Source organism: Chitinibacter bivalviorum (assembly GCF_013403565.1).
GTDB classification, from domain to species: domain Bacteria; phylum Pseudomonadota; class Gammaproteobacteria; order Burkholderiales; family Chitinibacteraceae; genus Chitinibacter; species Chitinibacter bivalviorum.
Window position 1 is genome coordinate 57,672 of record NZ_CP058627.1, and the last position, 57,671, is coordinate 115,342.

General features: G+C 51.5%; 44 protein-coding genes (2 of these 44 cut by a window edge). 29 read left to right on the forward strand and 15 right to left on the reverse strand.

The annotated features are described in order from the left end of the window. The 7 genes from lpdA to zwf form a co-directional block, all read right to left on the reverse strand. A protein-coding gene (gene lpdA, locus HQ393_RS00310) for a dihydrolipoyl dehydrogenase (protein WP_179356892.1) crosses the window boundary here: on the reverse strand, positions 1 to 1,108 show its 5' portion. Its footprint begins 689 nt before the window's first position; the window shows 1,108 of its 1,797 coding nt (coding positions 1-1,108); it begins with the start codon at positions 1,106 to 1,108; its stop codon lies beyond the left edge, outside the window. A 91-nt stretch (positions 1,109 to 1,199) separates the two neighbouring features. Beyond that, a complete protein-coding gene (aceF, locus tag HQ393_RS00315; protein WP_179356893.1) occupies positions 1,200 to 2,819 on the reverse strand; it encodes a dihydrolipoyllysine-residue acetyltransferase in 1,620 nt (539 codons plus the stop codon). Positions 2,820 to 2,914: 95 nt separating this feature from the next. Beyond that, positions 2,915 to 5,572, reverse strand: coding sequence for a pyruvate dehydrogenase (acetyl-transferring), homodimeric type (aceE, locus tag HQ393_RS00320; RefSeq protein ID WP_179356894.1), 2,658 nt, complete (start codon positions 5,570 to 5,572; stop codon positions 2,915 to 2,917). 114 nt (positions 5,573 to 5,686) lie between these two features. Then, positions 5,687 to 7,333: a glucose-6-phosphate isomerase gene (gene pgi, locus HQ393_RS00325; protein ID WP_179356895.1), complete on the reverse strand. Its 1,647-nt coding sequence runs from the start codon at positions 7,331 to 7,333 to the stop codon at positions 5,687 to 5,689. Between the two features lie 52 nt (positions 7,334 to 7,385). Next, a complete protein-coding gene (gene hexR, locus HQ393_RS00330; protein ID WP_179356896.1) occupies positions 7,386 to 8,228 on the reverse strand; it encodes a transcriptional regulator HexR in 843 nt (280 codons plus the stop codon). A 93-nt stretch (positions 8,229 to 8,321) separates the two neighbouring features. Next, positions 8,322 to 9,017 (reverse strand): 6-phosphogluconolactonase, encoded by a 696-nt coding sequence (gene pgl, locus HQ393_RS00335; RefSeq protein ID WP_179356897.1) that lies wholly within the window; start codon positions 9,015 to 9,017, stop codon positions 8,322 to 8,324. A gap of 85 nt (positions 9,018 to 9,102) precedes the next feature. Next, positions 9,103 to 10,551, reverse strand: coding sequence for a glucose-6-phosphate dehydrogenase (gene zwf / locus HQ393_RS00340; RefSeq protein ID WP_179356898.1), 1,449 nt, complete (start codon positions 10,549 to 10,551; stop codon positions 9,103 to 9,105). A gap of 297 nt (positions 10,552 to 10,848) precedes the next feature. Between zwf and edd the strand changes: the two genes are divergently transcribed. The 10 genes from edd (at position 10,849) to HQ393_RS00390 (ending at position 22,795) form a co-directional block, all read left to right on the forward strand. Continuing rightward, positions 10,849 to 12,672, forward strand: coding sequence for a phosphogluconate dehydratase (gene edd, locus HQ393_RS00345; RefSeq protein WP_179356899.1), 1,824 nt, complete (start codon positions 10,849 to 10,851; stop codon positions 12,670 to 12,672). Between the two features lie 119 nt (positions 12,673 to 12,791). Then, positions 12,792 to 13,415, forward strand: a complete 624-nt coding sequence (gene eda / locus HQ393_RS00350; protein WP_179356900.1) for a bifunctional 4-hydroxy-2-oxoglutarate aldolase/2-dehydro-3-deoxy-phosphogluconate aldolase — start codon at positions 12,792 to 12,794, stop codon at positions 13,413 to 13,415. Positions 13,416 to 13,642: 227 nt separating this feature from the next. Continuing rightward, complete coding sequence (gene gap / locus HQ393_RS00355; protein ID WP_179356901.1) at positions 13,643 to 14,647, forward strand: type I glyceraldehyde-3-phosphate dehydrogenase; 1,005 nt, start codon at positions 13,643 to 13,645, stop codon at positions 14,645 to 14,647. Between the two features lie 442 nt (positions 14,648 to 15,089). Beyond that, positions 15,090 to 16,100: a porin gene (locus tag HQ393_RS00360; protein WP_179356902.1), complete on the forward strand. Its 1,011-nt coding sequence runs from the start codon at positions 15,090 to 15,092 to the stop codon at positions 16,098 to 16,100. A 411-nt stretch (positions 16,101 to 16,511) separates the two neighbouring features. After that, entirely contained in the window at positions 16,512 to 17,741 is a 1,230-nt protein-coding gene (locus tag HQ393_RS00365; protein WP_179356903.1) for a porin, read from the forward strand. A 166-nt stretch (positions 17,742 to 17,907) separates the two neighbouring features. Further along, positions 17,908 to 19,008 (forward strand): chorismate synthase, encoded by a 1,101-nt coding sequence (aroC, locus tag HQ393_RS00370; protein ID WP_179356904.1) that lies wholly within the window; start codon positions 17,908 to 17,910, stop codon positions 19,006 to 19,008. After that, complete coding sequence (locus HQ393_RS00375; protein WP_179356905.1) at positions 19,008 to 19,712, forward strand: DUF4136 domain-containing protein; 705 nt, start codon at positions 19,008 to 19,010, stop codon at positions 19,710 to 19,712. The genes aroC and HQ393_RS00375 overlap by 1 nt, the downstream gene beginning before the upstream one ends. A gap of 14 nt (positions 19,713 to 19,726) precedes the next feature. Beyond that, positions 19,727 to 20,563 carry a presqualene diphosphate synthase HpnD gene (gene hpnD / locus HQ393_RS00380; protein WP_179356906.1) on the forward strand — a complete coding sequence of 279 codons (837 nt, stop codon included), beginning with the start codon at positions 19,727 to 19,729 and terminating at the stop codon, positions 20,561 to 20,563. A 4-nt stretch (positions 20,564 to 20,567) separates the two neighbouring features. Beyond that, on the forward strand, positions 20,568 to 21,974 hold the full coding sequence (gene hpnE, locus HQ393_RS00385) for a hydroxysqualene dehydroxylase HpnE (RefSeq protein ID WP_179356907.1): 1,407 nt from the start codon (positions 20,568 to 20,570) through the stop codon (positions 21,972 to 21,974). A gap of 65 nt (positions 21,975 to 22,039) precedes the next feature. Continuing rightward, complete coding sequence (locus tag HQ393_RS00390; protein WP_179356908.1) at positions 22,040 to 22,795, forward strand: SDR family NAD(P)-dependent oxidoreductase; 756 nt, start codon at positions 22,040 to 22,042, stop codon at positions 22,793 to 22,795. A gap of 189 nt (positions 22,796 to 22,984) precedes the next feature. Here HQ393_RS00390 and HQ393_RS00395 read toward each other — a convergent pair whose 3' ends face one another. After that, positions 22,985 to 25,126, reverse strand: coding sequence for a putative bifunctional diguanylate cyclase/phosphodiesterase (locus HQ393_RS00395; RefSeq protein WP_179356909.1), 2,142 nt, complete (start codon positions 25,124 to 25,126; stop codon positions 22,985 to 22,987). Between the two features lie 247 nt (positions 25,127 to 25,373). Between HQ393_RS00395 and yoaA the strand changes: the two genes are divergently transcribed. The 5 genes from yoaA (at position 25,374) to HQ393_RS00420 (ending at position 32,518) form a co-directional block, all read left to right on the forward strand. Continuing rightward, on the forward strand, positions 25,374 to 27,362 hold the full coding sequence (gene yoaA / locus HQ393_RS00400) for a DNA repair helicase YoaA (protein WP_179356910.1): 1,989 nt from the start codon (positions 25,374 to 25,376) through the stop codon (positions 27,360 to 27,362). Between the two features lie 72 nt (positions 27,363 to 27,434). Continuing rightward, the gene (gene mltG, locus HQ393_RS00405) at positions 27,435 to 28,490 is read left to right on the forward strand and encodes an endolytic transglycosylase MltG (protein WP_246307917.1); all 1,056 of its coding nucleotides are present in this window, start codon (positions 27,435 to 27,437) and stop codon (positions 28,488 to 28,490) included. 199 nt (positions 28,491 to 28,689) lie between these two features. Beyond that, positions 28,690 to 30,156 carry an alkaline phosphatase gene (locus HQ393_RS00410; protein ID WP_179356911.1) on the forward strand — a complete coding sequence of 489 codons (1,467 nt, stop codon included), beginning with the start codon at positions 28,690 to 28,692 and terminating at the stop codon, positions 30,154 to 30,156. 137 nt (positions 30,157 to 30,293) lie between these two features. Further along, positions 30,294 to 31,709, forward strand: coding sequence for an alkaline phosphatase (locus HQ393_RS00415; RefSeq protein ID WP_179356912.1), 1,416 nt, complete (start codon positions 30,294 to 30,296; stop codon positions 31,707 to 31,709). Between the two features lie 134 nt (positions 31,710 to 31,843). Next, positions 31,844 to 32,518: a hypothetical protein gene (locus HQ393_RS00420; RefSeq protein WP_179356913.1), complete on the forward strand. Its 675-nt coding sequence runs from the start codon at positions 31,844 to 31,846 to the stop codon at positions 32,516 to 32,518. Positions 32,519 to 32,588: 70 nt separating this feature from the next. Here the strand turns inward: HQ393_RS00420 and HQ393_RS00425 are convergent, their stop codons facing one another. Together HQ393_RS00425 and HQ393_RS00430 are read right to left on the reverse strand one after the other, a co-directional pair. Then, the gene (locus HQ393_RS00425; protein WP_179356914.1) at positions 32,589 to 33,494 is read right to left on the reverse strand and encodes a PP2C family protein-serine/threonine phosphatase; all 906 of its coding nucleotides are present in this window, start codon (positions 33,492 to 33,494) and stop codon (positions 32,589 to 32,591) included. Next, complete coding sequence (locus tag HQ393_RS00430) at positions 33,491 to 34,459, reverse strand: serine/threonine protein kinase (protein WP_179356915.1); 969 nt, start codon at positions 34,457 to 34,459, stop codon at positions 33,491 to 33,493. The genes HQ393_RS00425 and HQ393_RS00430 overlap by 4 nt, the downstream gene beginning before the upstream one ends. An 85-nt stretch (positions 34,460 to 34,544) precedes the next feature. Here HQ393_RS00430 and HQ393_RS00435 point away from each other — a divergent pair, with 85 nt between their 5' ends. The 9 genes from HQ393_RS00435 (at position 34,545) to HQ393_RS00475 (ending at position 44,980) form a co-directional block, all read left to right on the forward strand. Further along, positions 34,545 to 35,411 (forward strand): YicC/YloC family endoribonuclease, encoded by an 867-nt coding sequence (locus tag HQ393_RS00435; RefSeq protein ID WP_179356916.1) that lies wholly within the window; start codon positions 34,545 to 34,547, stop codon positions 35,409 to 35,411. A 218-nt stretch (positions 35,412 to 35,629) separates the two neighbouring features. After that, positions 35,630 to 36,649: a putative 2-aminoethylphosphonate ABC transporter substrate-binding protein gene (locus HQ393_RS00440; RefSeq protein WP_179356917.1), complete on the forward strand. Its 1,020-nt coding sequence runs from the start codon at positions 35,630 to 35,632 to the stop codon at positions 36,647 to 36,649. A 61-nt stretch (positions 36,650 to 36,710) separates the two neighbouring features. Beyond that, positions 36,711 to 37,271 (forward strand): HD domain-containing protein, encoded by a 561-nt coding sequence (locus HQ393_RS00445; RefSeq protein WP_179356918.1) that lies wholly within the window; start codon positions 36,711 to 36,713, stop codon positions 37,269 to 37,271. After that, positions 37,268 to 38,404: a putative 2-aminoethylphosphonate ABC transporter ATP-binding protein gene (locus HQ393_RS00450; RefSeq protein WP_246307918.1), complete on the forward strand. Its 1,137-nt coding sequence runs from the start codon at positions 37,268 to 37,270 to the stop codon at positions 38,402 to 38,404. The genes HQ393_RS00445 and HQ393_RS00450 overlap by 4 nt, the downstream gene beginning before the upstream one ends. Beyond that, positions 38,401 to 40,131: a putative 2-aminoethylphosphonate ABC transporter permease subunit gene (locus tag HQ393_RS00455; RefSeq protein WP_179356919.1), complete on the forward strand. Its 1,731-nt coding sequence runs from the start codon at positions 38,401 to 38,403 to the stop codon at positions 40,129 to 40,131. Before HQ393_RS00450 ends, HQ393_RS00455 begins: the two co-directional genes overlap by 4 nt. A 115-nt stretch (positions 40,132 to 40,246) precedes the next feature. Continuing rightward, positions 40,247 to 41,347, forward strand: a complete 1,101-nt coding sequence (locus HQ393_RS00460) for a 2-aminoethylphosphonate--pyruvate transaminase (protein ID WP_179356920.1) — start codon at positions 40,247 to 40,249, stop codon at positions 41,345 to 41,347. Between the two features lie 21 nt (positions 41,348 to 41,368). After that, a complete protein-coding gene (gene phnX / locus HQ393_RS00465) occupies positions 41,369 to 42,214 on the forward strand; it encodes a phosphonoacetaldehyde hydrolase (protein WP_179356921.1) in 846 nt (281 codons plus the stop codon). After that, on the forward strand, positions 42,211 to 43,632 hold the full coding sequence (locus tag HQ393_RS00470; RefSeq protein ID WP_179356922.1) for an FAD-dependent oxidoreductase: 1,422 nt from the start codon (positions 42,211 to 42,213) through the stop codon (positions 43,630 to 43,632). Before phnX ends, HQ393_RS00470 begins: the two co-directional genes overlap by 4 nt. A gap of 133 nt (positions 43,633 to 43,765) precedes the next feature. Then, the gene (locus tag HQ393_RS00475) at positions 43,766 to 44,980 is read left to right on the forward strand and encodes a glycerophosphodiester phosphodiesterase (protein ID WP_179356923.1); all 1,215 of its coding nucleotides are present in this window, start codon (positions 43,766 to 43,768) and stop codon (positions 44,978 to 44,980) included. Positions 44,981 to 45,088: 108 nt separating this feature from the next. Here HQ393_RS00475 and HQ393_RS00480 read toward each other — a convergent pair whose 3' ends face one another. The 4 genes from HQ393_RS00480 to phnF all read right to left on the reverse strand — a co-directional run bounded on the left by HQ393_RS00480 (position 45,089) and on the right by phnF (position 49,008). Then, positions 45,089 to 45,412, reverse strand: a complete 324-nt coding sequence (locus tag HQ393_RS00480) for a hypothetical protein (protein ID WP_179356924.1) — start codon at positions 45,410 to 45,412, stop codon at positions 45,089 to 45,091. A gap of 3 nt (positions 45,413 to 45,415) precedes the next feature. Beyond that, positions 45,416 to 46,999: a GGDEF domain-containing protein gene (locus HQ393_RS00485; protein WP_179356925.1), complete on the reverse strand. Its 1,584-nt coding sequence runs from the start codon at positions 46,997 to 46,999 to the stop codon at positions 45,416 to 45,418. After that, positions 46,989 to 48,074 carry a hypothetical protein gene (locus HQ393_RS00490; RefSeq protein ID WP_179356926.1) on the reverse strand — a complete coding sequence of 362 codons (1,086 nt, stop codon included), beginning with the start codon at positions 48,072 to 48,074 and terminating at the stop codon, positions 46,989 to 46,991. Before HQ393_RS00490 ends, HQ393_RS00485 begins: the two co-directional genes overlap by 11 nt. Positions 48,075 to 48,294: 220 nt before the next feature. Further along, entirely contained in the window at positions 48,295 to 49,008 is a 714-nt protein-coding gene (gene phnF, locus HQ393_RS00495) for a phosphonate metabolism transcriptional regulator PhnF (protein WP_179356927.1), read from the reverse strand. Between the two features lie 208 nt (positions 49,009 to 49,216). Here phnF and HQ393_RS00500 point away from each other — a divergent pair, with 208 nt between their 5' ends. From HQ393_RS00500 to HQ393_RS00520, 5 genes are all read left to right on the forward strand, one after another. Beyond that, on the forward strand, positions 49,217 to 52,147 hold the full coding sequence (locus HQ393_RS00500; RefSeq protein ID WP_179356928.1) for a phosphocholine-specific phospholipase C: 2,931 nt from the start codon (positions 49,217 to 49,219) through the stop codon (positions 52,145 to 52,147). 182 nt (positions 52,148 to 52,329) lie between these two features. Further along, positions 52,330 to 53,472, forward strand: coding sequence for a PQQ-dependent sugar dehydrogenase (locus HQ393_RS00505; RefSeq protein WP_179356929.1), 1,143 nt, complete (start codon positions 52,330 to 52,332; stop codon positions 53,470 to 53,472). Positions 53,473 to 53,556: 84 nt separating this feature from the next. Further along, positions 53,557 to 54,171 (forward strand): guanylate kinase, encoded by a 615-nt coding sequence (gene gmk / locus HQ393_RS00510; RefSeq protein WP_179356930.1) that lies wholly within the window; start codon positions 53,557 to 53,559, stop codon positions 54,169 to 54,171. 262 nt (positions 54,172 to 54,433) lie between these two features. Beyond that, positions 54,434 to 54,643, forward strand: a complete 210-nt coding sequence (rpoZ, locus tag HQ393_RS00515; RefSeq protein WP_179356931.1) for a DNA-directed RNA polymerase subunit omega — start codon at positions 54,434 to 54,436, stop codon at positions 54,641 to 54,643. A gap of 2 nt (positions 54,644 to 54,645) precedes the next feature. Further along, complete coding sequence (locus HQ393_RS00520) at positions 54,646 to 56,835, forward strand: RelA/SpoT family protein (RefSeq protein WP_179356932.1); 2,190 nt, start codon at positions 54,646 to 54,648, stop codon at positions 56,833 to 56,835. A gap of 58 nt (positions 56,836 to 56,893) precedes the next feature. On the opposite strand, the gene HQ393_RS00525 is transcribed toward HQ393_RS00520, so the two are convergent. Then, positions 56,894 to 57,671: the final stretch of a mechanosensitive ion channel domain-containing protein gene (locus HQ393_RS00525; protein ID WP_179356933.1), read on the reverse strand. 1,550 nt of this gene lie beyond the right edge of the window; only the last 778 of its 2,328 coding nucleotides appear in the window; its start codon lies beyond the right edge, outside the window; it ends in the stop codon at positions 56,894 to 56,896.

Consider the following 57,671-nt stretch of genomic DNA (forward strand, 5'->3'; position numbering starts at 1 on the left):
TGGGCTCAATGCTGGTCGTTTTTGATTGCAACATGATGTTGTCAAAACGGTGTTTATTCCAGTCTTGCCACACTTTTACGAGGTCGCGGTCAGCACCTTGCATCAGGCCGTCAGACAACTCAACCACGTCCAGACGCGCGCCCAGTGTTGAGTACACGGTACCCATTTCCAGGCCGATAATGCCGCCGCCGATAATCAACATGCGTTTAGCTGTCGCTTTGAGCTCTAGCGCGCCAGTTGAATCAACAATGCGTGGGTCGTTTGGGATGAAAGGCAATTTCACAGCTTGTGAGCCCGCCGCGATAATCGCTTTGGCAAACTTGATGACTTTTTTCTCGCCAGTCAGATCTTTACCGCTGCCCGAAGTCAATTGCACTTCGATGTGGTGGGCATCGAGGAAAGTACCGATACCGCGCACATGCTCGACTTTACGCATCTTGGCCATGCCAGCCAAACCGCCAGTGAGCTTGTTGATGACTTTCTCTTTGTAGCCACGCAATGCGTCCACATCGACTTCAGGCGCGCCAAACTTGATACCGTTCGATGCCAAGTGAGCAACTTCATCGATCACCGCGGCATTGTGCAGCAAGGCTTTCGACGGAATACAACCCACATTCAAACACACGCCGCCCAGTGAGCCATAACGCTCAACGATCACGGTTTTCAGGCCTAAGTCGGCTGAACGGAACGCCGCAGAATAGCCGCCAGGGCCTGCACCCAAGACCATCATGTCCACTTCCATATCAACCGCGCCGGCGTATTGGCCAGCGACCGGTGCAACAGTTGGCGCTGCGGCTGGAGTTGCAACAGCTGCAGCAGGGGCGGCAGCCGGTGCTGCGGCGGTAGGCGCTGGCGCAGCTGCGCTGGCGGCCACTTCGAGTACTGCAATCACGCTGCCTTCAGAAACTTTGTCGCCCACGGCGATTTTGAGTTCTTTGATCACGCCAGCATGCGTCGATGGGACTTCCATCGTCGCTTTATCGGTTTCCAGCGTGATCAGGCTTTCTTCGACGGCCACGGTGTCGCCGACTTTGACAAACAATTCGATAATCGCCACGTCATTATGACCGCCGATATCGGGTACTTTCAATTCAATGGTATTACTCATGATTTATTCCTGTGAGGTCTTGGGTATGAGGTGGGGGGCTAGGTTTAGATTGATCTGTAGACCAATACCTAGCCCATCACGCCTCGCAGAATTAGAGAATCAAACGACGAACGTCGCTGAGCAATTTGCCCAGATGCACGGTGAAGCGACCCGCTTGCGCGCCGTCGATCACGCGGTGATCGAATGACAAGGACAATGGGCACATCAGGCGCGGCGCGAATTCTTTGCCGTTCCAAACTGGTTTGATTTGCGATTTGCAAACGCCCAAGATCGCTACTTCAGGTGCATTCACGATTGGCGTGAAGCCAGTGCCGCCGATGCCGCCCAAGCTAGAAATCGTGAAGGTTGCGCCTTGCATATCGGTTGGCTTGAGTTTGCCTTCGCGCGCAGCGAGTGACAAATCAGTCAATTCTTTGCAGATTTCCTTCAGGCCTTTTTTATCCGCATCTTTGATGACCGGAACAACCAAGCCGTTTGGCGTATCAGCCGCAAAACCGATGTGGTAGTACTGCTTGAGTACCAGATTGTCGCCATCCAGCGATGAATTCATTTCTGGGAAGGCTTTGAGCGCTTCAGCCGCAGCCTTGATGATGAAGGCCAATGGGCTAATCTTCAGACCTGATTTTTCCCACTCTTTGCCAACTACTTTGCGGAAGTCTTCCAGCTCAGTGATATCGCACTCGTCGTTAAACGTCACGTGAGGAATCACAACCCAGTTGCGATGCAGGTTCGCGCCAGAAATTTTCTTGATGCGAGAGAGTGGCTTGGTTTCGATCGGGCCGAATTTAGCAAAATCGACTTTTGGCCATGGCAACAAATCAATACCACCACCCAATGAAGCACCGCTGGCTGCTGGTGCGGCCAGTGAAGATGCCACAGCGCTGGTCATCACTGATTTGACGAATGACTGTACGTCTTCGTGCAAGATACGGCCTTTCGGGCCTTTACCGGCGATCTTGCTCAGATCAACGCCCAATTCGCGCGCGAATTTGCGTACTGATGGTGAAGCGTGGGCTTTATTGAAGTTGGCTTCGTCAAACTTAGCTGGCGCAGATGCGACTGCTGCTGGTGCGGCAACTGGTGCAGCTACGGCTGGAGCGGCAGCAACTGGCGCAGCCGCAGGTGCGGCAACTGGAGCCGCCGCTGGCGCAGCTGCTGCAGCGCTAGAACGTACGGTCAGAACCAAAGCGCCTTGCGCTACTTTGTCGCCGACTTTAACTGCGATGCTTTCCACGACGCCGGCCGCAGTCGATGGTACTTCCATGCTGGCTTTGTCAGATTCAAGCGTGATCAAGCCATCATCAATCGCGATGGTGTCGCCCACTTTAACGTTCACTTCAATCACTTCAACCGCGTCGAAGTTGCCGATGTCCGGCACGTGAACTTCAACAGATGTGGCAGCCGCTGCTGGTGCGGCAGCAGGGGCTGCGGCTGGCGCGGCTGCTGCTGGAGCGGGTGCTGCCGCTGCAGCGCCAACTTCCAACATCAACACGACATCGCCTTCAGATGCTTTGTCGCCGACTTTAATTTTCACTTCTTTCACGATGCCGCCTTCGGTGGCGGGTACTTCCATCGTCGCTTTATCGGTTTCGAGGGTGATCAGCGATTGTTCTTTCTCGATCACATCGCCCGCTTTTACAAATACTTCAATGACTTCTACCCCAGCGTGGCCGCCGATGTCGGGGATCTTCAATTCAATAATGTTGCTCATGGTCAAATCCTGTGAGGGTGGGGTATATCCCGCCGTTAATTGTTCAGATTGGCTTTGGGTGATATACCCAAGCCAATCTGTTTCTCACTTATTAGTTACACAGTCCAAGGCGCTGGGCGCTCAGTGCGGATGCCGTATTTCGCAATCGCTTCAGCCACTTTAGCCACTGGCAACAAGCCTTCGTCTGCCAAGGCTTTCAATGCGGCTACAGCTACGTGGTAACGATCTACCTCAAAGAAGCTGCGCAATTCTTCGCGGCTAGCCGAACGGCCAAAGCCATCGCAACCCAATACCACAAAGCGGCCAGGTACATATTCGCGAACTTGGTCAGCGTAAGTGCGTTTGTAGTCGGTTGCGCAAATGACTGGGCCTTGTGCGTCTTTCAGGCATTCCGTTACATAAGGAACGCGCTGCTCAGCCGTTGGGTTCAGGTAATTGAAACGTGTTGCGGCCATACCGTCGCGACGCAGTTCGTTAAAGCTAGGTGCTGACCAAATGTCGGCATCAACGCCAAAGTCGGCTTTCAGCAAATCAGCGGCAGCAATCACTTCGCGGAAGATCGTGCCTGAGCCCATCAATTGAACTTTGAGCTTACCGGCTTCGCCTTGTTTGAATTTGTACAGACCACGCAGAATGCCTGCTTCCACACCGGCTGGCATCGCTGGATGAGCGTAGTTCTCATTCATGACTGACAGGTAGTAGTAGATATTTTCTTGGTCTTGGTACATGCGGCGCATACCGTCTTGAACGATCACCGCCAATTCGTAGGCAAACGTCGGATCGTAAGATACGCAGTTCGGTACGAATTCAGCAAACAAGTGGCCGTGACCATCTTGGTGTTGCAAGCCTTCGCCGTTCAATGTCGTGCGACCCGCTGTACCGCCGATCAAGAAACCACGTGCGCGCAAGTCGCCCGCAGCCCACGCCAAGTCACCGATACGTTGGAAACCGAACATCGAGTAGTAGATGTAGAACGGAATCATCGTGTGGCCGTGATTGGCGTATGACGTTGCCGCCGCGATCCAATCAGACATCGCACCGGCTTCGTTAATCCCTTCTTGCAGGATCTGACCAGTTTGCGATTCTTTGTAGAACATCAGCTGATCAGCATCTTGTGGCTCGTACAACTGACCCACGTGAGACCAGATACCAAGCTGACGGAACATGCCTTCCATACCGAAAGTACGGCTTTCATCTGGCACGATAGGTACAACGCGTTTGCCGATTTGCTTGTCTTTAACCAGCGTGTTCAAGATACGAACAAAGGCCATGGTCGTTGACATTTCACGCTCGCCTGAGCTTTCGAGCAAGGCTTTGAATGCGTCGAGCGCTGGTACTTCCAGTGGTTCGTTCACTGGTTTACGCGATGGGATAAAGCCGCCCAATGCTGCGCGACGTTCCATCATGTATTTGTATTCAGGGCTGTCTGCGGGTGGACGATAGAAGGTGCATGCTTTGGCTTCTTCGTCAGACAATGGCACATGGAAACGATCACGCAGATGCAGCAAATCGTCGTCGCCCAATTTTTTGGTGTTGTGCGCGGTATTTTGTGATTCGCCTGCTGCGCCGACACCAAAACCTTTCACGGTTTTCACCAACAGCAATGTTGGTTGACCTTTGTGTTCAACGGCCGCTTTGTAGCCCGCGTACACTTTGAATAGATCATTACCACCGCGCGTCAGTTTCCAGATGTCGTCGTCGGACATCGCAGCAACCAAGTCGAGCAATTCTGGGTATTTGCCAAAGAAATGTTCGCGTACGTACGCGCCATTTTTTGATTTGTAGGTCTGGTATTCGCCGTCAACTACTTCCATCATGCGTTTTTGCAGCAAGCCTTTCTTGTCTTGTGCCAACAACGCATCCCAGCCTGTGCCCCAGATGACTTTAATCACGTTCCAGCCAGAGCCGCGGAAGTCGCCTTCGAGTTCTTGGATGATTTTGCCATTACCACGAACTGGGCCGTCCAGACGTTGCAAGTTGCAGTTGATCACGAAAATCAGGTTGTCGAGTTTTTCACGGCCAGCCAGTGAAATCGCACCCAGAGATTCAGGTTCGTCCATCTCACCGTCACCGCAGAAACACCAAACGTGACGATCGCCTTTTTGTTTAAAGCCACGATCATCGAGGTATTTCATAAAGCGAGCTTGGTAGATCGCCATCAATGGGCCAAGGCCCATTGATACGGTTGGGAATTGCCAGAAATCAGGCATCAACCATGGGTGTGGGTATGAAGACAGGCCATCACCATCGACTTCGCGGCGGAATTTGTTCAATTGGTCTTCAGAGATACGGCCTTCCAAGAAAGCGCGTGAGTACATGCCTGGTGCAGAGTGGCCTTGGAAGTAAACCAAGTCGCCGCCGTGGTTTTCATTCGCGGCGTGCCAGAAGTGATTCCAACCCACATCGTACAAAGTCGCTGCCGAAGCAAACGATGAAATATGACCGCCTGGCTCAGCGGCATCGCGATTGGCTTTGGCCACCATCGCGGCTGCATTCCAGCGGGTATACGACAAAATACGCTCTTCAAGGTGCGCATTGCCAGGGTGCTTGGCTTGCAAGTGCGCTGGTACCGTGTTGATGTACGCGGTGGTGGCGGTGTAGGGGATGTTTACACCATCTTGACGAGCTTGATCTACCAGTTTCTCCACCAAGAAGTGTGCACGTTCTGCACCAACTTGTTCAATCACGCCTTGTAGCGCATCTAACCATTCTTTGGTTTCTTGTGGATCATGGTCGTTGATCTGATCTGCCATCGTGTATCTACCTTGTGAGTGGGTTATTTTAAATTTTCACTATTATCTGGTTTATGTATCCAGACTTGAATGGCGCAGGGTTCGCCTGCACCATTCGGTTTTGTAAAGAAAGGCTTAGCGTGGTGTATTGCGTTTGAAATAGTTAATCAAGCCATTGGTTGACGCGTCATGGCTGGTGGTGAGGCCCGGCGTTGTTAAATCGGATTCGATTAGCTTAGCCAATTGTTTGCCTAATTCAACACCCCACTGATCGTAGGAGTTGATATTCCAGACCGTGCCTTGTACGAAAATTTTATGTTCGTACAAAGCAATCAAGGCACCCAAGCGACGTGGTGTCAGACGCTGCATGATGATGGTATTGGTTGGGCGATTGCCTTTGAAAATCTTGTGTGGAACAAGATCGTCTTGTGCCTGGCCGGTAATGCCTGATTTTTCTAGCTCGGCGCGCACTTCAGCTTCATTTTTGCCGCGCATAAAGGCTTCAGTTTGGGCAAAGAAGTTGGCCATCAGGATGGTGCTGTGTGGCTCAGGAATATCTGGGTGCTCGATCGTTGCGATAAAATCGATCGGTACGATTTGTGTGCCTTGGTGCAGCATCTGGTAGTAGGCATGCTGACCGTTAATCCCTGCATCACCCCATACGACTGGACCAGTGGCGTAATCGACGCGATTGCCATCGAGGTCTACGGTTTTACCGTTGGATTCCATGTCGAGTTGCTGCAAATAAGCAGGGAAACGCGACATACATTGATTGTACGGTGAGACCAGTTGCGTATTGGCTCCAAAGAAATTGCCATACCAAATGCCCAGCATCGCCATAATCACGGGGACGTTTTGTTCCAGTGGTTTGCCACGGAAGTGTTGATCCATGGTGTACGCACCATGCAACAAATCTTGGTAATTGTGTTTACCCAAATAAATCGCAATCGGCAGACCAATGGCCGACCACAATGAATAACGGCCGCCAACCCAATCCCAGAATTCGAACATGTTTTTGGTGTCGATACCAAATTCGGCCACGGCTTTGCTATTGGTCGAAACGGCCACAAAGTGTTTGGCGATGTGTTTTTCGTCGCCAGCCGCTTTAACAAACCAAGCGCGTGCAGTGCGTGCATTGGTAATTGTTTCTTGGGTGGTAAATGTTTTCGATGCGATGATAAATAGCGTGGTTTCTGGATTGAGTTTTTTTAACGTCGAAACGATTTGGTCGCCATCGACCGTCGAGACAAAATGCATCGACAGGCGCGCGTGGCCATATTCTTTGAGTGACTGACAGACCATCAATGGGCCCAAATCCGAGCCACCAATACCGATATTCACGATGTCTGTGATTGGTTTGCCTGTGTAGCCTTGCCATTCGCCTGAGCGAACTTTGTCAGAAAAGTCGCCGATTTGCTCTTTGACCGCATTGACTTTCGGCATCACATCTTCGCCATCCACTACGATGGGGTTGTGATCCAAGTTGCGCAGAGCGGTGTGCAGCACAGCGCGTTTCTCGGTGATATTGATTTTTTCGCCCGAGAACATTTTTTCGATGCGCTCTTTCACCCCAGATTGACGCGCCAACTCGAATAATAATTGCATCGTTTTTTCTGTGATGCGATTTTTCGAGTAATCGAAAAACAAGCCGCCGGTTTCCAGCGAGAATTTCTCAAAACGATGTGGATCGTTTTGGAATAAATCACGCATATGCAGCGGTTCGACTTCCTTGAAATGCTCTGTTAGCGCTTGCCAAGCTGGCGATGAAGTTAAATTAGACATCGACACTAATCCTCGTGTATCACTATTGGTGCTGTTATTAGTTTTGGTTCGCTTACTCATGGCCGCGAACTCGTTTTTCTTTCATATTGCGTTTCATTTTTTCGAGCTGATCAATCAACTCTGGGCCGCGTTTGAGTGCAACCCCAACGGCGAGTACGTCAATAATCACCAAATGCACGATGCGGGTAATCATCGGAGTGTACAAATCCGGGTCTTCCATCGTATCGGCGTAGAGGCAAATATTGCAGCGTTTAGCCAGTGGCGATTTGCTGTGCGTAATGCCAATCACGTCCGCACCGGCATCACGGGCAATTTCAACCGAGCGCAGCATATCGAGCGTGCGGCCCGAGTTGGAAACGGCAATCACCGCATCGCCGGGCTTGAGCATTGATGCGCTCATGCCATGCATGTGCGGGTCGGTGTAGGCAACGGTAGGAACGCCGAGGCGGAAAAACTTATTTTGCGCATCGATGGCCACTGCGCCAGATTGGCCTTGGCCCCAAACTTCGATTTTGTGCGTGTTTGATAAGACTTTAATCGCGCGTTCGAGTACTTCAGTGTCGAGCTCATTGCGACAACGCAGCAGGTGCGAAATATTATTGTCGAATAATTTGCGTGCCAGATCGTGCGCCGAGTCATCCGATGACACCATCGAGTGAACATAAGGCACACCCGAAACCAAGCTACGCGTCAGGCGCAATTTGAAATCTTGCAGGCCTGAGCAATTGAGCGAACGACAAAAGCGAATCACTGTCGGTTGAGATACATCGGCAAGATCGGCAATTTGGGCAATCGGCGCATTTGCAACCAGATTGGGCTGAGCGATCACCAGCTCAGCGACTTTACGCTCAGATTTTGATAGTGAATCAATTACTGTTTTGATGCGTTCGAGCATTTGCTTATTCCTCACCCAAACGTGCACGGTCACAGCCCAAATGGCGGGTGACGTAAAAATTGAAGTTTAATTTTAGCGTCATGACTTTGACACTCAGGCCGCCCAAAATACGTTGGCGAGCGGCACTTGATCAAGGACGCGACGAATCGGGTATTGCTCAGTGAGTGCGACATTTGCCGCCATCGCGTTGAGCAGGAGTTCTTTTTTGCTCTCGCCAGTGATATGCACCAATACTTTCGGGCTTTTCACGATGGTTGGGAGCGTTAAGGTAATGCGCTGATGCGGTGCAACGGGTGGCGTAACGGCGGCCAACAAAGCAGTTGACTCACATGCTGCTTCGAGTTCAGCAGCCGCTGGGAATAATGAGGCCGTATGACCGTCATCGCCCATGCCCAAAATCACGACGTCGATGGGGTTTGGCATCTTGGCCAAGCGCGCTTCGATTTCAGCGAGGGCTTCGTGGGGTGTTGCTTGAGTATTAACCAGAGATACGAAAGTGGCAGCAGCGGCGCCATCTTGCAATAAATTTTCGCGGGTTAAGCGCTCATTGCTATCGGCATGATCAGGCTGAACCCAGCGTTCATCGACCAAGGTAATTACAACGCGAGACCAATCGAGATCGCTATTGCGTAAAGCTTTGAACATGCCTGCAGGTGTGCGACCACCAGAAACCGCAAGGCCAGCAGTGCCGCGCGCGGCAATCGCTTTTTTAAGTTCGTCAGCAATGGTTGCTGCGAGTTGCTGATCCAGTGTTTCTTTGTTGCTAAACTCATGCCATTGCAAAGCCATTCAATTCTCCAAACTACAATCTAGACGGGTATTGCAATCAAGACCTTGTCTAGCAAGGTCTTGATGTATTTACTGCGGGTGGGTATTAAGCTTCTTCGTGCCAGCACAGACCGTCGCGAGACAGCAGGGCGGATGAAGCTGCCGGGCCCCAAGTACCCGCGGTATAGGTCTTCGGACCTTCGCTGCTGTTTTCCCACGATTCAATGATCGGCTCAACCCAACGCCAAGCTGCGCGCTGCTCGTCACGGCGTACGAACAATGAGAGGTCGCCTTTGATCACATCCATCAACAGGCGTTCATACGCTTCTGGGCTGCGAGTGCTAAACGCTTCTTTGAAGTCCAGATCCAAATACACTTCGCGCAGACGATCTTTGCCCGGCTCTTTGGCCATCATGTACAGGCGCACTGATTCGTCGGGTTGCAGCTCAATCACCAAGCGGTTTGGGCGCGTGTTTTTACCGAAGGTCGAGGTTGGCACTTCGCGGAAATTGATCACGATTTGTGCCAAGCGGTCGCCCAAGCGTTTACCGGTACGCAAGAAGAAAGGAACACCAGCCCAGCGCCAAGTTTCAATTTCAGCCTTGAGTGCGACAAATGTTTCAGCTTTCGAACCTGCGGGTACGCCTGGCTCATCTTGGTAACCAATAACAGGTTTGCCGCCAACCGCACCAGCACGGTACTGACCGCGTACGACTTTGGTTTTTACATCGTCTGTCGTCAGTGGCTTCAAAGCTCGCAATACTTTGAGTTTTTCGTCACGCACAGCGTCAGCATCAATCGATGCTGGTGGTTCCATTGCCACGATGGTCAGCAATTGCAACAAGTGGTTTTGCACCATATCGCGCAAAGCACCCGTTTTGTCGTAGAAGTCTGCGCGGGTTTCAACGCCAACTTGCTCAGTCACGGTAATTTGCACGTCGCGAATCCATTCACGGCGCCACAGCGGCTCAAGCAAAGTATTGGCAAAACGCAGTGCGATCAGATTTAGTACCGGCTCTTTACCGAGGTAATGGTCGATACGGTAGATTTGTTGCTCGTTGAAGTATTCACCCACTTCATCGTTAATCTTGTTCGATGAGTCCAAGTCGTGGCCGAGCGGCTTTTCTAGTACGACGCGTGAATGGCCTTCGTTCAGGCCTTGCGCGGCTAAGTTTTTAGCAATAGGCGCAAAGAAATCAGGAGCGGTAGAGAGATAAAACACGCGCTCGCGAGTTGGGAATTTGTTCAGAGTTTCAGCGAGGGCAACGAAGTCTTCTTCGGTGTTGGCATCAACTTTTAAGTATTCAATGCGCGCAGCGAATTTATTCCAGTCACTTTCGTTATAATGGCTGCCAAGGTATTCTTTCGCCTTGGTGTGAGCTTTTTCAACGTAGGCTGCGGTGTCCGACGGGCTGCGGCCCAGGCAGATGACGCGACCTTGGCTTGGCAAATTGCCGTCTTGGTCTTGGTGGTAAAGTGCAGGAAGTAACTTGCGTAAAGCGAGGTCACCTGTGCCGCCAAAAAAAACGATATCGAAAGCGTCGATCGCAGTCATGAGCCAAAAATCCTCGTCTGGAATTGGAGCTTGAAAAAGAGTCAAGCATAGTAAGCTTTGTAATCTTACTACAGGCTCAAACACCCTAGCAAACGAATTTATTACCTAGTGGTTTGCACCAATGCGGCGCAAAGTGATTTAACGGAAAACCTTTGTGGTGCAAGGCCTTGCTGCAGTGCAGCGAAGTCGCTATGTAAAGAGTTTTACTTGTCGAAACGCCTTGATTGTAGTAAAACTACGCTTAAATTCTAAGTCTATCTGCTCGATAGTTTAGTTCAGAAAATTCGGAGTTCTTTCATGTCACTGCATCCTGGTTTGGTCGAAGTAACCCAGCGCGTTATCGAACGCAGCAAAGAATCACGTTCACGCTATCTGGCGCGATTAGAACAGGCGGCCAGTAAAGAGCCCGTACGAAAAGGTTTGGCTTGTACCAACCAAGCGCATGCTTGGGCTGCAATGCCTGAGACCGACAAAATCATGATGCGTGAAATGCGTCAGCCTAATTTGGCGATTGTGTCTGCCTATAACGAAATGCTCTCGGCACATCAGCCGTTTGAAACTTTCCCTGCGATTATCAAAAAAGCTGCCAATCAAGCTGGTGCAACGGCGCAGTTTGCCGGTGGCGTGCCTGCAATGTGTGATGGCGTGACCCAAGGTCAGCCAGGTATGGAGTTGTCGCTGTTTAGTCGCGATGTGATCGCGATGTCTACGGCTGTGGCGCTCTCGCACAATATGTTTGATGCAACTTTGTGTCTGGGTGTGTGTGACAAGATTGTTCCAGGCTTATTGATTGGCGCGCTGCAGTTTGGTCACTTGCCAACCATTTTTGTGCCTGCAGGCCCAATGACGACGGGTATTGCCAATAAAGAAAAAAATATCACTCGCCAATTATTTGCTGAAGGCAAAGTAGGTCGTGATGCTCTGTTGGCCTCTGAAGAAGGCTCGTATCACGGCCCGGGTACCTGTACTTTCTTTGGTACCGCCAACTCGAATCAAATGCTGATGGAAATTATGGGTTTGCATATGCCGGGCGCGGCATTTACCAATCCAGGTACGCCACTGCGTGATGCGTTGACCGTCGCAGCTACTAAACGTGCAGCGCAAATTACCGCACTGGGTAATGAATTTATCCCGGTCGGTAAAGTGATCGATGAGAAGGCGATTATTAATGGCATTATTGGTTTGCTGGCAACCGGTGGCTCAACGAATCATACGATTCACTTGATCGCGATCGCACGCGCTGCGGGTGTGATTATTAACTGGTCTGACTTTAACGATTTGTCGGCCATTATTCCGCTGTTGGCGAAGGTTTATCCAAACGGTGCTGCTGATGTGAATCATTTCCATGCGGCAGGTGGTATGGGTTATCTGATCCGCGAATTGCTTGATGCTGGATTGTTGCATGACGACGTTTGGACTGCAGCGGGCTATGGTTTGCGCCATTATGCGCAAGAACCATTCCTAGAAAATGGCGTCGCTGTTTGGCGTCCTGCTCCTGTACAAAGTGGCGATGATTCCGTTCTTAGAACTGCGGCTAATCCATTCCAGGCCGATGGTGGTACCAAATTACTGCAAGGTAATTTAGGGCGTGCTGTGATTAAAACCTCTGCAGTGGCAGTGGAGCACCGCATTGTAAATGCGCCTGCTATCGTCTTTGATGATCAAGAAGATGTCATCGCCGCATTTAAACGTGGCGAGTTGGAGCGTGACTTTATTGCGGTTGTTCGTTTCCAAGGTCCGCGCGCCAATGGTATGCCAGAGTTGCACAAGCTCACTCCGCCATTGGGTGTGTTGCAAGATCGTGGCTTTAAGGTGGCTTTGGTTACTGATGGCCGTATGTCAGGCGCATCGGGCAAAGTGCCTGCCGCGATTCATATTACGCCTGAGGTGGTTTCAGGTGGCGCACTGGGTAAAGTTCGTACCGGCGATATGATTTTGTTGAATGCTGAAACGGGTGAGCTTGTGGCTCAAGTGGATGCGGCAGAGTGGGATGCGCGCGAAGTTGCGACGGCTGATTTGTCGGCAAATGGACATGGCATGGGGCGTGAGTTGTTTGCTTCATTCCGTGCTGCGGCAACTGGTGCCGAAGACGGCGCGATTAGTATGGGTTTGGCGCACTAATATATAAAAGAAGTTTGTTGTGAGCGGCTGGTGTGTGAGGAGATGCGCCGGCCGGTTTGAAACCTTTGCTGACCTTCGATAATAAAAAGGCTGCAATTTAGATAAGACGGAAAATTCTCATGCAGATTCGTGACATCATGCGCTCTTGCACTGTAATGCCGGTGCTGGTAATTGAAAATGTAGAGCACGCAGTGCCTTTGGCTCAAGCGCTGGTTGACGGCGGTATTCGTGTTTTGGAAGTGACGTTGCGTACTGATGCTGCGCTTGCTGCGGTAAAAGCGATTGCTGATAACGTGCCTGGCGCGATTGTGGGTGTGGGTACGGTAGTTCGTCCTGAGCAGTTTGCTCAAGCGAAGGCTGCTGGTGCAGTATTTGCCGTGACACCTGGTTTGACGCCAAAACTGGCCGCTGCCGCTCGTGAGTGCGGGATCGAGTTGTTGCCAGGTGTAATGACGCCATCTGAAGCGATTGCAGCTTTGGAAGAAGGTTTTGATGCGATGAAATTGTTCCCTGCTGAGCAAGCGGGCAGCTTGGCAATGTTGAAAGCATTGGGTGGCCCGTTGCCACAAATCTTGTTCTGCCCAACGGGTGGTGTGAGCGTAGAATCTGCCCCTAAATTGTTGGCATTGCCGAATGTGGGCTGTGTAGGTGGCTCTTGGTTGGCTCCTAAAGATATGGTTGCAAAAGGTGATTGGGCGGGGATTACTGCGCTCGCACGTGAAGCGGCTGCATTGCGTCCTTGATTGGTCTAGGCTGATCGCACTGCGCTAGTGTTTGGTGCGGTGTGGTCGGCTTTTTGTTTTTTGCTGTCTGGGTAAGTGTTCTATTTACCCGCCGCTTTAGTAACTTATTTGGTTTTAATGTAGTTTTTGCAAAGTGTTTGTCATGGCGCAAAGGCAATATTGCTCTAAATGGTGCATGCTTGAGCGTCCCGATTTATTCGATCCCCTATTGTTTCTGGAGATGATTCATGGCTATCAAAGTTGGTATTAATGGTTTTGGTCGTATCGGCCGCATGGTATTCCGCGCTGCTGTTTATAATTTTGCCGATGATATCGAAATCGTTGGTATTAATGACTTGCTCGAGCCTGATTACCTTGCCTATATGCTCAAACACGATTCAGTGCACGGCAAATTCAAAGGCGAAGTGGCGATTGTTGATGGCAATCTCGTGGTAAATGGTAAAACCATTCGTTTGACTGCAGTTAAAGATCCTGCTGAATTGAAATGGGGTGAGATTGGTGCTGATGTTGTGGTTGAGTCTACAGGCCTGTTCCTGACTAAAGAGACTTGCGAAAAACACATGGCTGCTGGCGCTAAAAAAGTCATTATGTCTGCACCATCAAAAGACGATACCCCTATGTTCGTGTACGGTGTGAATGATGCCGCTTACGCAGGTCAGGCAATCATTTCTAATGCATCTTGTACCACTAACTGCTTGGCGCCGATCGCTAAAGTAATTAACGATAACTTCGGTATCAAACGTGGCTTGATGACGACTGTTCACGCAGCAACTGCAACGCAAAAAACAGTTGATGGCCCATCTAATAAAGATTGGCGTGGTGGCCGCGGTATTCTGGAAAACATCATTCCTTCTTCAACTGGCGCAGCTAAAGCCGTTGGTGTGGTGATTCCTGAGATCAAAGGTAAATTGACTGGTATGGCTTTCCGCGTACCTACTTCTGATGTTTCAGTAGTTGATTTGACTGTTGAATTGAATAAAGAAGCGTCGTACGAAGAAATTTGTGCTGCGATGAAAGCCGCTTCTGAAGGCACAATGAAAGGCGTCCTGGGTTATACCACTGAGAAAGTTGTATCTACTGATTTCCGTGGTGAAGCTTGCACATCAACTTTCGATGCAGATGCAGGTATTGCTTTGGATAAAACTTTCGTTAAATTGGTGGCTTGGTACGATAACGAATGGGGCTACTCTAGCAAAGTGTTGGAAATGGTTCGAGTTATGGCCGCAAAATAATCGTTTAAAAGCGAATCCTAAAAGCCAGTCAGTAAATCTGACTGGCTTTTTTATTGGCTAGCAGTTGTGCGGGAGTAACTTGTTAGCGCTAATTGTCGGTGCGGTTTAATGTTCTTGGTTTGGTAAAATTACCAATTGTTGTGAGGTAAATTGCTGCAATTGAGGGTAAGCAGGTAAGGTAATAGCTTAATAATTTCAGCTAAGTAATTATTATTAAAGATGAATGTCACGTGGGCTTGTTTGCGGCTTAAGCCCCGGGCGTTAACCGAAAAGTACTGTTGTACTCAGGCTACACCATTGGCCTAAATCGGAAATAGCTTTTGCGTTGGCCGGAGTTCTTCCGTAATCTTGAGTCTGTAAAGCAGTGGCCCAGCTAGATAAGAGGCCCGCTGTTACGGTGGTTAAATAAATCCAACTCTCTCTTTTCTTTGGAGAAATAAAAATGTTCAAGCGCGTTCTTATGGCTGCTGCTGTTGCAGCTGCTGTTTCAGCTCCAGCGTTCGCTGATGTGTCTATCACTGGTTCTATGGAAATGAACTTGATGTTCATTGACCAAGCTGGTAGCAGCAACGTTCAAACTCTGGACCGTGGTTTGCAAATCGACTTTAACGGCGCTGACAAACTCGACGGCGGCGGCAAACTGATCTGGAAACTGTCTCAGAAAGTTACCTCTGGTAATACAAATGCAAACAGCAAAAATGCATTGTCTCAACAAGCTTGGGGCGGTCGTGAAGGCTGGGTTGGTTTTACTGGTGATTGGGGTACTTTCAAAGCTGGTCGTCAATTCCTGAACAGCTACCTGACTCTGGACTGGCCATATGGTCAAGGCGGTAACTGGCAGTTGGCTGAAAACAACTGGTACGCTGGCGCTGCTGCAGGTAAATTGACTGCTAACTTCTTGACTGGTGCTTCTTTGAACTACCAATCTCCAAGCTTCAGCGGTTTCAGCTTCGGCGCTCAATACTCTTGGGACGTAGTGAATGCAGCTACTGGCTCACGCCAAGATGGTAACAAATTCAGCGAAAACTACATTGCTGATTTGTCTGCTAGCTACAATGCAGGTTCATTGGGCTTGAACGCTGGTTACTTGTTCGGTAAAGACGTTGCTGCAACTGGCGACGCTTCTCAGTACTACATCGGCGCAACTTACGGTTTCGATTTCGGTCTGAACCTGCGTGCCTTGTACACTGGCTACAGCCAAGACTACGCTACTGGTACACAAGACGGTTACGACTGGATCGTTGGTGGTACTTACGGCTTCGGCAAATCATTCATCAAAGCTTCATACAATGGCTCTGATGCTGATGGCTTCAGCGGTTCACGTGCAATCGCTTCTGCTGAATACGGTTACAGCTTGTCTAAAAACACTGTAGCTTACGCTCGTTACCAATGGCGTAACAAAGAAGCTGGCGACCTGCAATACGTAATGTTCGGTGCATGGACTGGCTTCTAATCTGACTCGCTCAGTTTAGTTGAAAAAAACAAAAAGCAGCTTCGGCTGCTTTTTGTTTTTTTTGTCTTCGTATTTGTTTGCGCTACTCTGTGTCCAAGCGTGGGTGGTTTTGCTGGGGCATACATTTTTTCCAAAATTTTCGTTTGTTTGCTGCCCAATGAAGGAGATCTTAAACCCTTGCCTAAATTAGCCGTATTGCTTGGTCTACTGTAAAATTTTGTGGTTTAACTGTACTAGCTACTAAAGCAAAAATAACTTAAGTCACTGTTTATTAAGTCATGTATTCAGAATTTGTGTATGTAACAAATCTGTCATTGTTATGACATTCAATATTAATAAAAGGTTTGTAGAATCGCGACGTTGTGAAAATTCACAGTTAAAGCACCTATAAAACCTCGGAGTTAATTTGAAATGAACAAGATTGTTGCTGCTGCAGTTGCTGCTGCTTTTATCGCCCCTTTGGCCATGGCAGATGTTGATTTGGGTCCTGTTAAGATTTACGGTAGCTTGCGCTCTGCAGTCGAGGTTATCAATGTGACTCCAGTTGCGGGCACAACTGTGCAAGATGGCCAAGATAGCCAGACTCGTTTGATGGACCAAACTTCTAAGTTCGGCGTTAAAGGCGACTGGAAAATCAACGACAATATCAAAGCGATTGGCCAGCTGGAAGCACGTATTTACTTAGGTAACAGCGGTGATCCATTGGATGGTAGCAAAATTGGTTTTGGTACTCGCAATACCTTCATCGGTTTGTCTGGTGAAAAATTTGGTACAGTGCGTTTAGGTCGTTACGACAACCAATACAAATTGATCAAGAAAAATGCTTTAGGCGCATTTGATGACATCATGAATGATGCATCTGATCCAACTAACGCATCAAACACTATCTTGGGTCGTATGGGCGGCCGTGAGGGCGATAGTGTTAGCTATGAGACTCCACGTTTGGCTGGTTTTGCAGGTGGTTTGTCTTATAACTTCGGTAAAGTGGACAGCACCAATGCAACTGCATCATACAAAACAACGTGTGTGACTGTTTCAAACTGCACAACAACTGCAGTTTCTTCTGGTGACAAAATCAATGCACCACAGTTCTCAGCCTTGCTGAACTACCAAAGCCAATATTTCGATGCTGGCGTTGCGTACACTAAATTGAGCGATGCCTACTATGATCTGACTGGTAGCAAGTTGTCTGCCAAGAAAGAATTGACTGGTAAAACTGGTGGTGAAAGTGCTGATGCCTTGTCTATTGGCGCTACAGGTAAATTTGCTGGTTTACATTTGAGCGCGGTTTGGGAGCGTACCAATTCGAACGCGAATGGTGTTGGCTTGGCTCTGGATCAAGAGCAAGACAGCTACGGTATCCAAGCTTTGTACAATTGGGGTGATTTTGACTTCCAAGCTGGTTTTGCTAAAGCTGGCGATGTTAAAAACAACCTGAAAGGTGTTGATGTGGCTAACACGGGCGCGAAACAGTACAACGCTGGTGTATCGTACAAAGTACACAAACAAGTGCGCGTTATCGCTACTTACACTAAGGTTGACAACGAATCAGCGGCAACCTTCGCATCTGCTTCGGGTTTCGCAACTGCTAAAGGTGCTGATGTAGGCACTTTCGCAATTGGCTTGCGTGGCGATTTCTAAGCCATAACCGCTTAGGTTAACGCTTAGGCGCTTGAACCCACCAATTTGAACCGCCAAACTCAATCGAGTTTGGCGGTTTTTTTGTTGCTGGCGTTTACCCGCGCTTTGGCGTGTGCCGTGGTAAAATTGCAGATATTCAGAGATAAATCAGACTTGTGGAGTGACCATGTCGGGCAATAGTTTGGGTTTGCTGTTTACAGTTACATCATTTGGCGAAAGCCATGGCGCGGGCATTGGTTGTATTGTCGACGGTTGCCCTCCAGGAATGGACATCTCGGTTGAGGATATTCAGCTCGAACTTGATCGCCGCAAGCCTGGTACTAGCCGCCATGTGACGCAGCGTAAAGAGCCCGATACGGTCGAGATTTTGTCTGGCATCTATGAAGGTAAAACCACCGGTACACCGATTGCTTTGCTGATTCGCAATCAGGATCAACGCAGCCAAGATTACGGCAAAATTGTCGAGACTTTCCGCCCGGGTCACGCCGATTACACCTACTGGCATAAATACGGCATTCGCGACCCACGCGGCGGCGGTCGCTCTTCGGCGCGTGAAACTGCCGTGCGGGTGGCGGCGGGCGCGATCGCCAAAAAATGGTTGAAAGAAAAATTCGGCATCGTCATTCGTGGCTACATGAGCAAGCTGGGTGAGATCGATATTCCATTCCAAAGCTGGGATCACGTCAGCGAAAATGCATTCTTTGCGCCAAACAATGACATCGTGCCACAGCTCGAAGACTATATGGATGCGATTCGCAAAGAGCGAGATTCGGTCGGCGCGCAGATTTCAGTTGTGGCTGAAAATGTGCCCGTGGGCTGGGGCGAGCCTGTTTACGATCGCCTTGATGCCGAGATTGCCTACGCGATGATGAACATCAACGCCGTCAAAGGCGTTGAGATCGGTGCGGGCTTTGACAGTATTGCCCAGCGTGGCTCTGTGCATTGCGATGAGCTTACGCCGAAAGGGTTTGCCACCAATCACGCAGGCGGTATCTTGGGGGGTATATCTACCGGGCAAGATATTACAGTGAATTTGGCGGTTAAACCCACCTCCAGTATTGCTCAGGAGCGCCAATCAATTGATAAAAATGGCAATCCAGTGATGATGGCAACGACAGGCCGCCATGATCCATGCGTTGGTATTCGCGCGACACCAATTGCCGAAGCAATGTTGGCCTTGGTGCTGATCGATCACGCTTTGCGTCACCGTGCGCAGTGCGGTGATGTGGTCGTTAATACGCCGCGCATTCCCGGGAAAATCGCCTAATGTCTGCGCGCTGGCTGTTAGCGGTCTTTGCTTTGGCCATCTTGGCCGGCTGTGCCAGCCCGACTTTTGTTTCCACCGTATCGGTTCGCCATCAATTGCCTGCGGGAGTGTTGAAAGCTTCAGCGCCCGCCGCATCGGGTGCTGCGGCTGTACAGGCTGCGATGGCGCGCGCCAAATCGTTTGCCATTGAGCGCACCGCTTCGCAAGCGCAAAGTTTGGCATATCAAGAGTTTGAAACTGAACTGGCGCAGCATTTAGTCGAACAAGGCTTGGTTTGGCAGCACGACCCAAAATTGGCGGACTGGCTGGTGCGTTTTGACTATCAGATCGACGATGGGAAAAACAAAAGCTATCAGCAGCCGATTTGGGGTACCGTAGGCTATTCAGTGAGCTATCAGCGCGTTATCAGAGGTGGTAGCGTCATTTTTATTCCGCGTTATTATCCGGAAACAGGCATTATTGGCACGCAAACGGTCAATGAAACCATTTTCACCCGCGAAGTGTTTGTCGATATTCTTGATCGAAAAACCTTAGATAAAGACCAATTTGCCAAGCTCTATGAAGGTCGTGCGCGAAATCGCAGCCATCATGATGAGCTTGAATCCGCCGTGCCGTGGTTGATTCGCAGTCTGTTTTTACCTTTTCCAGGCCCTTCGGGCGTGAGCCGAGAAGTGCGCATACCCTTGGCGACGCCTAAACCTTAAATTCGAGACGCCCTGTGACTCCTGATCAATATTGCGAAGATAAAGCAGCCAAAAGTGGCTCGAGTTTTTACTACAGCTTTCGCTTTTTAAGCCCCGAAAAACGCATCGCGATTACTGCGCTGTATGCGTTCTGCCGCGAAGTCGATGATGTCGTCGACGAGTGTACCGACGAAGGCGTTGCGCGCACCACGCTCAATTGGTGGCGCAATGAAGTCGACCAGATGTACGCGGGTAGCCCACAACATCCTGTGACGCAATCTTTATTGCCGGCAGTTAAAGCCTACGATCTGCCGCGCGAGCTGTTTTTGGAAATCATCGACGGTATGGAGATGGATCTGAATCAGGCGCGTTACAACACGTTCAAAGATTTGCATCTGTATTGCTACCGTGTCGCCAGCGTCGTCGGCCAATTGGCCGCAAGTATTTTTGGCTATACCGATCGCAAAACGTTGAAATACGCGCACGATCTGGGCATTGCTTTCCAGCTCACTAATATCATTCGTGATGTAGGTGAAGACGCACGCCGTGGCCGGATTTACCTGCCCGTCGATGAATTGCAGCGCTTTAATGTCCCTGCAGCGGATATCCTGAATTATCGTGAAACGGCCGAATTTAAAGCCCTGATGAATTTCCAGATTGACCGCGCTGAGCAATATTACGAGCAAGCGATGAAGCTCTTGCCCGAAGTCGATAAAAAAAATCAACGCACTGGCCTTGTGATGGCGGCGATTTATCGCGCCACGCTCGCTGAAGTTCGTCTCGAAGGTGCGCAGAAAGTACTCAACCAACGTACTTCGCTGACGCCAATCCGCAAGTTATGGCTGGCTTGGAAAACCTGGTGGTTTGCTTAATCGAATGAGCTCATTAAATCCGACGAGTAAACACGTCGCCATCATCGGTGGCGGTTACGCGGGCATGGCGGCCGCTGTTGAGCTGGCTGCTGCGGGCGTGCAAGTCACGGTATTTGAGGCAGGGAAAGTGCTCGGTGGCCGTGCGCGGCGTGTGGAGCGGGCCAGCTTGTCGTCGCATTCGGGCGAAAACCGGCCGCAGCCGCTCGATAATGGTCAGCATCTCGTGATTGGGGCGTATAGCGAATTATTGCGGCTAATGCGCGAGTGTGGTGTTGATTTGAATGCCGCTTTTTTACGTCAACCGATGCGCTTAGAAACTGTTTCTCACAATGGGGAACCTAACTTCCTATTGGCCTGCCCAAAGTTACCTGCACCCTTGCATTTGGCCGTGGCGCTGATTCGGGCGAAAGGCCTAACTTGGTCGGAACGCTGGGCCTTGATTCGTGCAATTCAAGTCGCGAAGTGGCGGGGCTGGCGGCTCAAACATGACACAACAGTCGCCGAATGGCTGCTTGAGCAACGCCAACCCGCAGGATTAATCAGTCGTTTTTGGACGCCGTTGACTTTGGCTGCACTCAATACCCCGCTGGAATTAGCGAGTGCGCAGGTGTTGCTGAACGTTTTGCGCGATAGCTTGGGTGGCTCGCGCGCTGCGTCGGATTTATTACTGCCGAAAGTGGATTTTAGCGCACTCTTTACCGAGCCTGCCGCGTCTTATGTGACTAAAAAAGGCGGGTATATCCAGCTAGGCATTAGAGCAAAAAAAGTTGGGCTGGATACTGCTGGATGGTATATCAATGGATTACCCGAGCGATTTGATGCTGTCGTGTGCGCTGTCGCGCCGCATCAAGCATCCAAACTATTAAGTGATTCAACAAGTATCGCCGCCGCGACCGAGATTTTGTCGCGCCAATTGGCTGCATGGCCGTATCAGCCTATCGTGACGGTGTATTTGCAGTACGAGGCCAATGTTTCATTGCCGCAGCCGATGCTGGGCTTGTCAGATGCGATCTCGCAATGGGTGTTTGATCGCGGCGTGACGCATACTTGCCCCGGCCTGATTGCTGTGGTGATCTCCGCGCAGGGCGTGCACAGTGGTTTGAGCCACGATGATTTGGCGCTGGCGGTGCAGGAAGAATTGCATCAGCGTTTGGGCTTGCCCGATTTGGTCTTGCAGCAGCAAGTCATCACCGAGAAGCGCGCGACATTTGCCTGTACGCCCAATCTAGTACGGCCTGCTAATCGCACGGCGAGCGCTGGGTTTTATCTGGCGGGTGATTACACGGCGGGCTTAGCGGCGATGAGCGGTAAAGATCGCGGTGAATATCCGGCTACGCTGGAAGGTGCGGTGCGTAGTGGCGTGAAAGCGGCCAATGCCGTATTACAAGATTTTAAGGGTATTTCGCTGTAGGTCAATTGCGAATTGGTCTTGGTGGCAATACCGTGCAATGTACATTATTGAAGCGGACACAAATCATGGAAAGCTGGAAAACATATCAGGCTGAAGCCAAATCAATGCAAGATCGTGTGATTTTGGTGACGGGCGCAGGGCAGGGCTTGGGTGCTACCGCCGCCGTTGAGCTGGCGAAACTTGGCGCCACGGTGATTTTGCTGGGTCGCAACGAGAAAAAACTCAGCCGCACTTATGATGCGATTGAATCGGTCGGCGGTCCACAACCGGCTGCGGTGCCGATGGATTTGGCTAAAGTGGGCGAAGCCGAAATCACCCAGTTGGGCGTGTTGATTCAGAAAGAGTTTGGCCGTCTCGATGGCATTTTGCATTGTGCCAATGGCTTTAATCATCTGTCGCCGCTGGCCAATCAAAAGCTCGACGAATGGGTGGATATGTTCCGGGTGAATGTGGCTGCGCCTTTTGCCCTCAATCGCACCTTGTTGCCTTTATTGCAAGCAGCGCCTGATGCGGCGGTTTTGGTGTTGGGTGAAACGCACGCGTTTGAACCCAATGCCTATTGGGGCGGCTTTAGCGTGACCAAGTCGGCGCAGAAAAACTGGATCGAAATTACGGCTTCCGAATGGGATAAGTTTGAACAGTTGCGGATTAATCTCTTGGTGCCCGGCCCGATTCAATCGCCTTTCCGTTTAGCCACTCACCCCGCCGAATCTAAAGATACACTGCCGGAAACGGGCGCAATTATGCCGGCGATTATGTATTGGTTGGGGCCTGCGAGCCGTGGTCAGACCGGACAAACGGTATTTTTTAACAAAAAGTGAGAAAAATTGAAATATTTAGCAATGGGGATGAACTTTCTGGAAAAACAGCACTCAGAGCAAGGGTAAGTTTGTGATTGATCTCCAAACTTAGTGCTAAGCCGCTAGGCTGTGGTGCAATGCAAGTGTGTAGTTTGTTTCATCTCTCCCTGTAGTCATTCAGCCCCGCCAATGTGCGGGGCTTTTTTTTGCTTATTTGCTGGCGTGCAATTCAGTGATGGGTGGGCGGGTATTGCTGCGCCACTGTTGATGAAAGGCGGCGGCGGGCAGCGGTTTGCCATAGTAAAAACCTTGAATCGTGCTGCAGCCTTCTTCTTGCAGGAAACGAATTTGCGTCGCTTCTTCAACGCCTTCGGCGACGGTACTGAGGCCCAAACTGCTGGCCAATGAAATAATGGTGCGGATTATGGCTTCATTGTCTTTGCCTGAGCCGATACCGAGGATAAACGCCCGATCAATTTTGAGCACTTGCACCGGCAGCTGTTTGAGGTAGGCCAGCGATGAATAACCTGTGCCAAAATCATCGATCGATAATTTCACCCCAAGCGCGCGAATGGCATCGAGCGTTTCGATCGCATCGTCGACCGCCATGATCACACTTTCGGTGATTTCTAATTCCAGCGCAGTGGCGGGCAATTGATACAGATGTAATAACTGAGCCAGATGCGCGGGGAAATCGGTGCGCTCGAGTTGTTTGACCGATAAATTGACCGATACGCAAGGGATATTAAAACCACTGCTGCGCCAATCTCTGAGTTGCTGACAGGTTTTTTCCAAGATCTGATCGCCCAAGGCCACAATCAAGCCAGTGTCTTCGGCGACTGGGATAAATCGCACCGGCGGTACATGGCCCAGCGCCTCGCTATGCCAGCGGGCGAGTGCTTCGGCGCCGACCAATTGGCCGCTGTTTGAATCTACTTTGGCTTGGAAATGCACTGTTAATTCATTGTGCTCAATGGCCTGACGTAAATAGCGTTCAATCCTGACTCGCTCTTCGGCAGCAACAGACATGGCACGGGTATAGCACTGAAAGCGATTGCGGCCGGCGGCTTTAGCCTGATACATCGCAATATCGGCATTGCGCACGAGGGTATTCACATCCATACCGTCTTCTGGCGCAAAGCTAATCCCGATGCTGGCGGAGAGGAAAATATCATTGTTATTGATGTGAAACGGCTGGCTAAATAGCGCTAATAATTGGCCCGCGATTTGGCTCGCAGTTTCTCTCCCAGCTTGGGTATTGAGAATACAGACAAATTCATCGCCGCCCAGCCGCGCCAAAGTGTCATCTGCGCGCACCTGTTTGATGAGCCGTGCGGTAACGGCAATCAGTAATTGATCGCCAATAAAATGCCCCAGCGTATCGTTCACATCTTTGAAGCGATCAAGGTCTATAAACAAGACCGCTAAATGGTGCGGATGATCGGGCGCCTGCAGCAGTCTTTGCTCGAGTTGCTCATTAAATAGCAGGCGATTGGGTAGGTTGGTGAGTGGGTCATGGTGCGCCAGTTGATCAAGCCGCTCTTCCGCATTGCGCCGCTCTATCACTTCGGCTTCGAGCTGCAAGTTAGCTTGCCCCAGCGCAAAAGTGCGCTCTTCAACGCGCCGATCGAGGTCACGATTGGCTTCTTCAAGCTCGGCCGCCTGTTTATTAATAATATTTCCCGCGCGCATCACCACCAGCATTTGCACCAGAAATAAAATCACCATCAGAAAACAAATCGCCACCGCCAGCCATCGTAATTGCTCGGACATGGCTTTGATGAACGGTGTGGCATCGACGTAGATTTCCAGCACGCCTTCTACTTTTTCATTGGCACCATGCACAGGCACATAGGTGGAAATGACATCGCGATCGACTAAGGCGCGCTCAAACGAATCAATACTATGTTTATGTGCCAACTCGCTGGCCGGCACATTGGCCAAGGCCGATTTAAAGCCATCGTTGTCTTCTTCAACTTCGCCCACTTGCTTGGGGTCGGTCGAGAATACGGTCAGGCCATTGAGCGCATACACCTTGATCTTGATGACATCGGTGCCCTTCATGAGTTGAATGACATTGCTCATTAATTGCCCTTGCGATGATTGCTTGAGCAATTGCGTTTTATCGAGCAAGGTCAATGGCCGAAATTGCGGCCATAAAGAGTTTTCGAATACCTGAACCATGGACGAGGCTCGCACTTTTTCCAGCTTGAGCAATTGCTCGCTAGAGTAATGCTGCAAATAGCCGGTCATCAGTAAAGTCGCGATCGACATAATGCCCAGCGACAATAAAAAGAAATACCGAATCAAATTGAACGGCTTGCTGCGCATCGGAGCTAGGTACTCGGGCATGACTTATCCCTTCGCTGCAATAAACATGATAATGAGTGTAGACGCAGTTATCGTGCACTGCCGCATAAGAAGGCGATTGCGCAGTCGCAGCGGCATCGTGGCCAGAAAATGAAACGATGTGCTGCAATCTGAGCGAAAAGTCGCACAGTCAGTCGCTGCTTTGTGCTGGTAGTGAGAATCTGCGGAAAGGTTTTCCGCGAGGCAAAGTGGGGCTGCTACAATCACGTACCCAGAACGAGTGTACGTCATGAATCTTGAAGAAGCATTTGCCAACGATGGCCCATTTTCCGCTGCTTTTCCCGGCTACAAGCTCCGTCAGCCGCAGCTCGAAATGGCGCAGGCAGTCGCGGCGGCGATCGAGAATCATGGCCAACTGATTGCCGAAGCGGGTACGGGCACCGGCAAGACTTTTGCCTACTTGGTGCCAGCGCTGCTGTCAGGTGGCAAAACCATCGTCTCGACCGGTACTAAAACGCTGCAAGATCAGCTGTTTAACCGCGATATTCCCAGCGTGCGCGATGTGCTCAAAGTGCCGGTCACGGTGGCGCTGCTCAAAGGGCGCAGCAATTATGTCTGCCACTATCATCTGGAGCGTGCCGAGCACGAAGGGCGCTTTATGCGCCGCGAAGACGTGGTCGATCTGCAAAAGGTCAAACGTTATGCGGCCAGTACCCAGTCGGGCGATAAAGCGTCTTGCCAGGGCGTACCCGAAGATGCGCCAATCTGGTCGCATGTGACCAGCACCCGCGATAATTGCTTGGGGCAAGATTGCCCGAGCCACAAAGAATGTTTCGTGCTCAAAGCGCGGCGTGAAGCGCAAGAAGCTGACGTTGTGGTCGTCAATCATCACCTATTTTTTGCCGACGTGTGGCTGCGTGATGAAGGCGCGGGCGAATTGTTACCCGCGTGCAATACCGTCATTTTTGACGAGGCGCATCAGCTGCCCGAAGTGGCCAGCCTATTTTTTGGCGATACATTGACCAGTGGGCAAGTCGTTGAAATCGCGCGTGACGCGCGTGCCGAAGCATTGGTGGTGGCCAAAGATTTTATCGAGTTGCCCAATGCCGCCGAAGCGCTGGAAAAAGCCGCCAAAGATGTGCGACTCGTTTTCAAAGAGCAATTGCGCCTGCCGCAGCATGAATTAAACGAGAAGTACGCCGAGTTTTTTACGCAACTCGGCGTGATGCAAGATAAACTGAAAACCGTCGCACAACTCCTCGCCAAACAGGCTGAGCGCGCAGAAGGGTTGGAAAAATGCCAGCAGCGCGCCTCTGAAATGTTGACGCTGCTTGATCAGTGGCTCGAAGAAGACTCGAAAGAAACCGTGCATTGGATCGACGTCACGCAGCATGGCTTTTTGCTGCACGTCACGCCGCTCAATATCGCCGATTTATTCCAGAAACAAATCAATCTGAACCCGCGCGCGTGGATTTTTGCCTCAGCCACGCTGGCGGTAAATAATCAATTTACCCATTTTCAGCATGAGCTGGGTTTGTGGAAAGCAGAGACAGCGACATGGGATAGTCCATTCGATTACAAGCAGCAGGCAGTACTGTATGTGCCGCAAGACATGCCTGCACCTAATACACCGTCATATACCCAGGCAGTGGTTGAAAAAGCCTGGCCCTTGTTGCAATCAACGCAAGGCCACGCCTTTCTGCTTTTTACCAGCTTGAAAGCCATGCGCGAGGCGCATGAGCTGGTGCTGGAAAAACTCAAAGCCGCCAATCTGGATTGGCCGGTGTTTTTGCAAGGCACCACCTCGAGGACGGAATTATTGGATCAATTTCGTCGCGCGCCCAACGCCATTTTGGTGGCCAGCCAGACTTTTTGGGAAGGCATTGACGTGCGCGGGGAACAATTGTCTTTGGTCGTCATCGATAAACTACCGTTTTCACCGCCGGATGATCCGGTATTGTCGGCACGAATGGAGCAAATCACCAAAGCCGGTCGCAGCCCGTTTATGGATTATCAATTGCCGAACGCGACGATTACCCTCAAACAGGGCGCTGGGCGCTTGATTCGCGATGAAACCGACATCGGCATTTTGATGATTGCGGACACTCGATTAGTTGAGAAACAATACGGCAAGCTAATTTGGAAAAGCCTGCCGCCAATGTTCCGCTCGCGCGAGTTGGCCAATGTGCAGAAATTTTTCGCCGTGAAACAGGCCGAAAAGCTTGAGCAGCGCATGGGGGCTGATGCTAGCTTGGCGCCTGCGGATGCAGACAAATAGTTAAACAGACAAATCGTTCAACCATTGCAGCTTTTAAGCGATTTGCCAGAAATTTAAGATCAGGAATAAAACGTGGCCAGTAAACCCACTAAACCCGTACGTAAAAGCGGGTCGCCCAAAAAAACGCCTCCGTCAATCTGGGGGCGCGTCTTCGGTTTTTTGCTGCTGAGCTGTTTTCTACTCGCGGCGCTCATGGGGGGCTGGTTTTATAGTTGGACCACCGAGGCGCAGCCCAAGCCCGATGCGGGCGCCGTGGTCTTACAGCCGGGCAATGTGCAGGTTTTGGCGGAGCAACTGCAGGCGCAAGGCGCGATTGACTCGGCAACGATGTTTGTTTGGTTGGCACGGCTGACGGGCAAAGATACGCAGCTTAAATCTGGTCGCTATCGGATTAGTGTGGATATGTCACCGCTGACTTTGCTGCGCAAAATCAGCAAGGGCGACACCGATGAATTGATGGTGACCATCGTTGAAGGCTGGAATTGGCGTGATGTCAAAAAGGCGCTGAGTAAAAATCCATACTTGAAGCACGATAGCGCAAAGCTCACCGATGCCGAATTATTGGCGCAGCTGGAAATCAGCGCGACTTCGCCCGAAGGCATGTTTTTTCCTGATAGCTACCAAATTGAGGCGGGTAGCTCTGATTTGAAATTACTGGCACGTGCGCATCGTCGTATGCAGCAAAAGCTTGATCAAGCTTGGGCGGGGAGGAAAGAGAATTTACCGTTGAAAAATGAATATGAGGCGCTGATTTTAGCTTCGCTAGTAGAAAAAGAAACTGGCAAGGCCAGCGATCGACCCTTGATTGCCGGTGTCTTTATCAATCGCCTGAATCAAGGGATGCGCCTGCAGACCGACCCAGCTGTGATTTACGGCGTGGGGGAGGGTTTTGATGGCAACATCACCAAGGCCCATCTGACGACCGATACGCCGTACAACACCTATACCCGCGGCGGGTTAACGCCAACGCCAATTGCGATGGTGGGGGAGGCCGCCCTGAAGGCAGCGACGCAACCTGCAGATACTACCGCAGTGTATTTTGTTGCACGCGGCGATGGATCTAGTCAATTTTCAAATACCCTTGATGAGCACAATGCCGCGGTGCGGAAATATCTATTGTCGCGCTAAGTGATACAGGGCCTCATCAGCTCAATTTGAGCGGTCACCACCTCGTTATCGCGCACGAATGATGACCACTCATCGTTTATTTCTAATTGCAAACGATTGTTTTAACTCGGAAATTTAAACTGTCTTTTTGCTGTCATTGTTTCTTGATGTGATTGTCATTTTCTTGGACTAACCTCGCCACACCTTTAGGGAGGTTCCAATGAAAAAGTTATTAATTAGCAGTTCAATTGCATTAGCACTCACTGCTTGCGGTGGTGGTTCTAATCTCACTCAAAGCACTACTTCTGCCAGCACGGCAACGCCAGTACCTAGCTCTAGCTCTGCAGCGCCAAAGAATATTTTGTTCTTCTTGGGTGACGGCATGGGCATGGCCACGATGACTGCTGCGCGTATTTACGCTGTGGGTGAAGATGGCGAGCTGACCATGGATCAATTGCCAGAAACTGCCTTTATCAAAACCTATTCCAATGACGCGCAAGTCACTGACTCAGCCCCATCGATGGCTGCGTACATGACGGGCGTGAAAATGAATAATGAAGTGATTTCAATGTCGGCGGACACCAAAGCATTTGATGCGGCGGGTGCGAGTTATTTGAAAGGCGCTGATAGCGCTTGCCCAAGTAGCAATGGTAAGCCAGTCACGACGCTGCTTGAAATCGCCAAGTCTGCTGGCCTAGCGACTGGTGTAGTAACGACAACTCGTATCACGCATGCAACGCCAGCCGCGACTTACGCTCACGTATGCCACCGTGATGCGGAAAACACCATTGCGGCCCAGTTGGTGCCCGCTGGTGAAGGTATGGGTTATAACGACAAGCTGGTCGATGGTGTGGACGTGGTCTTTGGTGGTGGTAGCCAATTCTTCAAACCCACATCGGCGGGTGGTAAACGGACTGACGGTCGTGATTTGATCGCCGAAATGAAGGGTAATGATTACAGCTACGCCAGCAACAAATCGGAATTCGACAAACTCGATCCGAAAACGGCGAAGAAAATGTTTGGTCTGTTTAGCTCTAGCCACATGAGCTATGACCTTGATCGTGATCCAAGCAAAGAGCCTAGCCTGGCTGAAATGACGACCAAAGCGATTCAGGGCTTGCAGAAAAACAGCAAGGGGATGTTCCTGATGGTTGAAGGTGGCCGTATCGACCACGCGCTGCACGAAACTACTGCGAAGAAAGCTCTGCAAGACGCTGTTGCGTTTGATAACGCAATCAAAGCGGGTATCGCCGAGATGAAGAAGGTTGATCCTGATCTGAAAAACACCTTGATCGTTGTAACTGCTGACCATGACCACACGCTGGTACTCAATGGTTACGCTGCACGTACCGGTAAATCAACTGCAACTAACCCAGGGGTGTTGGGCTTGCTGCGCAATTATGTTACCGGCGCTGTCGAGCTTGATGCCGACAAGATGCCATACACGATTATTGGCTTTGGTAACGGCGAAAACCGCGTGAATGCAACGCGTAGCGCGCTGACCGATACGCAAGTGTTTGCCAATGATTACCACCAAGAAGCCGCAGTGCAAATGCCGGCGGGTAGCGAAACACACGGCGGTACTAATGTGTTCTTGGGTGCGATGGGTAAAAATGCCGATACCTTTGCTGGCGTGATGGACAACACCAAGGTATTTACGCTGATTCGTAGCGCAATGGGCCTGTAAACACAGCGATTAATCGGAATAAGTAATCGGCTAAAGAGTTCACGCAAGACGCACCGCCGTCGACAGTACTCGAAGTACGGCAAGGCGAAGCAACGCCGCGTGAATTCTTTTGTCTTACTATTTAATTGGAATTTATCATGAAAAAAACATTAATTGCCGCAGTGTTAGTCTCTGCATTTGCCTCATTGGCAGCGCCGACGTATGCGGCGGGTGAAGCGAAAAACGTCATCTTCTTCTTGGGCGACGGTATGGGCCCAACGACTGTAACTGCGGCACGTATTTACAAGTACAAAGAAGAAGGCGAGTTGAATATGGAAAAGCTGGACGGTAAAACCCGTACGGCCCGTATTAAAACGTATTCAAATGACGCTCAAACTACCGACTCTGCCCCTTCGATGGCGGCGTATATGACTGGCGTTAAAATGAACAACGAAGTGTTGTCGATGACGCCAGATACAAAAGCCGTTGATGCAGCGGGCAAAGCCTATCAAGTCGGTGGCGACAGTACTTGTCCAGCCGGCAATGGCAAGCCAGTGGATACGATTTTGGAAATCGCTAAAGCCAAGGGTAAAGCTGTCGGTGCTGTGACGACAACGCGTGTTACACATGCAACGCCTGCTGCGACTTACTCGCACATTTGTAATCGTGACGCAGAAAACACGATTGCAGCCCAGGCTGTTGTCGGTGGCGCAGGTTACAACACCAAGCTCGGTGATGGTTTGGATGTATTGCTGGGTGGTGGTACGCAATTCTTCTTGCCAACGACGGCAGGTGGTAAACGCACTGATGGCCGTGACCTGATCGCTGAAATGAAAACCAAAGGTTATACCTACGCTGCAACAGGTACTGCTTTGGCGGCGATTGACGGCAAAAACACCAATAAGCTGTTTGGTCTGTTTAATAAAGACCATATGTCATACGAACTAGATCGCGTAAAAACCAAGGCCGATGAGCCTAGCTTGAGCGCGATGACCTTGAAAGCCATTGATGTGTTGGGCAAAAAGCCAGAAGGCTTTTTCCTGATGGTTGAAGGCGGTCGTATTGACCACGCATTGCATGGCACCAACGCCAAGCGTGTATTGGAAGATGCCGTGGCATTTGACGACGCGATTAAAGCGGCGCTCGATGAAATGCAAAAACGCGATCCAGGTCTGAAAAATACGCTGATCGTTGTCACAGCTGACCATGACCACACGATGACGTTCAATGGCTATGGCAAGCGTGGTAGCAATATCCTCGGTACGGTGAAGGATTACCGCAATGGCGCGGAAATGAAAGACGTGAACGGCAAAAACTACACCACCTTGGTGTTTGGTAATGGCCCGAACCGCCCGAATGTACGCACCAATCTGATCGAAGGCGCTGCGGATAAAACCCAAGTCTTGCACGATGATTATCAGCAAGAAACAGGTGTACGCACCTCTAGCGAAACGCACGGTGGTGGCGATGTGATGTTGTTTGCGACCGGTGCTGGCACTGCGTCAAAAACCTTCAAAGGCACACTGGACAACACCAAAGTGTTTGGTTTGCTGAAAAGCGCGTTTGGCTTCTAAGCGAACTGAGTGGTAATGAAACCCCAGCTGCCCAGCAGTTGGGGTTTTTTCATCAGGCTAAAATCGCCATACTGCCTTGAGTGTGAAAAATTATGGCCGTTGACTGTTTATATTTGAAAAGTGAAAGATCGAGCATGTTAAGCAATGTGATTGTCAAAGCGGCCTTGGTAATGTCTGTGGCCAGTATTCCCTGCTATGCCGCGCTGCAATCGGCAGTGATGACGTTTGAAAGTAAAACGCTAACTTCCGAAGGCGTTGAAAAACAATCGCGCTTTCAAGAGCGCTTGATTCGAGATGATAAAAACGTCTGGACGATTCGTATGCTGCCGCAGGGCACTCCGCCTCATGTGCATCAGCCGGGTGATCACCAGCATAAACATGACACCAATTTTGTTCTGGCGGGAAAATGGATATTTTTGGATGCCAAAGGCAATGCCAACCTGCGCTTTGTGCGCGCCGAGAATAAAACCATCATCACGCCGCGCCCAACTGAATACGGCACGCTAGGCTTTGATGGCTCTTGGGAGCATGCAGCTTATTTGCTCGATCGTGCGGCCCTCAAGAAAATGAATGTACTGAAAAAAACTGCGCCGGCAGGATGTACTTGGTATGAGCGTACGAACGGCACTCAGTACACGCGAGTCTTGTGGGATGAGAAAACACAATTGCCCCGCAGTATTGAAAGCGGCAATCTCAATGGCACCTTGATGGATAAAATCACCATCGAATCACGCCCTGCACCAGCCAAAATGCCATGGAGTGAATTGAAGGGGTATAAAGATGTAGCCTATGAGGATCTTCTTGATTAAGAAGATACTTATAGTGGGTATAAATAAAAAGCACACCTCGGTGTGCTTTTTTTAATGGCTTGAAAGAGGATTAAATCGAATATTTATTAATCGCAGCCTGAATTTCAGCGATGGCTTTTTCAATGTCATCATCACTAATTTCGGGTGTTGAATTCACATTGAGTGGGTCGATATGCGTGCTCACCGTGTCTTGATCTAGCTTCACGGTAGAAACAAAGCTCGAATCTTCTTCCTGATCGCTTTCGTGCCAGTTAATCGCCAGTGCAGTGAGATTGTCGCCAAATTTGCCACCGCGTAGCTCCGCTTTATCGAGCAGCTGCGGCAGGGCAAACATCACAGGGAACGAGCTTAAAAAGCGATTGATTTCATCATCCGCCAGCGAGCCCCACAAACCATCGGTGCATAGCAAAATCGAATCGGCGTTTTGCAAGGCCACGCGCCCGCCAATATCAATATCGGGCATCAAAGTGCCGCCCAGACAGTTGTAGATCTTATTTTTTTCTGCGTGGTGCAGCGCTTGTTCGGCGGTGATCGCACCCGATTCAACTAGTTTTTGTACTTTAGAGTGATCTCGCGTTTGAGCGATAGTATGGCCGTCTCGCACTAAATACAGGCGTGAATCGCCCACGTGCGCCCAATACGCCATGTCATCCTGAATAATGCAAGCCACCACCGTCGTGCGGGGGACTTCAAGCAGGTGTTGGGCAATGGCATAGTTGTAAATGGCTTCGTGGCAATTGAGCAGCGCATCGGCTAAAAATTGCGCGGGGCTATGAATGATGGGCGCGGCTTTCTTTTGAAACTGATCACTAAGCAACTCGACTGTAATTTGCGCAGCAACTTCACCGTGTAAATGTCCACCCATGCCGTCGGCAACGACCAAGAGTAAGGCGTCCCGACTGTAGGAATAGCCCACTCGATCTTGATTGTATTGGCGACCACCCTTGCGACTATCTTGAAAAACGGTAAATTTCATTCTTCACCTTTGGCCTTCGGGCGAGTCACTTCCTGCCACTTGCGTTTAATCGTATTGAGCAGGTTTGATTTTTTGCTGGGCGGCGAACCTGCCTCGAGCAAGGCTTTTTGAATTTGTGGCACGCTTTGCGGGCGGGCAGTCGGGTCAATCGAAATACACTGATGAATGAGCTCAAGTAATTCGGGTGAATATCGATCGCCGTATAAAATTTCCAGCCGTTGAACTTTATCTTCTTTTTCGCGTGCATCGGATGCTTGCGGTGCAGTACCGGCAATGCAGGCATACATCGATGCGCCAACGCCATAAATATCGGTCCATGGGCCATGCTGATCTTTACGGCGATATTGCTCGGGTGCGGCAAAGCCAGGCGTGTACATCGGCGTTAGGCGTGAATGCTCGGTTGTGAGCGTTTGACGCGCCGAGCCAAAGTCGAGCAGCACTGGCGAGCCATCTTTGCGGATATAAATATTGGCGGGCTTGATATCAAGGTGCAGCAGCTTATTGAGGTGAACCTCACGTAAGCCATTGAGCAGATTGTAAAATACACTGCGAATCAGCTTTTCATCCACGCCTTCACGTTCGTGATTGAGCTGGATTTCTTTTTGCAAAGTGCGGCCGCGCTCGTATTCCATCACCATATACACGGTTTCATTGGCGCGGAAAAAATTCAGAACGCGTACGATGTTCGGATGTTGAATGCGGGCGAGGGTTTTACCCTCTTCAAAAAAGCATTTCAGGCCATGGCGAAACAGTGCGATATTCTCTTCACTGGTGGCTTGTACCGCAACGCCTTCTTTGCGTAGCGCTAATGAATTGGGCAAATATTCTTTAATCGCGACCGGATAATCGTTTTCATCGTGCGCTAAATAAACAATACTGAAGCCGCCAGCAGATAGTAGCTTGGCAATCGTATAGTTTTGTAATTGAAATCCGCGTGAAAGCGGTTGATTGCTAGGGGTGGCCATGCTCAGCTTTCGTTATAATCAGGCTATCTATGAATTGTGTGTCGCGACTAGCTAATTGTAAAGCGGCTTCTTACTAAGGATTTTTATGATTTACAGCATGACAGGTTATGCCAGTAGCCAGCGCGAATTATCACTCGGTGTTTTGTCCGTTGAATTGCGCGCGGTCAATCATCGCTTTTTGGACCTAAGCCTACGTTTACCAGAGGAGTTTCGTGCTCTCGAAGGTGCGATTCGCGAAAAGCTCACTGGCCGTCTCAATCGCGGCAAGCTCGAATGCCGGCTCAACTTTAATGCTAAAGACGGTGCCAATACGCAGTTGCGCCTAAACAACGCTTTAGTCGCCGAATTACTGCGTTTGGCCGATCAGGTGAAAGAGCATCAAGCAACGGCGGGTGATCTGCGCATGGGCGAGATTTTGCGCTGGCCAGGCGTGATCGAGTCTGATGCCTTGCCCACTGAAGTGTTGCAAGCAACGGCACTCGAAATATTGGATGTGGCGCTTGATGATTTTTTGGCTTCGCGCGCACGCGAAGGTGAAAAACTCGGCGCTATTTTGCTGGCGCGCGCCGATGAAATGGAGCAAATCCTGGCCGAGATCAAGCCGCGTTTGCCGCAAATTATCGAAGAGTACGAAGCCAAGCTCACGCAACGTTTTGTCGATGCCATCGGCACCGCGGATGACGACCGTATTCGCCAAGAAATGGTGATGTTTGCGCAAAAAGTCGATGTGCAAGAAGAAGTCGATCGTTTGGCGACCCACATTGCCGAGCTTCGCCGTATTGTGAAAACCGGCGGTAACGCGGGTAAACGCCTGGACTTCTTGATGCAAGAGCTTAATCGCGAAGCCAATACCTTTGGTTCGAAGTCAATTTCAGTTGATACGACCAAAGTAGCGATGGCGCTCAAAGTCTTGATCGAGCAGATGCGTGAGCAAATTCAGAATATCGAGTAATTTTCGCGATTTGCAGACAAAAAGCCGAGCGTGTCTCGGCTTTTTTGTTTTTTTAACGTGAGTGCTGTGGCATGAATCAATGGGCGTCGAGCTTGTTGCCGCCCAAGTACAAAATAGTTTCGCCAATAAATCAAAAATTCGTCTAGACGTCATCGGCTTGTCATTTTCTGATGCGCATAATTGCGGCAGTTAAATCCACTTGAGAAGGAAACTGCGCAATGAAAAAACTGACTTGTCTTTCTGTGGCGCTTTCAGCGCTGTTCACCGCTTCGATCGCCTTGGCCGATAGCACGCTCACCGTTTATACCGCGCTGGAGGCCGACCAGCTCAAAGCGTATCAAGCTAAATTTGAAGAAGAAAACCCTGGCATTAAATTGAAATGGGTGCGTGATTCAACCGGCATTATCACGGCCAAATTATTGGCCGAAAAAGCCAATCCACAAGCCGATGTCGTGATGGGTTTGGCTGCTTCGTCGCTGCTGGTGCTGGAAAAAGAAGGCATGTTGCAAGCTTATGCACCTAAGGGTGTAGAGAAGCTGAGCAAAGAATATGTGGATGCTGCTAATCCACCTGCATGGGTTGGGATGGACGTGTGGGGCGCGACGGTTTGCTTTAATACCGTTGAAGCCGCTAAACAAGGCTTGAAAAAGCCAGAAAGCTGGAAAGACCTGCTCAAGCCTGAATACAAAGGCAAGATCGTGATGCCAAATCCAGCCTCCAGCGGCACGGGTTATTTTGACGTGAGCGCTTGGTTGCAAATGTTTGGCGAAAAAGACGGCTGGGCGTATATGGATAAATTGCACGATAACATCGCGCAATACACGCATTCAGGCTCTAAGCCTTGTAAGCAAGCCGCCGCAGGCGAATTCCCGATTGGTATTTCATTTGAATACCGCGCCGCCAAATTAAAAGAAGGTGGTGCGCCGATCGATCTGGTCTTTCCGAAAGAAGGTCTGGGCTGGGATTTGGAAGCCACCTCGATTATGAAGGGCAGCAAAAACCTCGATGCGGCGAAAAAACTCGCTGACTGGTCTGCCTCCAAATCAGCCAATGAGTTGTATGAGAAAAACTTTGCCATCGTTGCGATGCCCGGCGTTGCCAAACCCAATGCTCATATTCCTGCTGACTACGAAAAACGTCTAATCAAACAAGATCTGCGCTGGTCAGCGAGCAATCGCGACAAGATCTTGGCTGAGTGGACCAAACGCTACGACAGCAAATCTGAGCCGAAAAAATAAGCACTCGATATTTTCAAACAATACCGCACACGCTCTTGGGCGTGGGCGGTTGTGGTGTTATATGAAACTCACTCTAAATGATATTGCCGACTTGTATCTCGGTGCCGGGCAAACTTTGTACGGCGGCGAGGCGGTGAGTCAGCTGGCTCATGCCTTGCAAAGCGCCCATTTTGCCGAGCAGGCTAATGCGTCCCCCTATTTAATTACTGCCGCGCTATTGCACGATATTGGGCATATTTTGGCTGGGCAGCAAAACGACGATGTCGATGCCGGGATTGACGATCGACACGAATCGGTCGCGATTGCTGCGCTTAAGCCTTTATTTGGTCAGCGCGTATTAGCGCCCATTGCACTGCATGTCGAAGCCAAGCGTTATTTAAGCGCGATTGATCCGGTCTATCACGCCACCTTATCGCCCGCGTCGCAAAAATCGCTGATTTTGCAAGGCGGCGTGATGAGCAAGGAAGAGGTGCAGCGTTTTGCGAGCAATCATTTTGCCGAGGATGCTGTTTTTCTGCGCCGCTGTGATGATCAGGCCAAAATCCCCGATCTGCCAACCGCCGCTTTGGCGCATTATCTGGCCATTGCCGCCAGCGTTTGCCACAGCGAGGTGGTGGCATGATGCGCGAACCTATTCTTGCCGCGCCAGAGTTGGCTTTAAGCGGCATCAGCAAGCAATTTGGCGCGTTTACTGCGCTGCAAGACATTAGTCTCACGGTCAATAAAGGCGAATTTGTTTGCCTGCTCGGGCCATCGGGCTGCGGTAAAACGACGTTGCTGCGCATGATCGCGGGTTTGGAGAGCTGCGAGAACGGGCAGATCTACCAAGCCGATCGCAATATCACACGCGCGTCGCCAGCTCAGCGCGACTACGGCATTGTGTTTCAATCGTATGCGCTGTTCCCCAATCTGACCGTGGCCGCCAATATTGCCTACGGGCTCAAAGGCCGCCGCGAAGATAAAGAACGTCGTGTCAGCGAGCTGCTCGCTTTAATTGGCTTGCCCGGTATCGCTCAGAAATACCCCGCGCAATTATCCGGCGGACAACAACAACGCGTGGCTTTGGCGCGAGCTTTGGCTACGTCGCCAAGTCTGTTATTACTCGATGAGCCTTTATCGGCGCTCGATGCGCAGGTGCGAGAACATCTGCGTAGCGAAATTAAAGCCTTACAGCAAAAGCTCGGTATCACGACGATCATGGTGACGCACGATCAGGAAGAAGCGCTGACGATGGCTGATCGCATCGTGGTGATGAATCATGGGGTGATCGAACAAATCGGTACGCCAGCACAAATCTACCAGCAGCCAGCGAGCCGTTTTGTCGCGGATTTTGTCGGCCATTGCAACTGGATACGTGGGATCGCCACGGGTGTGAATACCGTGCAGTTGGGTGCCGCTCAATTGGCGGTTAATCCGGCCAAGCCTTTGCAAGCTGGCGAGCAATACGAGCTATTTATCCGCCCGGAGGATGTTGAGTTGCTCCCCGAGTGGCAAGCGGATGAGCAGCATGCTTTGGCTAAATTAATGCATCTGGAGTTAATTGGCAGCATTTATCGACTAAAACTCTCAGTTGCACATTGGGGCGGTATTGAGTTGGAAGTGGTCGCAAGCCATCGAGAAATGGCCGCTTTGCGCATTGATGATGGGCAATTGATTCCGCTGCGCCTGCCGGCACAGCATTTACGTTGCTTTGGCGAAGTCTTGAAACTCGATTCCCTTAATGCTGAGGCCTTCAGTGGCGAGGTGGCGCAATGAATCGGGTTTTGAATTGGCCGTGGTTTGCGCCGCGCAGCCGCAAATCAGCCTCCAGCAACTTGAGCAGCAATAGCGAAACATTGGCCTGGCTCTTGGCTGGCTTGTGCGTGCTGGCTATGTTGCTGCTGTTGGCTGGGCCGCTGTTGGCGATTTTAAGTCAGGCCTTTATCGACAAAGAGAGTGGCCAGTGGGGTTTTGCCACGATCGCAGCCGGTTTGGCCGCATCCGGTCTGCTGCACAGTGCGAGCAATAGCGTATTAGTGGCGCTGGCTAGTACCGCGCTGGTGTTGCCTTTGGCCTATCTCTACGCCGCGGCTTTAACGCGCACGGCGATGAAGTGCAAAGGGCTGCTGCGTATGCTGGCGCTGATTCCATTGCTCGCGCCATCGCTCTTGCCCGGCATTGCGCTGGTGTACTTGTTTGGCAATCAGGGCATGCTCAAGTCTTGGTTTCCGGATGGCAGCATTTATGGCTTCTGGGGCATTGTGATTGCGCAGGTGTTTTTTACTTTTCCGCATGCCTTGATGATTTTGCTGACAGCCTTGCGCGTGGCCGATGGTCGTTTGTACGAAGCCGCCACGGCGCTGGGGGCTGGGCCGCTGCGCCAGTGGTTGACCGTGACTTTGCCCAGTGTGCGTTATGGCTTGCTCTCGGCGGCGGTCGTGGTGTTTACGCTGGTCGTGATTGACTTTGGTGCGGCCAAAGTGATCGGTGGGCAATTTAATGTGCTGGCGCTCGAAGCCTACAAACAAGTCATCGGGCAGCAAAACTTTGCGCGTGGCGCAGTGATCGGCGTGTTGCTGCTGATCCCCGCATTGCTATCGTTTGTACTCGATCATATTGCGCAACAAAAGCAGCAAGCGATGCTTGGCGCGCGCGCCCAGCCTTTGCAAATTCGGCCGCATGTGTTGCGCGATCGGTTGGCTTTGCTGTTTTGCGCGGTGATCAGTGGCGCTTTGTTGTTGATTTTGGGGACGGCGGTTGCGGCTGCGCTGATCAAATTATGGCCGTATCAAATGCAGCTTTCTTTGGCGCACTTCAATTTTGACGATGTTGACGGCGGCGGCTGGGCGGCGTTTTTCAATAGCTTAACAATGTCGGCGGGCACGGCGCTGTTTGGCACGGTGCTGGTGTTTTGTGGCGCATGGCTAACTGAAAAAGTGCCCGCGTGTCGTGTCTGGCGGCAACCCTTGCATCTGCTGGCGATGTTGCCGATGGCGGTGCCGGGCTTGGTGCTGGGCTTGGGCTATGTGTTTTTCTTTAATCATCCAGCCAATCCGCTGCACGGGCTGTACGGCACGATGACGATCTTGATTTTGTGCTCGATCGCGCATTTTTATACCACGGCGCATCTGACTGCGGTCACCGCGCTCAAGCAGCTTGATCGCGAATTTGAAGCGGTGGCGGCGTCGCTCAAAGTGCCATTCTGGCTCACCGCGTGGCGAGTGACTTTGCCGGTGTGTCTGCCTGCGGTGCTGGAGATAGCGCGTTATTTCTTTGTTGGCACGATGACAACGGTTTCGGCGGTGGTGTTTATCTATACGCCGGACACGATGCTGGCCTCGGTCTCGGTGCTCAATATGGATGACGCCGGCGATACGGCGGCGGCGGCGGCGATGGCGACGATGATCGTCCTTAGCTCGGCGCTGGCGTGTGCTGTGTTTGCACTTTTGAGCTATTGCCTGCAACGCAAGAGTCAAGCTTGGCGATTACCTGCCAAGGTATAGTGCTGAATATTAATTATTTATTGGTTTGTGTTGATATACCCATATCATATTCCCATGGAGCGCGGTTTCGCGCTTTTTTGGGGCTTAAAAATTCATCTAGATGAAAGAGGTTTGTATGTTGCTCCCTCATGTGCTGTTAACCCCCGGCCCACTGACGACTAGCTTGGCAACGCGCACCGCGATGCTCAAAGACTGGGGCTCGTGGGATGGCGATTTTAATGCGCTCACTGCGTCGGTGTGCGCTGATTTGCTGGCGATTGCCAACGGGCAAGCCACGCATTGCTGCATTCCCTTGCAAGGCTCGGGCACGTTCGCCGTTGAAGCCGCCATCGGCACTTTAGTACCCAAGCAAGGCAAATTGCTGGTGCTGGCCAATGGCGCTTATGGCGAGCGGATGGCCAACATCGCAAAGGTGATGGGGCGCGAACTGAGCGTTTTATGCTGGGCCGATGGCGTGCCGGTGGATGTGGCCGCTGTGGCCGCCGCTTTGCAGGCCGACGCTGCAATTACCCATGTTGGCGTGATTCATTGCGAAACGGCGACGGGCTTACTCAATCCGCTGGCGCAAATCGCCGCCGTCGTCGCGGCCGCAGGGCGCGAGTTGATCGTGGATGCAATGTCGTCGTTTGGCGCGCTAGACATCGATCTAGCCACAATGCCGATTTGCGCCGTGATTGCGGCATCGGGTAAATGTCTGGAAGGCGTACCCGGCATGGGTTTTGTGATTGCCAAAAAATCTGCGATTGAAAATGCGTCTGGCAATAGCGCCTCGCTGGCGTTGGATCTGGCCGATCAATATGCCTATCTGCAGCGCACCGGCCAGTGGCGCTTTACGCCGCCCACCCATGTCGTCGCCGCGCTGCGCGCCGCGATCGATCAGTATCAACTTGAAGGCGGTCGCGCAGTACGACTGGCACGCTATCAAGCCAATGCTAATGCCTTGATCGATGCGTTAAGCCGCGCTGGCTTGCAGCTGTTTTTAGCGCCTGAATTACAAGCGCCGATTATCTTGACTTTCCATGCCCCTGCGCACGCCGATTACCGCTTTATCACCTTTTACAACGCGATGCGCGAACGCGGGTTTGTGCTGTATCCGGGCAAATTAACCGCAGTTGAGACATTCCGTGTTGGCTGCATCGGCGCGATTGACGCCGCCACGCTGCAACAGGCTGCGCACGCCATTGTTGATGTATTGATCGAACTTGGCTGGCTTTAACCCCATTTATTAGGAAATAAAATGAACTCTTCTTATCCATATCATTTCACGCGTCGTTACGTTGGCAAACTCGAAGCCGTTATTTTTGATTGGGCAGGTACGGTGCTCGACTTTGGTTCGTTTGCCCCGACACAAGTGTTGGTCGAGGCATTTGCCCAGATCGGTATTCACTTAACGCTCGATGAAGCGCGCGGGCCGATGGGCTTAGCCAAGTGGGATCACATCAAAGCCGTTGGCCAAATGCCCAGCGTAGCGGCGCGCTGGCAAGCCCAGTTTGGCGCGGCGATGAATGACGCCGATGTGGATCGGATCTACGCGCTGTTTATGCCAATGCAAATCGAGCACGTTGGGCGCTTTTCGCTGCCGATACGCGGCGCAATCGAGACGATTACCCAACTTCGCCAGCGTGGGCTGAAAATCGGTAGCTGCACCGGCTATCCTCGCGCGGTGATGAATACACTACAGCCGATTGCGGCCGATTACGGTTTTGTACCCGATCATATTGTGGCGGCTGATGATTTGAAAGCGGGGGCTCGCCCGGGGCCGTGGATGGCCTTGGCCAATGTCATCGAGCTGGGTATTGGCCACGTCGCCGCATGCGTCAAGGTCGACGACACGATACCCGGCATTAGCGAGGGTCTGAACGCCGGCATGTGGACGGTGGGTTTGGCGATCAGCGGCAATGAAGTAGGCCTGACGCAAGACGAATGGGACGCGCTCGATATTGAGCAGCAAGAGCAAAAGCGCGATCAAGCCAGCCGCAAATTAGCACAAGCGGGCGCGCATTATGTCATCGACTCGATTGCTGATTTGCTGCCGGTGCTCAATGAGATCGAGCTGCGCATGGCGGCAGGTGAGCAACCATGAACAGCGCAGTCGATGCCGAGCAAAGTGAATTTCGCCCATGGTGGTTTGCCGAGGCTTTAAAAGGCGAAGCAGCGAGCCATCGGCCACCGCTGACAGGCAATGTCGATGCCGATGTCTGCATTGTCGGCGGCGGCTATACCGGCTTGTGGACGGCGATCCAGCTCAAAATGAGTGAGCCGCAGCTCAAAATTGTGCTGCTGGAAAAAGACCTATGCGGTAGTGGGGCATCGGGTCGCAACGGCGGTTGCGTGTTGACCTTGGCGCCCAAATATCTGACGTTAAAGCGCCTGTTTGGTGAGGCCGAGGCGGCGCGCATTGTGCGTGGCTCGGAAGAAGCGGTGTACGCCATACGTGATTTTTGTGAGCAATATGGCATTGACGCGCAATTGCGGCTCGACGGCGCCATTTACACCGCGACCAATCGCGCGCAGCAAGGTTGTATGCAAGCCGTGCTCGACGCCTTGGAGCAGCAGAAAATCAATAGCTGGAGCCCAATGGCTGCGCCCAATGTGCAGCAACAAACTGGCTCGGCCAAGCACATCGAAGGACATTTTTCGCCCGTAGCGGGGAGCGTACAACCGGCCTTGCTGGTGCGGGGCTTGGCGCGCGTGGCCGAGTCGATGGGCGTGGTGATTTACGAGCATACGGCCATGCAATCACTCGACTACGGCACGATCGCCAAGGTCAACACTTCGCAAGGCCAGGTACGGGCTGGCAAAGTGGTGTTGGCGCTCAATGCGTGGATGGCGAGTCAATTTCGCCAGTTTGAGCGATCCATCGCGATTGTGTCGTCTGATATGGTCATTACCGAGCCATGCCCTGAGCTGATCACGCAACTTGGCCTAGCTCACGGCGCATCGGTGTGCGACTCGCGCATTTTTGTGCACTACTATCGCAGCACACCCGATGGCCGCTTGATGCTGGGCAAGGGCGGCAATACCTTTGCTTTTGGCGGGAAAATGCTCGCCGAATTCGATCAGCCTAGCCGCTATCGGGCGGCTTTGCGCGATAGTCTGCAGCAGTTTTTCCCGTCGCTCGCCAAGGTCAAAATCGCCGACTCATGGAATGGTGCGTCCGATCGCTCGGTCACAGGGTTGCCTTTCTTTGGCCGCCTCGATCAGCAAGAAAATATCTTTTATGGCTTTGGCTATTCGGGCAATGGCGTGAGCACCTGCTATCTGGGTGGGCAAATTTTAGCCAGTATGGTGCGGGGTGAGCAGGGCGGTTGGGGGCAATGTGCATTAGTGAGTGGGCCGCTGGGTTATTTTCCGCCTGAGCCGATTCGCTGGCTGGGCAGCCTGCTGGTGCGTAATGCCATACGCCGCAAAGAAAACGCCGAAGACCATGATAAAGCGCCGTTCTGGATTGATCGATTTTTGGCACGCTTTGCCGCTGCGGCTGGGAAATCAGATAAATAAGGTGAATTAATTGTTAAATCGTGAATTGGGTAATTGCTAATTATTTTTCATCAAACAGTCATTGAAAAGTAGCTGAATATTCATTGAGTATATTTATGCTATTGAATTCTGTTTAATTTTAAATTGATGCCTTATGTTAAAGCCCATTCTGATTTCAATTGCTGTTGCGTCTACATTAACCGCATGTGGTGGCGGCAGTATACCAAGCTCCACCACACTAGTTCAAACCGCGGCTAAACCCTTTCTGACCTTAAATGGCCAGCAGCCTTTGGTGGTCGCGCATCGCGGCGCTTCGGGTTATATCCCTGAGGAAACGTATGAAGCGTATGTACGGGCAATTGAATTGGGCGCTGATGCGATTGAGCCGGATTTAATTTCCACCAAAGACGGTGTTTTAATTGCGCGCCATGACCCGAATCTGGCGTATAGCACGGATGTGGATAAGCATCCTGAATTCGCTAATCGCAAAAGAACGCAAGTGGTCGATGGTGAATCACAAACTGGCTGGTTTGCCAGCGATTTTACATTGGCCGAAATTAAAACCTTGGGCGGTATTTCTACGGATGCCGAGCGTCCGCAGCAATTTAATGGCCAATATAAAATTGTTACATTCCAAGAAATTATTGATTTGGCCAAGGCCAAATCAACGTCAACGCGCGTGATTGCGGTGTATCCGGAAACTAAAAACCCAACGTATCACCGCGCAATTGGCTTGCCTTTGGAAGATAAACTGATCGACATGATTAAAGCCGCTGGCTGGAATAGCAAAACCGCGCCGATTTACGTGCAAAGTTTTGAGCCCAGCAGCTTGAAATACCTGAAAAGCAAAGGGCTCAATACCAAGTTAATTCAGCTGATCGATGCTGATGATGTCGACATGAAAACGGGCAAACTGACTTTTGCTGCACCGTATGACAAGCCTTACGATTGGGCCGTCGCCGGGGATAAACGCCTGTTCAGCGATATGGTTACACCAGCGGGCTTGGCTGAAATCAAAACCTACGCCGATGGCATTGGCCCGTGGAAACCGTACATTATGTCGGTGAAGGGTACGTTTGGCGCCGATGGTAAGCAGCTTGATGTGAATGGCGATGGCAAAATCAATTATGCCGACGCGACGAGCCTGCCACCAACGACGCTGATTGCCGATGCGCACAAAGCCGGTTTGATGGTGCATGCCTACACTTTCCGCAACGAATCACGCCGCATTCCGGCTGATTTCAAAAATGATCCGAAAGCTGAATACAAAGCCTTCTATCGTTTAGGCTTGGACGGTGTGTTCTCTGACTTTGCCGACACGGCAATTGCCGCGCGCACCGAATACGTGCAAGAGCTGCAAGCGAAGTGATTGTCTAGTCGCGCAAAAAACCGCCAGCATTGCTGGCGGTTTTTATTTGAATTCTTGCATGGGTATATCAATGAAGTCTTTGCTGTCCAAGCTGTTTATCAATATACGTCAAGGCAACGTGACAATAATGAAAATTAAAGCCGGTAAAAAAACCAGCACCAGCATCGCTAGATAAGCGGATTTTCGGGCATTCAAACTGCGCAACAGCAAAGCAAACGACAGTGCAGCAAACCCTAAGCTGGCCAGCGCAATCCAGGTGGATGGCGAGCCTGTCACCCACGAGACCGCACCGCTTTTTCCTTTGAGCGCAATGCCATTTTCCAATAGCGTCAGCCACGCCATGACCAGAAAAAAGACGCCCATAATGGCAGTGATTAATCGTTCTGCGCTGCGATCTGCTTGGGGAGCTGCTTTGGGCGATTTTCCAGACATGACTTATTTTGCCGCATGCAAAGGCTCAGGCTGCCAATTGGGTGCTTGGCTAAGCCAGATGCAATTGCGGCCATGGTCTTTGGCCTGATACAGCGCGGCGTCGGCTAATTGTAGTAATTGCTGGCCGGTGTGCTGATTGGAATAAGCCAGCCCCATGCTGGCGGTGACGGGGCGATTGTTGAGGATTTCCGCCCAAGTGTAATGCGCAATCGCGGCGTGAATGCGGTTGACGATGCGAATGGCAGTGGGTAAATCGATGTCGATGATAATGCCAACGAATTCCTCGCCGCCGTAGCGCGCGATAAATTCATCGGCTTTGCGGCAACAGGCCGACAAGATTTTGCCCAAGGTCGCGATTACCGCGTCGCCGGTGGTGTGGCCATAGTTGTCGTTAATCGATTTGAAATGGTCAATATCGACAATGAATAGCGCGATGTTTTTTTGCGCGGGCAAGTCGGCGAGTTTGAGCTCCAGCGCGCGGCGGTTTTGCATACCGCTGAGTGCATCTTGATACGCAATACCGCTTAGGCGGCGCATTTCTTCGTCTTGCGCATCCAGCGTATTGGCCAGCGCCATATTCATCGCATTGAGCCACGCCAGCCCCATTTTTTCATTGATTCGGCGCAGTAGCCGTTTGGGCGCGTCGAGCTTGGGATTGTATTGATCGGCGACGATTTCTTCGGTGTAACGATTGGCGGCGCTGAGATGCTCAAACGCGGCTGCGAGTTGTAGCTGGCGTTTGTGGTAGCGATAAGCGAGCAGGTGGATGCGTTCACATAATGGTACATCGTGCACCACAATCGCGGTATCGAGCGCCTTATTCACTGCTTGTGTAAATGCGTCACTCGCCTGCATCTGATCATGCGCCTCGGCGATGGCGTACTGAATTTGCGCTAATGCCCAATGAAAATGGATCTGCTCGGCCAAGCGCTCGGCAGCGATTAATTCATGCAAGGCTTCGCTGGGGGCTTGGATTTTCAATAAGCACATGCCGCGATACAGCATGGCTTCGGCATGCCATTGTGGGTCGCCGTATTTCAAAATCGTGTTGTGCCCCGCACCGAGCACGGCTAAAGCTTCATCAAATTGCGCCAAAGCGATGCAGTCTTTGGCTAGGCACAAATAACTTTGCGCTTTGCCACGACCTTCTTTCACGAGCAAAGCCAATTCCAGCGCCTGCAGATGGTATTTTTTCGCCCCTTCATAATCATCAGTGCGCCAAAATGATTTGCCAATGCCATTAAGGCCATTGATGGCGTATTCATAGTTTTGCAGGCTGGTCGCGCGGATAAATAGGCGTGACCAAATTTGCAGTAATTCCTGTTGGGGCGATAGCACTAGCGCGACATTGCCGTATTCTTCTAGCGTGGCCATTTCCAGCACAGGCTGATTTTGGATGTGCTGCAAAAGCGCGGCATAACGCGGTAGGGTTTGCCGAAATTGCCCCTGACGATCGAGGATTTTTAGCTCCAGCAGCGTCAGCTCATTTTTGCGAGCGGGATCGGTTTCGCGCTGCAATTGCTGTTTCACTTCAAACAAAACAGCATCGGGCTCGGCATCGAGGCGCTGGTAGAGTTCATCCAGCATATTGCACCTGTGAGAGTTGTTGGCGCAGTAGCAAATTTTCCAAGGTCAAATCGAGCAAGCGCTGCCGACTCGGCGTCATCACTGCGGCACGTTGATGCAAATGCTGTAATTCTTCGCCGCGCTTGATGCGATATTGTTCGAGTTGTTTTAAGGCCTCGTCCATTTGCGCGCGCTGATATTCGAGCTCGGCATGCAGTTGGTACAGCTCGGCAGGGCAATACGAGCCTTGCTGCTCGTTCAGATCGGTCATTTGTTTGAGCAGCGAGCAGGCTTGCTCAAGTTGGCCATCTTCGGCGTACAAGCCGGCCAGCAGTTTGGCGATCACCGACGCACCCCAGTAATAGCCGAGCGCAAAGCATTGTGTGCTTAAATTTTGTAGCGCCGCCAAACCTGCGGCACGTTGCCCAGCTTGCAACAGCAGCCGCGCTTCATTCACTTGCAAATCAATGCGCCAAGCGGGATCGATCTGATCGTCAATTAAGCCATTGATCTGCTGGCAGACTTTGCGCGCTTGCTCGTAGTGCTCGCATGTCATCAGTAAATGCAGCCAATGCAAACCGGCTTTGACGACCTGAAACGCATCGCCAATCATCAAGGCGCGGCTAAACGCCAGTTGATACACTTGCCCAGCTTGCTCATATTGCTGGCCCAACAGGTAAATCTCACCCACGCCGAGGCACGCATCGATTAATTGCAGATTCATCGCCTGCTGCATCGCCAAGTCGAGCACCTGCATCCAATGATTCAGAGCGAGGCTGAAATTGCCTTTTTCACGTGCCACCAAGGCTTGTAGCTGAAATAAATACACCCTTAATGCAATTTGCTCCGTCTCGTTCAGACGCGGGTCATCCATGTGTTTGGCCGCACGTCGTGTTCGATTGAGCGCCGCCGAAAATCGATGTTCGGCGTAATCACAACGGGCAATATAAAACTCGATCAACAGCTGATGATAAAAGTCGCCCGCCGCAATCGATAGCGCACTGGCCTGCTTGAGCAGCGGCAAAGCCTCATCCGTACGCCACAGGCGCATCTGGTCGAGCGCTTGATCAATCAGTGATTTGATCTGCTGTTTCATGGGCGGATAGACACACGATGGGATGAATTTGTTTATAGCCAGTCGGGGCTGGATGCGCCAATGGCGGGAGACGTGTGGAGAGGCTGGACGATGGCGGCGGGGGTAACGTGCGCGGCGGTATTGTGGTTTGCTTGCTTGAATATAATTATGGGTATATCAATAGGATTCAATTAAATCATGATCTATAGTTATATACCCAAGGTTGGTTGCTCGGGCTGAATTAGTTTTCTGGCTCAATCAATAGCTGCACCGCGTTGGCGGCAAAGCGCGTGATGCCATATTCGATCACTTCACCTTTTTCATCCTGATACACGCTCTCGACATACAGCACGGGCTGGCTTTTGGGTTGGGCAAGCTGAACCGCCACTTCGGGGCGGGGCATACGGGCGGTGATGCGGGATAGTTTGCGCGAGATATTTTGTATCCCTACGGCGCGCAGCGCTTCGCTCATCACGCCATTTTGGATGAGGCGTTCGGTAAATCCGGCAAAGCGCGGCAGTGGCAAGTATTCGGTGCAAACGCCAACGATTTGCTCCTCGACGTAATCGAGCGCGTCGATTTTTAGCACTTCACTCCCGGCAGGAATTTCGAGCATGTTGCAAATGTCGTCATTCGCCACGATGATTTCGTGCTGCAATATTTTGCTCTGCCCGCTAAGGCTTTGCGCCGCCAGACTGTGCGAAAAGCGTTCTTTGCGACCCATGCGATACGCGATTAAGTCTTCTTGCACAAACGTGCCGCGTCCTTGCTCGATCCGCACCAGCCCTTGCGCTTCAAGCTCTTGCAGCGCGCGGCGTACCGTATGGCGATTAACGGTAAAGCGCTCGGCCAGCAGCGGCTCAATCGGCAATTGGCCAGTCAGGCTTTTCTGATTGATCTCTACGGCAAGCGTAGCGGCGATTTGCTGCCATTTGGCGGGGTTTTTGGCGGACATCGAATATCAGAGCGCGATTCAAAAGCGTGATTATAGTGCGATTCGATGACATCTAGATGAGTGAGTTCGAGTTCGCTGTCAATTTTATTCAGGATGATTTGGGATATCCCGCATTGCTAATTTGAAAATTAATCAAAAAATCATCTAGATGTTACCCGATTGACATACATCTAGATGAGTATGCCTGTTTTCTAAAAGGGGGGAGAAAATGGGTATCGATCGTCGTCAGTTTATGAAATACGCTACGGCCAGCGGGGCTTTGGCGGCTTTGCCGTTGAGCGTGCAACGCGCGATTGCCGCCAGCGTCGGCAGTGGCAGCTTGGCATCGGTGGCGCATGTGGTGATTTTGAGTCAGGAAAACCGCGCCTTTGATCACTATCTGGGCTCGCTCAATGGCGTGCGCGGCTATAACGACCCGCATCCTTTGCGTTTGCCTGATGGCAGCTCGGTGTTTGCGCAAAAAAACGCCAGCAATCAAGCGATCTGGCCGTTTCGCCTGAATAGCAAAACGACCAATGGCCAGTGTATGGTCGATGTGACGCATGACTGGACGAGTGGCCGCAATGCTTTTAACGGCGGGCAGATGGACAAATGGATCCCGAATAAGGGCAATTACGCGATGGGTTATTACACGCGTGAAGACATTCCATTCCATTACGCGCTGTCGGATGCATTTACCACCTGCGATCATTTTTTCTGTTCAAGTAATACCAGCACCAATCCCAACCGTTTATTCCTGATGTCGGGTAGCAATGGGCAAGGGCTGTGGGCGAGTGGCGCACAAATGGATAATAGCGAAGCGATCCCATTTACCTGGACAACCTACGCTGAACGTCTGCAAACGGCGGGCATCAGCTGGAAAATGTATCAGGAGCAGGATAACTACGACGACAATGCCTTGGCGTGGTTTAGCAAATTTAAATCCGCCGCTACCACCTCGCCGCTATATCAAAATGGCATGGTCAAGCGCACGCGCGATGCGTTTGCTAAAGATGTCGCCGCCGATAGTTTGCCTGCAGTGAGCTGGATTATCGCGCCCGCTGCGCTATCGGAGCACCCCGCGCACGAGCCCAATGCTGGTGCGAATTACGCCAAGATTTTCCTCGATGCGTTGGCGAGCAATCCGGCGGTGTGGGCCAAGACGGTGTTTATTTATACCTACGACGAAAACGGCGGTATTTTCGATCATGTCGTACCGCCAACAGCGCCCGTCGGGACGGTCAATGAATGGAAAAGTGGCTATCCGCTGGGCTTGGGGCATCGGATGCCTACATGGCTGATTTCGCCGTGGAGCATTGGCGGTTATGTGTATAGCCAAGCGTGTGATTTAACGTCGGTGATTCGTTTCCTGGAAAAATTTACTGGCGTACAAGAGCCCAATATCAGTGCGTGGCGCCGTAGCGTGTGCGGCGACTTGATGGATGGTTTTGACTTCACCGCCAGCGGCTATGGCTACCCAACGACGATTCCCGACACGACAACGTTGGCGAGCGATGCGGCGTTTGCCTGCGCTAATTTGCCTGCCGCCGTTCCCAATGGCGAGGCAAGTGCGCCGGCGGTTGAATCAGGCGGTTCACGCCCATTGCGCCCCGTGGCCGTGCAGCCTAGCGTTGATGCTGTGGTTGACCCGGCGACCAAGAAAATTACTTTGCAATTGGCCAATATGGGCGCTCAAGCTGCGGCGTTTAATATTCATGGCTACAACACGCTGACTTTTAGCCCGATTTTTGTCACCGTACCCGCCAATGGCACGCAATCGCAAGTGATCGATGCCACCGCCGCGAGCAATGGGCGCTTTGATCTGGCGATCCATGGGCCGAATAGTTTTTATCGTCGCTTTGCGGGCAGCATTTTGGCGAATGCGTGGCAAAACGGCGCCTATCCTCAAGTGAGCGTGACGCCAAATTTGGCGGGTGGATCAATCAGCATCACGATCCAGAATCGTGCCGCCGTCGCGCTATCGATCAACATCGACGACTACCTGCGCGGCCAGCGCACACCGGTTTCCATCGCCGCCAATGCCAGCGCGACATTCACGCTGGCTACGGTCAATAACTGGTACGACGTGATGCTGTTGATTGTTGGCGATACTGGCAATACTTTTGTGTATGAATATTGCGGCCATATCGAAGGTGGCATTAGTCAGACTTTCCCCGGTCGCATCCCGATGCCGGGCACGACACCCGTCCCAACGGCTTCGCCAGCGCCTACTGCAACTCCTGTGCCAGTAGCGGGCTTTACCACGGCCTTGCTAACTGGCTTGACGCATTACTACCGTACCGATTCGACCGTCGTCGATGAAGTGGGCGCCGCTAACCTGAATACGGTAGGTGCGGTGGGGTATGTGGCCGCAGGCAAATTTGCATCAGCTTTACAGCTCGATGCCACGCAGGGTATAGCTGCCTTTATGCCGTTCGAGATGAGCAGTGCGCCATTTACCTTGGGTTTCTGGGTCAAAATGCCAAGCAATATGGGCGCCAATATGACCAGCATCGTCGCCAATAAAGACTGGGCAACGGGTAAAAACGCCGGGATTTCCATCGGGCATTCGGGTGATGGCCGCTTTAAATTTAATATTGGCGATGGCACCAATCGCGCCGATGGCTATTTGGCGATGGTGACGGGCGCGTGGGTGTATGTGGCGATTGCCGTTGATCCGGCAGCCAAAACCATGCGCTGCTACGCCAGCAATGCCAGCGGTACTGTGGCCGAGTCTGTGCTGTCATTTAGCAATGTCACCGGCAATATTGTGCCAAGTTACAAACGCTGGGCGCTGAACGAAGACGCGCGTGGCGACTATTACAAACGTTATCCGAAAGAAAAATTCGTGCTGGCGTTTGACGATATTGCCGTATGGAATCGCGCCCTGCCTGCCGCCGAAATTCGCGCCATTGCAGCGGCGAGTCAGCCATTACAAACCTTGCGCATTAGCCCGACCGCCACGCCTGCTGCTGCGCCGGCAGCAATGGCGGTGAATCAATGTGCCACGGCATGGCAGTCTGCCACGACGTATGCCGCAGGAAGCATCGTCAGCGATGCGGGGCGCAATTATCAAGCCAAATGGATCAGCCAAGGCGAGCGACCCAGCAGCAATTCAGGCTCGGCCTTGCCTTGGCAGGATTTGGGGGCTTGCCAGTAAATATTTTCGCAAAAGCAAAAGCCTGTCCTGGTGACAGGCTTTTTTGCTTTTATTGTTTAATTTATGGATGGCCTTGTATTTCGACTGCGCGCGGCCTGTAAATTAAATGTCTGATCAATGAGTGATTTGAGGTAGCTTGTTGGCCTGAAACGTTCATCATTCAACAAGCAGAAGGAGGGGGTATGAGGCTACTGAGCTTGATCGCCATAATGCTGATCAGCCAAACCGTGCAAGCAAAAAGCTGTGGCAATTTGCCGGCTTTGGCTGCGCCGAGCGCAGCGGGCATCTGCGCTGGGGTCGTGGCCGAAAAGCTACAAATGCCGCGTGGGATTGCCTTTTTGCCGGATGGTCGCGTGCTGGTGAGTGAAATGGTGCGCTGGGATGCGGCAGTGGGGCGAGTTTCGCTGTTTACGCCCAGTGAGCAGGGCTGGCAAAAAAGCATCGTCGCCCAGAAGCTCGATCGTCCGCATAGCATGGCCGTGTTAGCAAATGGGCGGCTATTGGTGGGCGAGGTTGGCCAGATTACCTTGCTGGATTTGGCTAACCCAGAACAACGACAAATCGTTGCCAAATTACCGAAGCGCGAGCGTCATCCACTGACGACATTTACGCTCAGTGGCGACAAGCTGTATGTGAATGTGGGTAGTAGCTCGAATAATTGCGAAGAAGCCGCTGGCCAGCAATGTGCCGAGGCAGAAGGCAGCGATCCTGCGGGGAGCGTACGGCAATTTCGGGTGAAAAGTGATGGGCAGCTGGAAAATCTCGGCATATTTGCGCGGGGGCTGCGCAATAGCATGGCCATTGCCGTACATCCGAACTCGGGGCTGGTGCTGCAGGCAGAAAACAGCCGCGATGGCATTCATATTCCACTGCATTTAGCCAATGATAATGAGCTGCCGCACGATGAAATCAATGTGCTGCAACAAGGTGCAAATTACGGCTGGCCGTATTGCTATGACAATGCGCGCGCCGCGCCCGAATTTCCTAAATATGACTGCAAGACAACAATCAGACCGCAACTTTTGTTACCCGCCCACGTGGCGCCATTGGGGATGACTTGGTGGCTAGGCGACTCAGTGCCAGCAGCATTGCGCGGTAAGTTAGTCGTCGGTTTTCATGGCTATCGCCAGCATGGGCAGCGGATTGTGCTGTATGCAACGGATGCGCGTGGCATGCCGACAGGAAAGCCAAAAATACTACTTGGCCCTTGGCGAGGCGAGCATGGCTTAGCGGGGCCGGTGGAGATTCGGCAGGCAAGTGATGGCGCTGTGTGGTTTGTTGATGATCGAAATGGCCAATTGATTCGTATTGGGGCAGATCAATAATCCAGCCCCAGTGCGCAATGCGAGTTTTCTCATTCGCCAGAGTTCACTTATACTTAGCCCTAATTAATGCAAATGGAGCCGGACATGGCCAAGGGAAATTTATTCGTGGTGACTGCGCCATCGGGTGCAGGTAAAACCACGCTGGTTGCAGCATTGCTGGCGGCTGATGCCAATGTGCAGCTGTCGATTTCCTACACCACGCGCGCACCGCGTGCCGGTGAAGTCGATGGCAAGGATTATCACTTTGTTGAACGTGAGCAATTCGAGCGCATGATTAGCGCCGGTGAATTACTCGAGCACGCCGAGGTGTATGGTAATTACTACGGTACCTCGCAAGTGTGGATTAACGAAGCGATCAATACCGGTCGCGATATTTTGCTGGAAATCGACTGGCAAGGTGCGCAGCAAGTGCGCCGTTTATTCCCAGAGGCGATTGGCTTGTTTGTATTGCCCCCATCACTGGAAACATTGGAAAGCCGCTTGCGTAATCGCGGCAAAGACAGCGATGAAGTCATCAACAAGCGCATGGCAGTGGCGCGGGAAGAATGCAGCCATGTGGATGAGTTTGATTTTGTGATTGTGAACGAGCATATCGACGATGCCGTTCGCGATATTGTGTCGGTGGTGCGTGCTCAGCGTTTGACCTTGGTGCGCCAGTCGGCACGCCATACGGCCTTGATTTCAAGCCTGAAGGGCTAAGGCTGCTGGACAAAGTGGAATACGAAGGTATTCAAGTCTCGGCAAAGCCGAGCCTGATTATGCAAGTATTTGAATTCGCAGCCTTGATGTTTTATACCCACCCTTTCCGTCCCCTCCCTGAGGGGACACCTCGCTTTGCGAGCGTGCTTGAGGACTGGAAGGCCAAACTCGGCGCAAGCTGGTATAATCGACGGTTTCGCCTGATGGTTTATGCATTTTGCCAAACGGCGCGACAGTATTGAAGTATTTCGGAGAGTAAATTATGGCCCGTATCACGGTTGAAGATTGTCTGGATCGTATTCCAAACCGTTTTGATCTGACTTTGGCAGCCGCTTATCGCGCGCGCCAGCTCGAAAACGGTTCATCACCACAAGTTGAAAACAATGGCCGCGATAAGCCAACTGTTTTGGCTTTGCGTGAAATGGCTGCAGGTTTAGTTGGCGTTGAAATTCTGACGCGTAACCGCGGCTAAGCATGACGACAAGCTCGGTACTCACTGTTGAAGATGTGCCTGCGCTGCAGGATGCACCCGAAGTGATTGAGGAAGCGAACCGCTTCCTCTCCGAGCACACGGCTTATCTCAAGCCTGAAGACCGCCAGATGTTAAGGGCGGCTTTTTTATTTGCTGAAAACGCTCATCGCGGCCAAATGCGCCGCTCGGGCGAGCCGTATATCTCGCATCCGCTGGCCGTTGCAACGATTCTGACGCAATGGAAGCTCGATGCGCAGGCGCTGGCTGGAGCGCTGCTCCACGATGTGATGGAAGACTCCGGCGTCACCAAGCTCGAATTGACCGAAAAATACGGCAAGCCGGTGGCCGAGTTGGTCGATGGCATGAGCAAGATCGACAAGCTCGAATTCCAAAGCAAAGAAGAAGCGCAGGCGGAAAACTTCCGCAAAATGCTGCTGGCGATGGCGCGCGATTTACGCGTGATGCTGATTAAATTGGCCGATCGCCTGCACAATATGCGCACGATGGATTCGATGCGTGCCGACAAGCAAAAACGCATTGCGCGCGAAACGATGGAAATCTACGCGCCGATTGCGAACCGGATTGGTTTGAACGCGGTGTATCAAGAGCTCGATGATCTGGCGTTCAAATACCTGCATCCGCGCCGCCATCATGTGCTATCCAAAGCACTAAAAGCGGCACGCGGTAATCGCCGTGAAGTGGTGCAAAAAATCCTCGACTCGATCAATGCTAAATTGGTCGCACACAATATCGAGGCGCAAGTTTCGGGTCGGGAAAAAAATCTGTTTTCGATTTATCGCAAGATGGTCGAAAAGCACCTGAGTTTTTCTGAGGTGCTCGATATTTATGCTTTCCGCGTCATTGTGAAAGACAATGCGCATTGCTATTTAACTTTGGGTGCGCTGCATTCATTGTTTAAGCCGATTCCCGGCAAATTCAAAGATTACATCGCCATAGCCAAAAGCAATGGTTATCAAAGTCTGCACACAACTTTATTTGGCCCCTACGGCACGCCGATTGAAGTGCAAATTCGCACGCAAGATATGCATCGCATTGCTGATGCCGGCGTAGCCAGCCACTGGATGTATAAAAGTGGCGACGAAGGCTTTTCGGATGTGCAGCAAAAAACGCATCAATGGCTGCAATCCTTGCTTGAATTGCAGGCCGAATCTGGCGATGTGGTCGAGTTTCTGGAGCATATCAAAGTCGATCTGTTCCCCGATCAGGTCTATGTGTTTACGCCCAAAGGCAAGATTCTTTCTTTACCTAATGGCGCGACCTGCGTCGATTTTGCCTATGCGGTGCATACCGATATTGGCAATCGCTGCATAGCGGCCAAGGTCAATCATGAGCTGGTGCCGCTGCGCACCAAGCTGAAAAATGGCGATCATATTGAAGTGGTCATGGCCGCACATGCGCGCCCGAACCCAAGCTGGCTGGCGTTTGTCACTACGGGCAAGGCGCGATCGCAAATTCGCCATTTCCTCAAAACCATGCGCTTTGACGAATCGGTGCATTTGGGCGAGCGGCTCTTGAATCAGGCCTTCTCGGCGCTGCATCAGCCTTTGCATGTCAACGACGACATCTGGGAAAAATACCTGCGCGAAAGCGGCGAGAAATCGCGCGATGCGGTGCTCGCTGATGTTGGTCTAGGGCAGAAGTTGGGCGTCGTGGTGGCCAAGCGTCTGCTGCAATTGGCTGGTACGTGGTCGGATGAAGCGCGGCAAGGCAAAAAGCCGATGTCGGTGTCGATTCGCGGCACAGAAGGCATGGCAATTCAGTTTGCTCGCTGCTGTAACCCGATACCTGGGGACCCTATCCTTGGCTTTGTGAAGAAAGATCAAGGCTTAGTGGTGCATACCCATGATTGCCCGCAAGTTTCCAAAGGCCGTATCGACGCTGATAAGCTTATCGATGTGGATTGGGATCCAGAGGTTGCGCGGCTATTTGATGTGCCAGTGAAAATTCTGGCTGAAAACGAGCGCGGTACTTTGGCTGCGCTGGCTGCGGCGGTGGCCGATGCCGAGGCCAATATTGCGGCTGTGAGCATGGGCGATGCGGTGGAATCACACGAGCGCTATCTGAGCGTGCAATTTACCTTGCAAGTGCATAACCGCATTCATCTGGCCAAAGTACTTAAGCGCCTGCGTGCGCTGCCTAGCGTTTACCGACTGCAGCGCGTCCGTTCCTAGTGGGGTATAGGGCTATAAGCCAATCCGAGATTGATTTCTAGCCACATGCCTTTATTTTTTAGGTTTTTCCTACCGCATTTTCAGGTTTTGCATCTTCACTCACTTGCACCTTGATTGGCTGCGCAATATCCACATGAACATCTCGTTGCGGGAAGGCAATGGCGATATCGTGTTTGCGCAGACTCGCTTCGATCATAAAGCGTAAATCGCTGGCCACTTGCCGACCTATCGTGCCGGCATTGACGTCGATCCAGTAATACACACCAAACATCAGCGCGTCGGCGCCAAAGTCTTCCAGCAGAATCTCAAAACGTGGCTCTTTGCAAATCTGCCCGTGCCGCTCAACATCGTCGGCCAATAATTTGGCCACCAAGCGCACATCGCTGCCATAGGCCATGCCGACTTTAACGTTTTGTCGTACCTGGCTGCTGCTGTAGGTCCAGTTGGTGACGTTTTGTTCCAGAAAAGTGCTGTTGGGGACGAGCGTTTCAATGCCGTTGACATCACGAATGACGGCCGCGCGTACACTCATATCAACAACAGTACCGCGCAGCGTACCTACTTCCACCGTGTCACCCGGTTTGAAAGGGCGCTCTAGGATCATCATCAAGCCGCTAATCAGGTTTTTTAGCAGCGTTTGCATGCCAAAACCCAAGCCAATCGCAATTGCACCGCCCATAAATGCAAAGGCGGTTAATGGGATGCGCACCAGCAGCAGTGAATTAATCAGCAAAATGATAAAGGCGACGGCAAGGAGCCAGCGTTTACCAATGCGCACAATGATTTCAGGGTATTTGGCGTAATTGATCAAGAGCCGTTCGATCAAATTGCCCAGC

What these genes read in the sequence shown, in the direction of transcription:
- aceF (WP_179356893.1), bottom strand. Translation starts at nt 2,819, where the DNA reads ATGAGCAACATTATTGAATTGAAGATCCCCGACATCGGCGGCCACGCT.
- aceE (WP_179356894.1), bottom strand. Translation starts at nt 5,572, where the DNA reads ATGGCAGATCAGATCAACGACCATGATCCACAAGAAACCAAAGAATGG.
- pgi (WP_179356895.1), bottom strand. Translation starts at nt 7,333, where the DNA reads ATGTCTAATTTAACTTCATCGCCAGCTTGGCAAGCGCTAACAGAGCAT.
- hexR (WP_179356896.1), bottom strand. Translation starts at nt 8,228, where the DNA reads ATGCTCGAACGCATCAAAACAGTAATTGATTCACTATCAAAATCTGAG.
- pgl (WP_179356897.1), bottom strand. Translation starts at nt 9,017, where the DNA reads ATGGCTTTGCAATGGCATGAGTTTAGCAACAAAGAAACACTGGATCAG.
- zwf (WP_179356898.1), bottom strand. Translation starts at nt 10,551, where the DNA reads ATGACTGCGATCGACGCTTTCGATATCGTTTTTTTTGGCGGCACAGGT.
- edd (WP_179356899.1), top strand. Translation starts at nt 10,849, where the DNA reads ATGTCACTGCATCCTGGTTTGGTCGAAGTAACCCAGCGCGTTATCGAA.
- eda (WP_179356900.1), top strand. Translation starts at nt 12,792, where the DNA reads ATGCAGATTCGTGACATCATGCGCTCTTGCACTGTAATGCCGGTGCTG.
- gap (WP_179356901.1), top strand. Translation starts at nt 13,643, where the DNA reads ATGGCTATCAAAGTTGGTATTAATGGTTTTGGTCGTATCGGCCGCATG.
- HQ393_RS00360 (WP_179356902.1), top strand. Translation starts at nt 15,090, where the DNA reads ATGTTCAAGCGCGTTCTTATGGCTGCTGCTGTTGCAGCTGCTGTTTCA.
- HQ393_RS00365 (WP_179356903.1), top strand. Translation starts at nt 16,512, where the DNA reads ATGAACAAGATTGTTGCTGCTGCAGTTGCTGCTGCTTTTATCGCCCCT.
- aroC (WP_179356904.1), top strand. Translation starts at nt 17,908, where the DNA reads ATGTCGGGCAATAGTTTGGGTTTGCTGTTTACAGTTACATCATTTGGC.
- HQ393_RS00375 (WP_179356905.1), top strand. Translation starts at nt 19,008, where the DNA reads ATGTCTGCGCGCTGGCTGTTAGCGGTCTTTGCTTTGGCCATCTTGGCC.
- hpnE (WP_179356907.1), top strand. Translation starts at nt 20,568, where the DNA reads ATGAGCTCATTAAATCCGACGAGTAAACACGTCGCCATCATCGGTGGC.
- HQ393_RS00390 (WP_179356908.1), top strand. Translation starts at nt 22,040, where the DNA reads ATGGAAAGCTGGAAAACATATCAGGCTGAAGCCAAATCAATGCAAGAT.
- HQ393_RS00395 (WP_179356909.1), bottom strand. Translation starts at nt 25,126, where the DNA reads ATGCCCGAGTACCTAGCTCCGATGCGCAGCAAGCCGTTCAATTTGATT.
- yoaA (WP_179356910.1), top strand. Translation starts at nt 25,374, where the DNA reads ATGAATCTTGAAGAAGCATTTGCCAACGATGGCCCATTTTCCGCTGCT.
- HQ393_RS00410 (WP_179356911.1), top strand. Translation starts at nt 28,690, where the DNA reads ATGAAAAAGTTATTAATTAGCAGTTCAATTGCATTAGCACTCACTGCT.
- HQ393_RS00415 (WP_179356912.1), top strand. Translation starts at nt 30,294, where the DNA reads ATGAAAAAAACATTAATTGCCGCAGTGTTAGTCTCTGCATTTGCCTCA.
- HQ393_RS00420 (WP_179356913.1), top strand. Translation starts at nt 31,844, where the DNA reads ATGTTAAGCAATGTGATTGTCAAAGCGGCCTTGGTAATGTCTGTGGCC.
- HQ393_RS00425 (WP_179356914.1), bottom strand. Translation starts at nt 33,494, where the DNA reads ATGAAATTTACCGTTTTTCAAGATAGTCGCAAGGGTGGTCGCCAATAC.
- HQ393_RS00430 (WP_179356915.1), bottom strand. Translation starts at nt 34,459, where the DNA reads ATGGCCACCCCTAGCAATCAACCGCTTTCACGCGGATTTCAATTACAA.
- HQ393_RS00435 (WP_179356916.1), top strand. Translation starts at nt 34,545, where the DNA reads ATGATTTACAGCATGACAGGTTATGCCAGTAGCCAGCGCGAATTATCA.
- HQ393_RS00440 (WP_179356917.1), top strand. Translation starts at nt 35,630, where the DNA reads ATGAAAAAACTGACTTGTCTTTCTGTGGCGCTTTCAGCGCTGTTCACC.
- HQ393_RS00445 (WP_179356918.1), top strand. Translation starts at nt 36,711, where the DNA reads ATGAAACTCACTCTAAATGATATTGCCGACTTGTATCTCGGTGCCGGG.
- HQ393_RS00450 (WP_246307918.1), top strand. Translation starts at nt 37,268, where the DNA reads ATGATGCGCGAACCTATTCTTGCCGCGCCAGAGTTGGCTTTAAGCGGC.
- HQ393_RS00455 (WP_179356919.1), top strand. Translation starts at nt 38,401, where the DNA reads ATGAATCGGGTTTTGAATTGGCCGTGGTTTGCGCCGCGCAGCCGCAAA.
- HQ393_RS00460 (WP_179356920.1), top strand. Translation starts at nt 40,247, where the DNA reads ATGTTGCTCCCTCATGTGCTGTTAACCCCCGGCCCACTGACGACTAGC.
- phnX (WP_179356921.1), top strand. Translation starts at nt 41,369, where the DNA reads ATGAACTCTTCTTATCCATATCATTTCACGCGTCGTTACGTTGGCAAA.
- HQ393_RS00470 (WP_179356922.1), top strand. Translation starts at nt 42,211, where the DNA reads ATGAACAGCGCAGTCGATGCCGAGCAAAGTGAATTTCGCCCATGGTGG.
- HQ393_RS00475 (WP_179356923.1), top strand. Translation starts at nt 43,766, where the DNA reads ATGTTAAAGCCCATTCTGATTTCAATTGCTGTTGCGTCTACATTAACC.
- HQ393_RS00480 (WP_179356924.1), bottom strand. Translation starts at nt 45,412, where the DNA reads ATGTCTGGAAAATCGCCCAAAGCAGCTCCCCAAGCAGATCGCAGCGCA.
- HQ393_RS00485 (WP_179356925.1), bottom strand. Translation starts at nt 46,999, where the DNA reads ATGCTGGATGAACTCTACCAGCGCCTCGATGCCGAGCCCGATGCTGTT.
- HQ393_RS00490 (WP_179356926.1), bottom strand. Translation starts at nt 48,074, where the DNA reads ATGAAACAGCAGATCAAATCACTGATTGATCAAGCGCTCGACCAGATG.
- phnF (WP_179356927.1), bottom strand. Translation starts at nt 49,008, where the DNA reads ATGTCCGCCAAAAACCCCGCCAAATGGCAGCAAATCGCCGCTACGCTT.
- HQ393_RS00500 (WP_179356928.1), top strand. Translation starts at nt 49,217, where the DNA reads ATGGGTATCGATCGTCGTCAGTTTATGAAATACGCTACGGCCAGCGGG.
- HQ393_RS00505 (WP_179356929.1), top strand. Translation starts at nt 52,330, where the DNA reads ATGAGGCTACTGAGCTTGATCGCCATAATGCTGATCAGCCAAACCGTG.
- gmk (WP_179356930.1), top strand. Translation starts at nt 53,557, where the DNA reads ATGGCCAAGGGAAATTTATTCGTGGTGACTGCGCCATCGGGTGCAGGT.
- rpoZ (WP_179356931.1), top strand. Translation starts at nt 54,434, where the DNA reads ATGGCCCGTATCACGGTTGAAGATTGTCTGGATCGTATTCCAAACCGT.
- HQ393_RS00520 (WP_179356932.1), top strand. Translation starts at nt 54,646, where the DNA reads ATGACGACAAGCTCGGTACTCACTGTTGAAGATGTGCCTGCGCTGCAG.